Origin of the sequence: Halomarina rubra (assembly GCF_023699475.1) — an archaeon.
Lineage (GTDB): Archaea > Halobacteriota > Halobacteria > Halobacteriales > Haloarculaceae > Halomarina > Halomarina rubra.
In genome coordinates this window covers 273,070-329,451 of sequence record NZ_JALXFV010000002.1, presented here as the reverse complement: position 1 = coordinate 329,451, position 56,382 = coordinate 273,070, and the positions used below count along the sequence as shown (strand labels likewise).

Genomic DNA, 56,382 nt, shown 5'->3' with positions numbered 1-56,382 from the left:
AAGGCTCAAATACGCTGTGTGAAGGCGATACTCGATTTATGTAGATGCCCTCTCGGTGGCGATTCAATGCACAGATTGGGGGAGAGTTCAGTTCCACAACCCGGTTGCGTATAGCGGTTTTAGTATTCACTCACCTCGCTACAGCCGTGATTTCGGTCGCATGCAGTCCACTCAGATGCCCGAATTCAAGCGTTTCAGTAGAATGGTTGGCCGGGCGACGTGTCTTCCCACAGCACCCCCTTACTCACGACCCTCAGCAACTGCACAATCGCTATACTGCACGTATCTACCGGGAGTTGAGCTGAGTGTGGGACCGAGACCGCTTCAAGCGGCGCGGGTCGAGAGTATCGTCCAGAAAGTTATTACAGTCTTTTAGATGTTTTTGCCCTCGAAAGACTCGTCTTAGAGAGGTCCGTTGGACCAGTTGAGCGCTACAACGAGTAGGTCACCACCTCAGTTTCGACTGACATCACACGGTCTCCTGAAGGTGCAAATCAGCAACTTTGGTCATCAGTTCTCACCGCAATCGCGTCGAACGGAGTCTTTCTTGAGACGGCGCGGCTGTTCAATGGTTGACCAAGTCCCTTTGTCCGCCGCTGTAAATGCACTCCTGGGTCAGAAAGGCGTCATCACGCTCCTCAAACTTCTGTCGGTCGCCGTCGAGCACTATGGCTCACCGTTGATGTTCGTTGGAGAGACCGGTCGCGACCGTCGCCGTTACTCGTTTCGTTCGTTACCTCGCTCCCAGACTGTGTCGACTGGCTCGCCGGTCGGTGGTGTGTGACTCACGTCTTTGAGGGTCTGTTTTGCCATTGTGCTACGGTGTAGCAAGTCAAACATACTTAACGCCTTCCTGAGTCAGACTATGACACTCTAGACACCCTTATTCAAATTTCTCTGACATTCCGCATGTGTGTTTGATCCCCCATCTCCTTTCTGAGCAAGGTAGCCAATTAGTTTATTACCAAGTAGTTCTCAAAAACAATACAATGAGTCGTCGAGATATCTCTGAAAAATGGACCAGTCGTTCTCGAGGGATGTCGTCGACGGTTGGGTACGTGCTCATCCTCGGAATGGTCGTGATTGGAATGACGAGCGTGGTCGCTCTCGGTTCGGTCGCACTCGAGGACACAGAGCGGCAATCAACACTTGAGCGTGCCGAACAGTCGATGGCTCAGTTCGACTCGCGGGCTGCGCAAGTTGCACTTGGCGCAGAAAGCTTACAAGAACTCTCGCTCGGGCATTCATCAGGAAACTATCAGGTGGTTGAGGGTGAAGGCACGATTACCGTCACACACGTGAACCACGATGGCGACGATTCTGACGGTGACGACGACAAGACCGACGATGGAAACTACGATGATGATGAGGACATATACTCAGGGCCTCTCGGAGCTGTCGTCTACCAAAACGGAGACACAGAGATAGCGTACCAGGGCGGTGGCGTCTGGCGTCATCAGGACGGAAACACGCAAATGGTCTCGCCTCCCGAGTTTCATTACGAAGGGTCGACACTCACCCTCCCGGTCGTAACTGTCACCGGGGAGGACTCGGCTTCAGGGTCACCGACGGCAGTTGTTGAGCGAGCGACATCGACCGAGACCATCTACCCAAATTCCAACACCGATTACGTCGATAACTCGACAAAGCAGTACACCAACCCCGCGAGTAACGGGCAGATAATAGTCACAATTCAGAGCGAATACTACCAAGGATGGGAGGAGTATTTCAACTCAAGGACAGAAGGAAGCGTCATTGACGTAGATCACGGGGCAGAAACCGTCACAGCGGAACTGATTACTTTAGGTCACCAAGGTGAGTTCAACCTCCCGAGTGAAGACAATCCGTTCCAAGTACGGGGTCTGGAACCGTCGATGCAAGACGGCGACGGTCTGAAAGACCTCGCTGTGACTCTCCGACCAATCGACAGGACACAGGACCATTTCTCAAGCCTCGACTGGTCGATGTACGTCCACTCGGGAGGTCAAGAGATGGAAATCAACCTCAAGATGCAAGGGAGCGGTGGATGCGGAGATGCCGCCGATCTGACTATCTACTACCACGATGGTGGTGAAACGTACCAGGGTTGGCACGCGGAGAACGCATACACGGTTGACTGCAGTGGGTCGACACCCAAAATTGAGCTCGACCTCATCGGCGATTCGACGCCGTCGATGAACTACGAATCAGTCACAGCGAGCAACTTGGTTGCCTCGAATCCAAACAGCATATCGCTCCAAGACCCCGTCGTGTTCGACCATTTTGAGGGTGATAACGCGGATGTCACCTACACTGTCGGAAGCGATGCGTCCGCTGATCTGATTATACGACACTACTTCAACCACTTCGCACCAACCTTCGACCTCCGTTCGACAGACGGGAACCACGGAAACTCCGTCAACGAACCATCGTCCAACGGTAACAACATTATATACACTGGCAGTGACGTTATCACGTACCTGCACGTCTCCGAGAACGAAGTTAAGGTCAGGTTCGAGTAACCGCTAGTGGTCGTGGTACCCCTCGTCTAAGATTCTCGCTGCCGTCCGTCCGGACGATTCGTTTGTTCCACGAATAGAGTACGAGTGACGGACAACGACGTTGGTCAAAGGACCAAAGCGAGTTAACCACACTCCTGTATCAGCGTCTACGAGAGTCGAACCGTACGGCGTGTCCACTCCTCTGGTTCGAATTGAGGAGAGCCACTGACCACGAGGAATGACTTGGATATCTGGGCATGAGGGCTTCGAGTACCTTTTTCACGTCCTCGCGTGACATCCCGCTACCGACAGCATGGGACACGAGCGATTGTAGGGATGCGTACTACTACGAAAATCCATTCAATAGAAACTCGAAGGCCAAACGATTGCTGGAGTTCTCCGGAAATGTATCGACGTTCTATTCCGTGGACATTTCCGATAGAAGACACGGTCGAAGCGATGGCTGCGAGTCACGCAATGTTGTGTGACCCGAATCTACGAGGATCACTCGACGATATCGACGTAGAACGAACCCCCCCCCCAATGACACCTTGATTGTGAAGCGGTTCACTCTCCGTCGACTCATTGACCACGACGTGCGCCGACGGAACCGACGGAACCAGCCATCGAGACGACGACGGGGCGCTACTGAACGCGTTTCGTCGAGAGCCGCCGGTAATCTGCACTCAGTCCGTCTGGCAGACGACGGACTTCTGTGGCAGTCGCTCGGTTCGAGACTAAGCAGTTTAGACGGAAACAAAAGTGTGTTGCCATGAATGGATTCAGGCGAACGTTACATCGATGCGCACGACACGAAACAGCATCTGATCCGCAGTAAAATCACACTTGACGTTACCTGAGCCAACGATCTCACAGGCGTTGGATTCCCATGATATTCTATTTTCGAGATATCGTTCCCATGCGCCTGCTCGATTCGGGGTCGTCTGAATCGTGTAGCGAATCTTCCGCTCGCTAGTCACTGGTGATGGGTCGAGCCACTTGCGAGCGCCCTGTCCTGCCTGTAGTTGGGTCCGGACGAGCATCGTCGTATCCCCTGCGACGTTCGACTTGCCCTGCGCATTGAGGTCGATAGTGGGGATGATAACCGATCTCTCGGTCGAATCACGGAACAACATCCGTGGCTCGCGAACGAGTATCGCACCACCACGCTGCTCTCTAATAACGGCGCCGTTCTCGTAGACGAGTTGTGTGCCTTCTGCTTCGAATATGACCGGTTGAAGCGTCTCAGAGTGCATCGTCGTCGTGTCTGCTGGGTCACAGAGATTGTCGTAGTCTGTATCTGGGTCGTTATCCCAACACCACTTGACGGTCGTCTCTTCACTGAACGATATCTGCCCATCGGCGAGCTTAATCTCCGTGGATCGACCAGGGGCACCGTCTCGGTCGATGTCCTCGATGTTGTGGGCCATCACGTCGAACGCCCGTTCGACGTTATTGATTCGCTCGGCGTCACGTGCGTTGGTGAGTCCGTCGAATCCGGCGACGTACACAACCCCAACCGTCGTAGTGACGAGTGAGAACACGAGGATGAACCCGACGACTTCGCTGACCCCACGGCTGCGGGTCATCGTCCCGTCACCTCCAGTTCCAAATCACCGTCAAGATCGGCGTCGGCGTATCGAATTACGAGGTCGCCGCCAGTGAACCGCTCACCGACAACCTCCGTCTGCGCGTCGAACTGCACCCAGACAGTGACGTCGGGGTCGTCACTTGATAGCTTCAACCTCGTCTGTGAACCAGAGTTATCCACTTCTATGGAGTACTGTGCGCCTGTGACGCGGTCAGGGAGTTGATGCGTTACCCGCAGTTCGGAGACGCTCTCACCCGTTTGCACGAGTCGGTCAGTTGCATCGATGTCCGAGGCGACCTGCTGGCCGATAACCTGCATTTCGGACCGAATTGTTCGCTCACGCTGATCGTCAACGAACCCACCTCCTGCAATCAGCAGCCCCGAGATGAGGATACTCGCGACACCGAGTGTCGTCACGAAGCCGACGGTCGTCGAAACGGCACGTTCGTCAGTCATCGTTCTCACCTGGTGCTACCACAACCGTCGTCTCGTACTGGATTTCAGGAGAGTCGTACTCAAGCAAGAGCTCTACCGAGTACAGCTCCTCGGCCACCGTCGGGTCGCCCGAATCGGACCCATAATCAGTCTCGGTATCGTCGCCATCGTCGTCGTAGTCTTCCATCGTGGTCACATCCTCGTCGACGACGAGCGAGTACGTCCCCGCCGCCGCGTCACCTCCAACGAATCGAATCTTATACACGGACTCACCAGAGAACAGGCGTTTCATTGGCACACACTGTGAACCGCCCAGCCGTCCACTGGAGAACGATATCTTTGCATCCTCCTCACTGTCGGGTGTCGTGGAACACGTGACGGTCGTCTCCGTGTCGTCGAATGTCATCGTGAGCGTATCGCCGCTCGCGGAGAAGTCAATCGTCCACGGGTCACCCCCCGGGCTCGTGACCTCCATTTCGAAGGCACTCCCGAGGCTATCCTCGTTGACCGTCATCTCGAAGGACCGAACAGGCTTCGAGTCAACGACCGTCCACGAGGCGTCGCCGTCGGCACTCACGAAGGACCCACTCGAATCGGTGACCAAAGTACCTGCATTTGTCGACTGAACACTGGCCGAGGTTATCGCACCGTCCTGCGCAGCGAAGTACGCGGACGAAGAACTGAACTCACCTACACCATCGGATATCTCCGACTCCGAGAAGTCATTCAGCATCATCGATTCGACTGCCGCCGACAAATCCGACTCTATCGAGGCGGGTTTACCCAGTTCTCCGGCGTCATCACGACTCGCCAGACTCTCGGTGTAAATCGCGGCGTTCATTACTAACGCGATTGCGACAAGTACGACTGCGAGAGATAACCCACCGACTAAGATGAGTTGGCCTCGCTCTCTCACTGCCGCCATACGGTCACCTCCACTTTCACCACTTTGTGGACACCACTGTCGGTGGTGTCCGTCTCCCCGTAGCAGGTCGCATGGTCCGCGTCGGAGGCATCTATTTCAATGTCTCTGAGTGTTTTGTCTGAGACTTCTAACTCCCCGTCACCGTCTGTGCTCTCGCTGTAAGAGTCCGTATCGAGGAGCGTGACGGTTCGAGCAACGGTGACCGCGTTGTCACTCGGATTCCCTTGGTACACCATCTTGCGTCGGACGAACCCCGACCCATCGTCGTAGACGAGTTCGACGTTGTACGCAACTGACTGCGAGCCGAACGCCGCTTCGAGTTTCTTTCCGAACCCGGTCGGTCCCTTGTCGGTCTCCGGGACATCAGTGTAGAACTGCCGACTTCCGGACTCCAAGAACCGAGGTTCTTGAACACCCTCGGCACCGGGATTACAGTACAACAATCCACGCTTCAGTGACCCGTCGTCGAGACTCGCAGCGAGGACCCCCTCTGCAGTCGCTGCCTGCTGGTTCTCGATGTGTTGGCTCGACGTACTCGCAGAGAGCGGTGTCACAGCAGTCACCTGCAACGCGAAGACGAGGCTTCCAAGCAGCAAGACACCCGCCATGACCGCTTCGAGCGTGTGAGCCTGTCCTCGGTCTACCATACCTTCACCACCAGTTTCGTAGGGGTTCCATCCACTGTGACACGGCGGGTTGCCGTCGTCGTCGAACCCGAGGCCGGAATCGAATCGCCAGCGGTGTATGACTCCTCGGTTCCGTCGTCGTTGAGGTCACCAGTCAAGGAGACATGGACATTCGTTCGTAAGTCGAGGGCAAGTACATCCTCAACCCCACCGCCCTCGAACGCACAGTAGTTCGGGACGTCCGCTGGAGCATCTTCCTCGAAAAATGACATTGTACACGATTTGTCGAGGATATACGGTTCACCACTCGTCAGAACATCAGTCGCCAGACGGTCTGCTAACCGATTTGAGACGGTCATATCTTCTTGCCCACTGTCCGCGAACGGTTGGACCATCCCAGGGATGAACGAAAAAACGAACGCAACGGCGAGGAGGAACACGCTCACGCCGATAGCGAAATCGAGCGTCGTCTGCCCGCGGTCCCGGTTCATATGAATAAGAACACCACCAAGGCGAACGTCGGCAGAATGACGAGGAACTTCACCCCGGCGAGGATGCTCACGTCGCGGATGTACCCCGCAACGACACCCGAGACGATAGCCTGGAACGTCACCGCGTGGAAGAACAACATGTCCATCAGCGGGACGTCAACATTCTCTGCGAACCCACCACCACCACCAAGGCCACCGGACGACCCGGAGACGGCCTCGGAGCCAGCGCTGCCACCACCACCGGATTGTGTGGCGAGGTCAGCCATCACACCGAGGAACTTCACCTTGAGGATGGCCATGACCGCGAGCAGCGTCAGGAACGTCATGATGATGATGACGACCTGCATCCGCGTTCGGGACTTGCGGTCCCGGGCGATATCGTCCTGGTTCTCCGAGGCCTGTGCGGCCGTTGTCAGCACGGCCGTAATCTGACTGGACGCCTCCTGAGCCTTCGCGATGAGCTTCGTCGTCCGTGCGAGCCGCGGGATGTGGTACTTGTTGTTGAACTCATAGAGGGCGTTCTTCAGGCTCGTCCCGTAGTTCACCTTCGCGTGGATGGTGTCCAGTTCGTCTGCGAGCCGGCCGGTAGAGGTGTCCGAGACCGACTTGATAGACTCCAAGAGCGTCATCCCGGTCTCGTTGGCCGACGAAAGCTTTCGGAGGTTCTCCGAGAGTTTCGCCGTGATGCTGCGTCGGTGCTGGACGTTCCACTCGTGGAAGATGGCCAGTGGGATGCCGTTGACGTACAGCGGGAGGTAGAGCCAGAAGAACGTCCCGCGGACGGGAGCCTCCTTCATCTCCGCGAGTGATAGCGGGGCGAACCCGCCGAGTACAGAAAACGCGAGAAAGACGAACGACGCCGGAATCGTCAGGAACAACACCGTCAGGGGGTGATCCCGGAAGAAGATGTGGGGCCGCTTGAGCATCCGACCGGTCTCGTAGGTCCCCTCACGGCTCTTGATACGGTCGAAGACGCTGTGCTCGCCCGTGTAGCGCTCGACGAGGCCGAGGCTAAACAGGCCGTCGGAGGTGCGCTCGGCGGTCCCCTCCTCGTGGAGGTAGCCGTCGCCGACCTCGTCCTGGACGACCGTCGAGATGAGGATGAGGAACGCCCCGCCGATGAGCGGGATGAGTCCGTAGACCGTCAGGTAGAGCATGTCCGTCTGGGACTGGCCCATCATCGACATGATAACGAGGATGATCAGCAACAGCAGCGGGAACAGCGACAGCGTCATGAACATCTCCCCGAACAGTTCGAGGGTCTCCAGGACGGTCTCCTGTTCTTGCTTGGAGGTCCGCATCTGTTTTTCCTTCTGGTCTTCGAGGAAGTTCGTCATGTTCCCCCCCGAGTCGATGATGGAAAGCATGTCCGTCAGGAACTGGCTGAGTTCGTCACTCGGCGTCTGGAGCGCCTGGTTGCGGACAGCGTTGCGGTAGTCGGTGTCGAAGTACTGCGTCTCGCGGATGATGGACTGGAACTCCTTCGACACCTCGCCGTAGGTGTCGTCGGCCATCGCGATGGCCTCGAGGATCTCCAGTTGGTTCAACCCACCTACCGACAGCGCGTACATGAACGACGTCGCGTCGGAGAGCAGGACGTTGATGTTCCGTTTCCGTTCGCCGGCTTTGAAGTACGGCACCGCGAGCAGCGAGCCGAAGCCCATCCCGAAGCCGATGGCACCGAACACCAGGCCACCGACGAGGATGAGCGCTGGTATCTTGACCGCGTTGACGAGTTCGAGCGTCTGGCCTTCGAGCGGGAGGCCGAGCAGCGTCGGTGTCTGGGTGACGAACAGCTGAAACACCATGAACACGCCGAGCGTCCCGACCAGCCAGAGCAGCCCGCCAGCGAGGACGCCGACGGCGAGCGCCTGCGAGAGGTACATCTCGACGGTCTGGGCCATCCGCGCCTGCGCGAGTTTTCGCTCGATGGAGGCGGTGAAGTCACCCTCCTCGTCGAACAGCGCCTTGTACAGCGGATAGAACGCGTCGCCGAGGCTGTTCGAGCCAACCTGTCCACCGGCCGTCTCGGTGCTCATTCATCGCCTCCTTTCGGTCGGAAGCCGCCGAACGCCTCCTCGTCGTCGTCCACCCCCGACAGCGCCTCGGCGAACTCGTCGACCGTCACCTCCTCGCCGCTGTACTCCCGGAGCAGTGGAGTCGCCTGCGTGAGGATTTCTTCGGCCTCGCCGAGCACCTCTAACGTCGGGTCGGGCCGGGGGACCATCTCCTCTTTCTCCGGGTCGATGTCGATGCTGACCGACTCCATCTCTTGCAGGTCGAGCAGACTCTCTTCAAGGTCGCCGTTGGCGATGAGCCGCAGGATGGTGTCGGGGTCGTTGATGAACGCCTGGAGCGTCGCCGCGACCTGCGTGTAGGTGTTCAACCGCGCCTCGATGAGGTACGCGAGGACGAGTTTGCGTTTGAACAGCTCCTCTTCGAGCTTGTCCTGGTTCCACCCGCGGTCGAACTTGATCTCCTCGATGGTGTTGGACTCGCCCATCCGGAGGTACTCGTCGGTCTCGGCCTGCCACTGGTAGACGTCCTGAACGTTGATCTCGTCGTTCTCCGGGTCGTAGCTGTTGATTTCGGTCAGCGACTTGTTCCGGCGGACCTTGTTGCCGTTCACTCGGGTGGAGGTCTGGATGCTCACCAGGTCGAGTGCTGTGAACATCGTCTTCGAGACGTTGATCGGTTCTGTCGTGAACCGCTTGATGACCTCGCCAACGGAGTCGGCGTGGAACGTCGTCAGCGTGGTGTGACCGGTCGACATGACCTGGAACAGCGTGCGACCCTCCTCACCACGGATCTCACCCATGACGATGTACTCGGGGCGTTGGCGCAGTGCAGCTTCGAGCAGATCGAACTCGTCGACGTCGCCCTTCCCGTCGTCGGAAAAGGAGGGACGCGTCACCGAAGCAATCCAGTTTCGCTGGGGCAGTTCGACCTCACGCGTGTCCTCGATGGAGACGATCTTCGACTTCGAGGGGATGAACAAGCTCACGGCGTTGAGCGAGGTGGTCTTCCCAGATGCCGTCCCGCCCGCGAAGATGAGGCTCTTGTTGTTCTCGATGCAGAGCCAGAGGTACGCCATCTCCTCCAGGGAGAACGTGTTCCAGTTGATGAGGTCGATAGGTGTGAACGGGACGTCCTTGAACTGTCGGATGGTGTAGTTCGTCCCGTGGTCCGAGACCTCCTTGCCGAGCGTGAGCTGGGCACGTGAGCCATCGGGAAGCGTACAGTCGACCTGTGGCTGGCGTTTCGAGATACCCTTGCCCGAGCGCTGAGCCATCTTCACGACGAAGTCGTCGAGTTCCTGCGTGCCGTGGTAGACGTTCGAGATGACCTGCTCGTGGTCGGAGTGGTAGACGAAGACGGGTGACTCGTAGCCGTCACACGAGACGTCCTCGATGTTGATGTCGTGTTTGATGGGGTCGATACGCTCGAAGCCGACGAAGTCACGACGGAGGTAGTACAGTATCTTCTCGACCTGGTACTCGGTGAGCGTCGGCGAATCTTCTTCGAGCAAGGCGGGCTCCGGGCGGGCCGCGATGCCGTCGAGTTCGCCGTCGTGGACGACCAGTTCCTGCTCGAACCCGAACAGCTCCTTGAGTTGGGCGACGAACCCGTCGTCGGCCACCTGTGGTTCGTCGGCCGCGAAGGCGGTGATGTCGCCGTCGAACAGGTCGTACCGGTCGAGCAGTCGCTGGGTCTCGCGTTCGATGACGTCGGCACGCGACTCGTCGCTGCCCTGGACGATGACGTCGTCGTCGGAGTACTTGATGGCGGTCTTCAGCTTCCCCGAGAGGAACTCCATCAGATCCCGCTCGATGTCCGTGAGGTACGGCTCGACGACGTAGTACTTCTGTTCGTTCTCTTTCGTGGAGTGGAAGATGACGACGAAGGCGTGGGGTTTGTTCACCCAGTAGCGGTCGACCTCCTCGAAGTGTGACTTCTTCTCAAAGGGGACCGTCTTCTCCATGTCGTAGCGGTTCGAGACGGTGGTGTGTCCCTCGACGGTCGAGAAGAACTCGTCCTCATCGAGTTCCTCGGCGACCTGGACGGACTGCTCGGCCTCGTGGTCCAGCATGAAGTTCGCCGCCGACTCACCGTGAGCGAGCATCCCGCCCAGCGCCTCGGGGTCGAACCCCAGGGCGTCTTCCTTGTCGAACGGGACGACCCGCTCTTCGTCGTCAGTCGGCGGGTTGCCCTCCTCATCGAAGTAGAACTCGCGCTTGTAGTCCTCCCAGGTGTACTCGCCAACCGAAACTGCGGCGTCACCGGGGACGGACGCCTCGTCCGACGAGTCCTCCTGAGCGTCCTCGTCGGTGCCCGGTAGGACGTCCTTAATAGCCATGTTTCGCGATATGTTTAGTCCACAAAAAGGTTTGCGTCTAATTATCAAAACGTCTCAAGCAGAAATGAGAACTGTTCACGTGGGGGCTACCCACGTGGGACAGCCTCAGTGATTGTCGAGGAAGCGTTCGAGGCGGTCCATCGCAGTCCGGAGGTCGTCCATTCCTGTCGCATAGGAGACACGGAGATGGCCCGCACCACCGGCCCCGAACGCGTCGCCGGGGACCATGGCTACGCCCTCCGCTTCCAGCAACCCCTCGGCGAACGCTTCGGCGTCACCACCCGGTGCCTCGGGGAATAGGTAGAACGCGCCGGTCGCCTCGGGGCACTCGACACCCATCTCGCGGAACCGAGCGAGGACGAACCGACGGCGACGGTCGTATTGCGCGCACATCGACGTGACCTCCTCGTCGCACTCTCGCAGCGCGGTCAGCGCGGCGTGCTGGGCGGTCGTCGGGGCAGAGAGCATCGTGTACTGGTGGACGCGGTTCATCGCCCCGATGGCGTCGGCCGGGCCACAGGCGTAGCCAAGTCGTAGGCCCGTCATCGCGTACGCCTTCGAGAAGCCGTTGAACACGACCGTCCGTTCGCGCATCCCCGGCAGCGACGCGATGGAGACGTGCTCGCCCTCGTAGGTGAGTTCGGCGTAAATCTCGTCGGAGAGCACCGTCAGGTCGTGCTCGCGGGCGAACGCTGCGACGGCTTCCAGCCCCTCCCGGTCCATTGTCGCCCCCGTCGGATTGTTCGGGTAACAGAGCACGAGCATCTCGGCGTCGGCCGCCCCCGAACGCTCGAGCACCTCCGGTGTGAGCGCGAACCCGTCCTCGGCGCGGGTCGGCACCGGAATCGGCTCCGCGCCCGCGAACTGCACGCCGGGGACGTACGAGACGTACGACGGTTGGACGATGGCGACACCGTCGCCGGGGTCACACAGCGCGCGGAAGGCGAGGTCGATGGCCTCGCTCGCGCCCGCCGTGACGAGAATCTCGTCGTCGGGGTCGTAGTCGAGGTCGAAGCGCTCGACGTAGCGGGCGATCTCCTCGCGCAGTTCACGGGTCCCGCGGTTGGCGGTGTAGGACGTCCGACCGCGTTCGAGCGAGTCGATGGCGGCCTCTCGGGCGCGCCACGGCGCAGTGAAGTCGGGTTCGCCCACTCCGAGCGAGACGACGTCGTCGCGTTCCTCGGCCAACTCGAAGAACTTCCGGATGCCCGAGGGCGGTACCGAAGCGACCCGCTCGGAGACGTCGAACTCGCTCATGGCGTCACGGAGAGGCGGTCGTCGTCCTCACCGTCTTCGAACGCGATGCCGGCCTCCTTGTACGTCTGCATCACGAAGTGCGTCACCGTCTTCGTCACCTCCGGGACGGGCGCGATCTGGTCGCTGACGAACCGCGAGACCTCACGCATCGAGTCGGCTTCGACGTCGACCGCGAAGTCGTAGTCGCCACTGACGAGGCGTAGGCCGACCACCTCGTCGAACTTGGTGAGTCGGCGGGCGATGTCCTCGTAGCTCGTCTCGCGGTCGAGGGTGACGTCGAGTTCGACGACCGCTTCGACGCGTTCGTCGGCGGTGCGACCCGGGTCGACCACGGCGCGGTAGCCCCGAACGACGCCCTCCGCCTCCAGCGCGTCGAGTTCCGCACGGACCGTCTCCTCGTCGGCGTCCAACATCCGTGCGAGGTCGGCGACCGGCGTTCGGGCGTCCTCGGACAGCAGGTCGAGCAGTTCGTCGCGGTCCATGGCCGAGAGGGGAGCGTCGGCCAGTTAGCCCTACCGGCGGCCGCAGGGTTTGCGGACGCGAGGTCGCGACTCGGACCACCCTCGGCGACGGAAGACGGAGCGCTGGGAACCGACCGCTGACTCGACAGATTCTAGGACCGACCAGAACCGACGAGCAGCCTTGTACCCCCTTAGTGAGATATAACCTCACGATACAATTATAGGTCTTTGGACGGACACCACGGGTATGCGAAGTCACGCCGTCCAGACGGCTACGACGCTCTACGAGGCGGGCACACTGACGCTCGAACAGGCCGCGAAGCAGGCCGGTCTCTCCACCGAGCAGTTGGCCGCGCAGGTGGCCCCGCGCGACGTTGACCCGAGCGACGACGTCGACGGCGAGACCCCCGTCGTCGCCGACTGAACCGCGCACTTCCTCGCGTCGCTCTCGACTCACCAGCCTCGTCTCCACCGCTGGCGAGGCAAGGACCAACCCCTTTGTCCCCGCTCGCCGTACTGCGCGCATGGTCACGAAAGAGTCCGAGCAGACCATCGGCCGCGACGAACCGGCCCCTGCCTTCGACCTGCCGGGCACGAGCGGCGAGCGCTACTCGCTCGACGACTTCGCCGAGTACGAGGCGCTGTTGGTGGTGTTCACCTGCAACCACTGTCCGTACGCGCAGGCGAAGTTCGACCTGCTCAACGACCTCGCAGCGGAGTACGACGACGTCGCCGTCGTCGGCATCAACCCCAACGACGCCGAGCAGTACCCCGACGACTCGTTCGACCGGATGACCGAACTCGTCCGCGAGGGTACCGTCGCCTACGACGCGTATCTCCGCGACGAGACACAGGACGTCGCCCGTGACTACGGCGCGGTCTGCACGCCCGACCCGTTCCTGTTCCGCAACGAAGGTGGCCCCGAGGAGCCACGTTTCCTCCTGTCGTACCACGGCCGCCTCGACGACGCGCTGAACCCCGACGACGAACCGAGCGAGTTCTACGTCCGACAGGCCATCGACAGCGTCCTCGCGGGCGACCCCGTCGAGTTGGAGTTCCTCCCCTCCCGTGGCTGCTCCATCAAGTGGAGAGACGACTGACTCGCTTCCGCGAACTGAGTCACGTCACCGACTGCCGCCTCCCCGACAGTTTTCCAGCGTCCACTGGTAGCGTGACCCATGCGAGCAGCACGACTCCACGAGTACACCGACGAGATGGGCGACGCCCTCTCAATCGACGAGGTCGACGCGCCCGAAATCGACCGGTCGGGCGGCATCGTCGTCGACGTCGAAGGTGCGGGTTGGTGTCAGACGGACAACCACGTCGTCGAGGGGATGTGGGAGCAGTACATGCCCCAGGACCTCCCGATGACGCTCGGCCACGAGAACGCGGGCACCGTCGCCGCCGTCGGCGAGGAGGTGACGACCGTCGCGGAGGGCGACCAGGTCATCTGCCACCCGGTCGTCACCTGCGGGAAGTGTCGACCCTGCCGGCAGGGTGAGGACATGTACTGCGAGGACGTCGCGTTCCCGGGACTCTCCAGGGACGGCGGGTTCGCAGACCAGTTACTCACCTCCGAGCGTTCGGTCATCCCGCTCCCGGACGGCGTCGACCCCGCCGAAATCGCCCCGCACGCCGACGCCGGTATCACCGCCTATCACGCCGTCAAGAAGGCCGTCGCGGAACTGGTGCCCGGCGACTACGCCGTCGTGGTGGGCGTCGGCGGCCTCGGCCACATCGGAATCCAGTGTCTCGACGCGATGAGCGCGGCGACCATCGTCGCTCTCGACGTCAAAGGCGAGGCCCGCGACTTGGCAGAAGAACTCGGCGCGGCACACACGCTCGACCCGTCGAGCGAGGACGTCCCCGCGGAACTGGACGCGCTCACCGACGACCGTGGGGTGAAGCAGGTTCTGGACTTCGTGGGGGCGGACGAGACGCTCTCGCTCGCGCCGGACGTCGTCGCGGCGGGTGGGGACCACCACGTCGTCGGCTACGGCGGGCACGTCCACGAACCCGCCCAGGCGATGGTCAACGGCGAGTTCTCCTACCGCGGGACGCTCGTCGGCCAGTACACCGAGTTACAGGAACTCGTCGCGCTGGTCGAACAGGGCGACGTCGACCTTCGCACGACCCGCTACGGCCTGGAGGACATCAACGACGTGGCCGTACGCCTCGAACACGGCGAGATTGAGGGGCGAGCGGTCATCGTCCCGTAGTCACGGTCGGTACACCAGCGCCCACCGACTCCCTGCGCGTCGCCACGACGGAACGCGTATCCCCTCGCTCGCCGAACCGAGCGCCATGTCACCACGGCCCGACGAACGCGTCGACGGCGACCGTCTCCGAGAGGACATCGAACGCAACGGTTCGTTCGGCGCGACCGAGAGCGACGGTCACGGCCGGACCAACACGACCGGCAGCGACGCGAACCGCGAGGCCCGCGAGTACCTCGTCGGGCGCATGGACGACGCGGGCCTGACCGTCGACGTCGACGCCGTCGGCAACGTCGCGGGCTACTGGTCTCCGCCGACCGCCTCGGGCGCACCCGTCGCCGCGGGGAGCCACCTCGATTCGGTTCCCGACGGCGGCATCTTCGACGGCCCGCTCGGCGTCTACGCCGCGCTCGAAGCCGTCCGGGCGATGCAGGACGCCGGAGCGACACCGGAGCGCCCGGTCGCGGTCGTCTCGTTCACCGAGGAGGAGGGGACGACGTTCGCCTCCGGACTGCTCGGGTCGTCGGTCGCCAGCGGCGCGCGTTCGGTCGAGGAGGCGCTCGCGCTGACCGACGCCGACGGACGGACACTCAAGGACGCCCTCGACGCCATCGACTTTCGCGGCGAGGGTCGTCTCGACGCGAGCGAGTGGGACGCGTGGCTCGAACTCCACGTCGAACAGCACACCGACCTCGAACGCGCGGGCGCGCAGGCCGGCGTCGTCACCGACATCACGGGCATCACTCACTGCGAAGCGACGGTCACGGGCGAGGCGAACCACGCCGGAGCGACGCCGATGGGCGCAGAGCGGACCGACGCGCTCGCCGCGGCCAGCGAGTTCGTGTTGGCGATGGAAGCGGCCGCCGAGGAGCGCGTCGAGACCGACCTGGCAGCGGTCGCGACCGTCGGGTCGCTCGACGTCTCGCCGAACGCGACCAACGTCGTTCCGGGGCGCGTCGACACGGGCCTGGACGTCCGCAGCGTCGAGTACGACTCGATGAACCGCCTCTGTGACCGCGCCCGCGAGGAACTCGGCCGCCTCGAAGACGACCGCGGCGTCGAGACGACGTTCGAGCGCGGCTTCGACCTCGAACCGACGCCGATGGCCGAGCGCTGTCGGGAGGCACTCGCGACAGCGGGAGAGACGGCAGGTATCGAGACCCTGTCGCTGCACTCCGGGGCGGCCCACGACTCGATGTACGTCGCGAACGTCACCGACGCCGGGATGCTGTTCGCCCCCTCTCGGGACGGTATCTCGCACTCGCCCCGGGAGTGGACCGACTGGGCGGACTGCGAAGCGGCGACGCGCGTGTTGACCGGGGCACTGGCGACGCTCGCCGGTGCGGAGTAGTCTCGGGGGAGTTCAGGACACGGCCAGCGCCACGGCGAACACCTGACGCAGCGCCTCCGCCTGCAGGTCGAGGTCCATGCTCGCGGGAACGCTCCCGCCGCGTTCGGGGTGCTCGGCGCTCCGGATGGCGACGGTCGGCGTCGCGGGGAGGTGGACGAACCCCGCCGGGACGTCGCGGTCGGTCGCTCGGAGGTGGGCGAGCGTCGAGTACAGCGCGTCGTTACAGAGGTGCGTGCCCGCGGTGTTCGAGACGCGCGCCGGAACACCGCGCCGACGGAGGTGTTCGACCGTCTCGACGAGCGGGAGCGTCGCGAGGTGAGCGTCTGCCCCCGTGGGGTCGATGCGTTCGTCGAGCGGGTCGGCCTCGGCGTTGTCGGGCGTGCCCGCCGCGTCGGCGACGTTGACGCCGACCCGTTCGAGGCGAATCGCGGTCGCACCCGCCGCCAAACCGGTACAGACCACTGCCGCCGGGTCGTGGCGGTCGATTCGTTCGGCGAGACGCTCGCCGACGCCGTCGAACTCGACGGGGAGGACGGAGCCGACGACCTCGTGGTCGGCGACCGCCGTGCCGTCGAGGCGACGAGCGAGCTGTTCGCTCGGGTTCTCGTCGAACTCGCCGAACGGTTCGTAGCCGGTGAGGAGAACGGTCACGGCCCGACGAGGGGCGGCGGCGAGGAAAGTGGTTCCGGAGCGCCGAGCACGTCGGGGCGACGTGGGGTGCGCGAGGCAGAAGCGGACTCAGTCAGCCTTCGTCGTGGTGTCGCCGCGCGCGTCGCGCAGGCGGTCGAGCGGCGAGGTGAAGTCGTCCTCGCCCTCCGCGAGCGCCTCCCAGGCGGTGATGCCTCGCTCCTCGGGCGTCCCGGGGATGGTGTTGTCGAAGAACAGCGCGACGATGCCGCCGACGGCCATGCTCGTCGACCCGACGACGAACAGCGTGCCGCCGACCGCGGGCGTCGCGAGCACCTCGCCAACGAGCGGGACGCCTTCCAGCCCCGTCAGGAACCCCTCGCGGCCCGCAGTCGAGAGGTACCGCGGAATCGCGAGGCCGACGAAGATGGCGGTCCCGAGGACGAACAGGTTGCGCGAGGAGTCGAGGTCGACGTACTTCAGGTTCGAGAGGCCGACCGCGACGATCTGGCCGAACATCGCGACGAACAGACCGCCGACGATGGGGTCGGGGATGGTCGCGATGAGGCGGCCGAACGGCCCGAGGAAGCCGACGAAGAGCATGAACACCGCCCCGACCTGCACGACGAACCGCGAGGCGACGCCCGTGATGCCGATGGCCCCGACGTTCTCGGAGTAGGAGGTACAGCCACACGCGCCCATCAGGCCCGCGAAGGCGGTCATCAGCCCCTCCATCCCGATGCCGTTGTTGATGCGCCGTTCGTTCGGCGCGCCGACCCCGGAGAGTCGAGCGACGGCGTGGTAGTCCGCGAAGCTCTCGACGATGGAGGCGAGCACGCCCGCGAACATCCCGACGACGAACGACGTCTCGAAGCGCGGCATCCCGTACTGGAGCGGGTGGATGGCGTAGAACAGTTGCCCCTCCGTGACCGCGCCCAGGTCGACGTAGCTGTAGGAGCTCGACGGGTAGAACCCGACCACCGAGAGCGTCGCGGCGACGAGCCACGCGATGACGACGCCGAGCAGGACGGGGAACAGGTCGAACACCTTGCGCCGGTCGCCGAGGTACTGCGAGAACAGGACGATGAGGCCGAGCGTCAGCAGGAGGAGCCACCAGTTCTGCTGTGCGCCCTCGACGCTCGGAAGCACGTCGACGATCTGAGGAGCACCGACCAGCGAGAGACCGATGAGCGCGATGACGGGCGCGACCACCAGCGGCGAGAGGTACTTCCGGAGGCGACCGACGATACCGAAGTAGCCGATGGCGACCTCCGCGAGCGCGGCGGCGACGATGGCCCCCTGCAAGAACAACAGCTTGGACTGCCACCCGGGCATCCCGCCGAGAGCAGGCGCGGCCGCCACCACGGCGAGTGCCGGGGCGAGCAACGAGAACGGCGCGCCCTGGACGATGGGGTAGCGGTTCCCGAACGTCGTCTGGGCGAGCGTCGCGATGCCCGAGGCGACGAAGAACGTCCCGACGAACTTCCCGAGGACGGCCGGTTGGTCGGCGAAGCCGAGCGCCCCCGCGAGGATGAGCGGGACGGCGATGTTCGCCCCGACCATCGTGAGGTAGTGTTGGCCGCCGAGCAACAGCGCGGTCGGGAGCGGTGGTCTGTCCTCGATACCGTACGTGACGAGCGAGTCGTCCGCGGTCCCCTCCTCACCGTCGCCTGCGGTGTCGTCGACCCCTGACATGAGCTATCGGAGCCAAACGGAGCGACGAGTTAAACCCATCGACGTGTACCGACTAGGTCGTTCGACGACGCACCTGTACACGTTCGTGTATTCCACTCGCCGGGCTGCTCGCGGGCATACGACTTTGGCCGTCGCCGTCGAACGCGCCGTGCATGAACGACGTCGTACCCGAACGCGTCGAACGGTTCGCCAGACTGGTCGGCCCGCGTGGCGACGCGGTCGTCGCCGAGATGGACGCCTACGCCGAGAAGACGGGGTTCCCGACCGTCGGCCCCGCAGTCGGCGGCTGGTTGCAGGTGCTCGCTCGGATGGTCGACGCCGAGCGCGTCTTCGAGTTCGGGTCGGGCTTCGGCTACTCGGCGTACTGGTTCGCCGGAGCGATCCCCGAAGACGGCGAAATCGTCTGCTGTGAGTTCGACGCCGAGAACTGCGAACGCGCCCGCGAGTATCTGGCTCGCGGCGGTTACGACGACCGGACCGTCGTCGAGCAGGGCGACGCCTTCGACACGCTGGAGCGCTACGACGGCACGTTCGACGTCGTCCTCGTGGACAACGAGAAGGAGCGCTACGCGGAGGCGTTCGAGGCCGTCCGCGAGCAGGTCGCCCCCGGTGGCGTCGTGGTCGCGGACAACGCGATGACCGCCGGCCCCATCGAGTTCGACGCGCTGGTCGAACTCGTCGCGGGTGAGGACGTCGAGACGACCGAGGCGACTCGGGGTATCGCCGAGTACCTCGAGGCAGTCCGGGAGGACGACGAGTTCGAGACGGCCTTGATTCCAGTCGGCGAGGGCATTGCAGTTAGTTACCGTCGTTAGAAACGGTGCTAACAGTTAGGTGACGGCGCGCGCATTGTCGTCGTATGCCAGGAGGCACCGACCTCACACTTCGACCGTTCTTGTGGCGCGCGGAGAAACTCTACTCTGACCAGGAGATCGTCTCCCGGACCAGCGAAGGAATCACCCGATACGACTACGCGGAGTACGCCGACCGCGTCGCGCAGTTGGCGAACGCTCTCGACGAGTTGGGCATCGAAGAGGGCGACCGGGTGGGGACGTTCTGTTGGAACCAGCATCTCCACTTCGAGACCTACTTCGCCGCGCCGTCGATGGGCGCACAGCTCCACACTATCAACCCGCTGCTCCCGGCCGAGCACATCCGCTACATCGTCGACAACGCCGAGGACAAGGTGCTGTTCGTCGACCCCTCGTTGCTCCCGGCGCTCGAACCCGCGGTCCAGTCCCCGGAGTTCGACCACGTGAAACAGTTCGTCGTGATGGCCTCGGAGGTGCCGGAGACGGACCTCGACGTCGTCGCCTACGAGGAGTTCATCGCGGGCCACGACACCGAGTACGACTGGCCGGACGTGAGCGAGGACCAGCCGGCGGGGATGTGTTACACCTCGGGCACTACGGGCCGACCGAAGGGCGTCGAGTACACCCAGAAGATGCTCTGGGCGCACACGATGGAGTCGCTCACTCCGCAGGGCATCCCGATGGCCGACGACGACGTCGTCATGCCAGTCGTGCCGATGTTCCACGTCAACGCGTGGGGGATGCCGTTCACCGCGACTGCGGCGGGGGCGAAACAGGTGTTCCCCGGCCCCTCGCCCGACCCCGCCGACCTCGCGGGTCTCATCGAGGAGGAAGGCGTCACCATCACCGCCGGTGTCCCGACCGTCTGGTTGGGGCTGATGGACTACTGTAAGAACAACGACGTCGACATCTCCTCGCTCGACACCGTCATCGTCGGCGGGTCGGCCGCACCGCGGTCGATGGTCGAGTGGTTCGACGACCGCGACATCGAACTGCTCCACGCGTGGGGGATGACCGAGATGGCCCCCATCGGCAGTGTCGCCCACCTCAAATCCGACCTGGAGTCGGCCGACTACGAGACGCAGGTCGACCACCGCGTCAAGCAGGGGCTCATCGTCCCCGGACTGGAGTTCAAGGTGCTCGACGACGACGGCGAGGAGATCGCCTGGGACGGCGAGGAGTTCGGCGAACTGCTCGTCCGTGGCCCCTCGGTGACCACCGAGTACTTCGAACGGCCCGAGGCCAACGAGGAGGACTTCGAGGACGGCTGGCTCCGGACCGGCGACGTCGTCACCGTCGACCCCGAGGGCTACCTGAAGATCGTCGACCGTGCGAAGGACGTCATCAAGTCCGGCGGCGAGTGGATCTCGAGCGTCGAACTGGAGAACGCCATCATGGCCCACGACGACGTCGCCGAGGCGACCGTCATCGGCGTCCCCCACGAGAAGTGGCAGGAGCGCCCCGTCGCGTTCGTCGTGCCCGTCGAGGGGGCGGACCGCGACGCCATCCCCGAGGGCGTCATGGACCTCCTCCGTGAGGAGTACCCCAAGTGGTGGCTCCCCGACGACGTCGTGTTCATCGACGAGGTGCCCAAGACGGCGACGGGCAAGTTCTCGAAGAAGGACCTGCGCGAGCAGTACACCGACATGGAGGCGTTCGAGGGCAAGACGCCCGACGACGCCGCCCCTGAACAGGACGACTGAGGCCCCGTCCGACCCGTCGCTTTTCTTCGCCGTCACCGACGACCAGCCACCGCGAGGGACACCGACCGCTCGGAACCGACCGAAGCGTGGTAGGGAGTGGCTAACGGCGTTTTTCGTGCGTGTTGAACCAAATTAACGCATTGTAGAATATCTCTAAAAAAAGTAGTTATCCACTATTGAACTAATGCGGAAAGTCACAGAGTAGAGAACATGGGTTCCAACCCAGAGCAGGCCCCCAGTCGACGCACGAATCGCAACGCGACCAGTTCACGGAGGTCGGAGCGATGAGCCTTCGGAGAACGTCGCTCCGACTCACGTTCGCGCTCGTCCTCGTCACGAGCGTGGTCGCGGCCGGTCTCGGTGCCGGTGTCGCGGCCGCCGAGGTCGACGACCGATACCTGACGGAGTTCGCCGTCGAGAACACCACGGCGAACGCCTCCGGTGACGCCGTCGAGTACACGTACGACAACGCGACCGACACGGCGACGCTGAACGCGAGCGGTGACGACGTCGTCTACCGAGTCTCGGTGAAGGTCGACGAGCGCGTCTACGAGACGACGAACGCACCGGTGAGTCTCCTCCGCGCAGCGAACGTGACGGCCGCCGAAACGCCCGCGCTCGGCCCCGAGGCCGACACCGACGTCGTCGACGTGCAGTACGCAGACGGCACGGTCACTGTCACGAACGCCTCCGCCGCACAGGAGGTCGTCACACTCGCCGTCGACAGCACGCAGGTCGCACCCGGCCTCGACGCGAGCGCCGTCTGTGCGGACACCGCCGACGACATCGTCCGCTTCAACGTCTCGAACGACAACGCCGAGGCCGCCTCCGTCGACTACTTCGTCGAGGAGACCGGCGCGGACGGCACGCTGAACCTCAGCGCGAATGGTTCGGAGACGCTGGAGTTCAAGACGACCGCGCGCGGCGACGCGACGCTCGAACTGTACGCCGACGGGATGGTCGTCGAGACCGTCGACGCCTCGGAGACGACCGAGACCTGTGACCTCGACGAGCGGTTCAACATCCTGAACGCCTACCAGTTCGACCTCGTGGGTGGCGAACCAATCGAGAACATCGGCGACAACGAGACCGCGTTCTACAGCGACCAGAACCGTCTCGTCCAGGCCACGTCCGTCACCGACGACGGTGACGTCACGGCGACGTACCAGACGCCGGTCTCGGGCAACGCGACCGCGACGGTCGACAACTCGACGGTCACGTACGACGCCATCGAGTACGACGTCCGGAACGACACGGCGACGGTGACGGTCTCGCTCGACGAGAACGCGAGCACCAACACTACCGTCTCGCTGGCCGGCTACCAGCTCCCCGACGACACGGAGACGTACGACCGGTCGCTGGCCGGCGAGCAGATGTTCAAGGACGCCCAGACGGTGACGCTCTCGCCCGGCGAGACGGTGACGCTCGAAATCGTCGTCGAAGCCTGAGTCGGCGTCGACGACCCCCGCACGACAGTCCGACGTACCCCTCGTTTTTCGCGATCGCTTCCCCGACACGAGCGACAACTCGTTTGAATACGTTTCCAGTTCCGGGACGTACTTGGCGACCCCGACCCTACATCAGCCATGGACCTGCTCGAAGAGTCCGTGGTCCCGGAACACGCTCGCGACGTGAAGGCGGAAGCCCGCGCGTTCGCCGAGGAACACATCGCCCCCGCCGCCCAGGAGTACCACGACTCCGGTGAGTACCCGTGGGAGATTCTGGAGGCCGGGATGGACGCCGGACTCGTCGCCCAAGACATCTCCGAGGAGTACGGTGGCCGAGGACTCGACCTCTACGAGATATTCGCCATCGCCGAGGAGTTCTACCGCGCCGACGCCGGCATCGGCCTGACGATGATGCTCGCGTCGTTCGGCGCGGAGATCGTCGAGGAGTACGGCTCCGAGGAGCAGAAAGCGGAGTTCCTCCGCCCGGTCGCCGAGAACGACCAGATAACGGGACTCGCCGTCTCCGAACCCGACACGGGGAGCGACCTCGCCGGGATGACGACGAGCGCCGAGAAAGACGAGGAGGCCGGCGAGTGGGTGCTCAACGGCGAGAAGTACTGGATCGGTAACGCCGTCGAGGCCGACTGGCTCACCCTCTACGCGAAGACCAGCGACGGCGAGGACCGCTACGGCAACTACTCGATGTTCATCGTCCCGACGGACGCGCCGGGCTACGAGGCCGAACACATCCCCGAGAAGATCGGGATGCGCGCCTCGAAACAGGGCCACATCGTCCTCGACGACTGTCGCATCCCCGAGGAGAACCTCGTCGGCGTCGAGGGTGCGGGGTTCTACATGCTCGCGGAGTTCTTCAACCACGGCCGCATCGTCGTGGGCGGTCACGGCCTCGGTCTCGCCGCCGCCGCCATCGAGGAGGCGTGGGAGTTCGTCCACGACCGCGAGGCGTTCAGCCGCGACGTCTCGGAGTTCCAGGCCGTCCAGCACATCCTCGCGGACATGCGCATGGAGTTCGAGGCCGCTCGCTCGCTCAACTGGCGGGCCGCGAAGAAGGTCGCCGAGGGCGAGAACGCCGGCTTCTGGGCCGCGAGCGCGAAGACGAAGTCCACCGAGGTGGCGAACTTCTGTGCCGAGCGCGCGATGCAGCTCCACGGCGGGCGCTCTATCCTCCAGGAACGGCGCGTCTCGCGGGTGTACCGCGACGTCCGCATTCCCGTCATCTACGAGGGTGCCAACGAGATCCAACGCAACCTCATCTACCGCCAGTCGAAGTATTGAGCGGGCGTCACACGACGACCGCTCGGCGACCGTTTCCGCAGGCACAAGGTTTTCTCGGCCGGCGTGAGTTCCGGCCCGTATGCAGACGTCCACACTCGTCATGCTCGTCGGCCTCGGCCTGCTCGTGTTCCCGGAACCCGCGACGACGCTCGTCGGCCTCGTCGTGTTGCTCGTCGGCGTCGCGATGCGCCTGCTCTGAGCGGCGACGTTCGCGGCCACACTCCTGCTCACCGGTCACGTCGGTGAGTGGCGACGCCGTGGCCGCCGTCGCCTCAGAACCCCTCCGGAGGCAGGGTCGTCGTCTCGGGGAACAGCGCGTCGAGCGTCGCGACGGCGTCGTCGTCGGCCGACAGCCGACCGACCGTCCGGAGGTCGCTCGCCGTCCGGTAGCCGAACGCGAGTTGCGACAGCGGCCCGACGTCGACGGCCACGTCCGCGTCGTTCCCTTCCGTGTCGTCGCCGTCGTCGGCACCGGTTGCGACCCCCGAGTCCAGTCGCTCGCAGGTCGCCGTCCCGTCCTCGACGGTCAGTTCGTAGCTCGCGTCGTTCCACGTCGCCAGCTCGTCGGTGACGGCGAGGCCGACCCGCCCGTCGACCTCGTCCGGGTAGTCGAGCGCTTCGAGCGCGCGCCTCACGTCGACCAGTCGGCCCATCGGACCGGGGTGCAGTTCGATGGAGACGTCCCGCGGGTCGGTGACGAGGTCGAACAGCCGGGTGTCCGGGCGGTCGTACAGTTCGACGGTCGAGACCTGCGAGTCGTGGTACCGGCAGAACCGGAACAGTTCGACGCGGGCGGCGTGGTCGACCGCGCCGCGCTCGTGGACCTTCAGGGTCCGGCCGTCGTCGCCGTCGTCGACGGTGTAGACGACGTAGCCGACGAGTTCGGACTCGCCGTCGGCCGACTCGCGTTCGACACCGGCGACGTACGGGTCCTTCCGCCAGCCCTTGAACACGCGTTTTCGCCACCACTCCTCGGTCCGGTAGCACGCGAGCGTCTGGTCGTTGGCGGCGCGGTAGACGCGCTCGCAGTCCGCCCATCGGTCGGCGTCGAGTTCGACGAACCGGCCGTCGGGGTCGACCCGGTCGACGAAGTCGAGGTCGTCCGGCGCGACGCTCACCTCGGCGTACTCGGTGACCGTCGCCCACCCGAACTTCGCATAGAAGGGGTGTTCGAACGGCCAGAGCAGGGAGAACCACGCTTCGCGCTCGCGATACTCTTCGAGGGACTCCGAGAGCAGGCGGCGGACGAGCCCTCGTCGGCGGTTCCACGGCGGCGTCGACACCGCCGAGAGCCCCGGCACCTCCAGGGGCGTGCCACGGACGTCGAGCGTGAACCAGTAGTGACGACCGGTACAGAGCAACTCGTCGCCGTCGTAGATGCCGCGTCGTGCCCCTGGTTGTGCGGGGGCGGGCACGTCCTCCTCGTCCTCGACGGTCTCGTGTGTCTCCGTCGGCCGGAACGCGTAGGTCAGCAGGCGACGGAACTCGTCGCGGTCCTCGTCGGGGACCGCGCGGTACTGAAGGGTCATAGCGGCGATGGACGGGGAGGGGAGATAAACGCACCCCAGCGGTGTGAGCCGGTGCCACCCGCCGTCGTGAGGGCGTTCCGGGAGCGGTCCGACGGCCGAGACGGTCTCACCTCCGACCGCTCAGGCGGGAACCGGACCGAACGCGGTTCGGAGGTCGTCGCTCGGGTCGAGAGCGTCGAGTTCCGCGGCGACGTCGACGCCGTCGAGCACTCCGAGTGACTCGCCGCGCTTGGTCGCACGACGTTTCAGACTCGCGACGTGGTGGAGGTACGAGAGGCGCAGCAGTCGCAGTGCGCCGGACTCGCTGCCGACGTCGAGGTAGTAGCTCACCCACCCCGACTCGGGGTAGAGGTGGTGGACATCGGTCACCCTCTCGGCGACCAGGACGTCCCGGACCGGTCGGGTGAGTGGGACGTCGACGTGGCGGGTGCCGTGGACGTGGCCGAACTCCCGGCCGCCGACGGCGAACTCCCGGCCGCCGAACCGGTGGGGTTCGACGCGGACGCCGGGCCAGTGGCTGACTGTCGAGACGATGTCGCTCATTGTTGGGCCGCCGACGAGGGTGGACGCTCGCCAGCGGTTGTGAGAGATAGGCACGCGCGGAGCATCAACTGCGCGCTCGGCGTGGCGCGAGCGGGCTACTCGAGGTCGCTGTCGCCCGTCAGGAGGCGATAGCTGGCGAGCGTGTCGCGCATCGTCGCCCCCTCGTCGGTCCCCTTCTCCTCGGTGCCGTAGGTGACCCACTGCGTCGCGGTGTCGTGGTGGGTGTAGCTGTACATCTCGAACCCGTCGGCGGTCTCGACGACGACGTCGAGGACGGCGTCCTCGGGCGGGTTCGGACCGAGGAGGGCGGTCCGGGTCGCGTCGTCGTGGTCCAGCACCCACACCGCGACGGCGGCCTCGCGGTCGAACAGCAGGTCGCGGGCGTCGGCCTCCGAGAGCGGGCCCTCGGGCCAGTCGTCGGCTGGTTCGGGTTGCATCCGACCGTCGGTGTCACTCATGGCGGGGGCTACTCCCGGCGGTGACTTAGGCGTGGTCGCTGCCAGCCGGTGTCGTCACTCGGTCAGGGTGAAAACGGAAGAGAACCGGTCGATTACGCGCGGCGCTCGACGGTGTCGAGGACTTCGCCCTCGATCTCGGCGGCACCGCCGGTCGGGCGGACGAGGACGTGGCCACAGACGGCACACGCGACCTCGGTCGACGCCTTCCCGAAGACGACCTGTTCGTTCTCGCAGTCCGGGCACTTGACGGAGTGGAAGTTTCCTGCCATCGTCTTACTCCTGGAACTCCAGACGGCCTGCGCGCCATCCCTCGCGGAGGTGGGCCTTGCCACAGTCGCTGCAGCGGTAGACGAGGTCCGTCTTCTTGGTGGGCTTGTCGCCACCGGGGACCTTCGAGAACTTACCGCTGTTACCGATACCGGTGCCGCGGCGTCGGCGCTGACGGTCGTTGACCTTCTTCATCCCGGAGGAGCGGCCACTGCGGACCTTCTCCACCTCGTGCTCGTTGTGGGTCTCACAGTACGGGCAGTACGTGTTGAACCGGCGTGGCATCTGCATGGTTGGTTGGAGAACGGTTCTTCCCCGTGGCTTAAAACCCGTTTGGTCTGTGCCCGCCCCACAGCGCCGCCACGTGACCGATTCTCATGGGTTCGGGACCGTCGACTCCGTATCGGAGTAGTAGCACACGCAATTAATTTTATGTTCTTCTGTCCAGAGATGTAGTCGAGCGTGGTCGTCGGTCGGTCGGCGGTCCGTTCACAGAGACATCCATGCGAGAGTCATCCATCTCACGACGACGTTTCGTCCGCCGAACCGCCACCGTCGCCGCCGGCGCGACGCTCCTCGGGTCGGTCGGGGGGACTGCGAGCGCCGCGACGGTCCCGCCCTACGTCAGCACGCGCGGGCACTTCGACGGCGACGCGAACCTGACGGCGGGCCACGGCACGTTCGACTACGACACCGTCGGCACCGTCCCGGGTATCGACGGCGCGTGTGCGAGTGACCTGCTCGTGTTCGTCCACGGGTGGAAGAAGAAAGGCGACGACGCGGACGCCGAGCAGGCCGCCCGCGAGAAGTTCGCCCACGCGAAGTCGACCCTCGAAGCCGACGGGTACTGGGGGACGACCATCGGCTACTCCTGGGACAACAACGAGGGGAGCGGGTGGGACTCGGGGTGGGGCACCGCCCAGGACATCGCCGTCCAGAACGGGTCGAAACTGGCGCAGTTCCTGCTCGACTACAAGTACTACTGTGGCGGAACCGTCCGGGTCGCCTGTCACTCGCTGGGCGCGGAGGTGACGTTCAGCGCCCTCGAAGCCCTCGACGCCTCGTCGTACTGGGACGACCAGGGTTGGCGCGTCGAGTCCGTCCACGTCCTCGGCGGTGCGGTGGACAACGAACGGCCCACGCTCGAACACGGCGACGGGTACTACGCCGTCGCCAACGAGACCCGCGCGACGTTCAACTACTACTCCGAGGACGACAACGTCCTCTCGACGGCGTACAACACCATCGAGTTCGACCAGGCGCTCGGTGAGACCGGCAAGGAGTCGGGCAACACCGCCCCCAGGAACTACACCGACTACGACGCCACCGCGCAGGTCGGCAGCGATCACTCGGGCTACCTCGACAACTGCACCGACGAGATGGTGTACCACATGGACAACGTCTCGTACTTCGACTGAGCGCGTAGCCGCTCGTGCTCTCGGGGACCCGCACCGCCTCGTCGTCGGGTCCGAGAACTCGAAGCGCTTAACCGCCCATCGGGCAGAGGACGACACATGAAGAACCTCATCATCCACGGCGACCCCGGCATCCGGAAGGACGCCGTCATCGAGTACGGTGACGAGGAGGTCGTCTGCTTCGCCATCAACCGCCAGGGCGACTGGCACGGCCCCGACGAACCCCAGTTGTGGTGTACGGTGGGTCAGCCCGAGGAGAAGGAGACGTTCGAACGCCGGGAGTACATCCCGATGCACCTCGACACCGAGGCCGTCGACGCCGATGCCATCACCGTGAAGAAGGCCAAGGGCGACCTCGCGATATAGTCACAGAGCGGACGCGGTACGGACGCGGTGCGGATGCGGTAGACGCCAGCGCTGTCGTACCGCGAGAGAGCGAGCGGCCTTTTTAATCGACGTTTTTCGAGGAGTGGTGGGCGAGCAAAGCGAGCGCACCCGACGAAGAAAAAAGTCGAAGGATTGAGTTAGCCCGGTAGCCAAACACCGGTATGACCGACGAGACGGGACTGAAGCGTCGCGACTTCCTCCGCGCCGCGACCGTTGGCGGAGTCGTCGCCGCGGGAACCGCGGGGACGGCGAGCGCACAGGAAGGCAACGAGAGCGGTGGCGGCGGTGGCGGCAGTGGCCAGCCCGTCGACTACGGGATTTCGGGTGCGAACGGTTACGAGGGCCCCCAGAGCGGGACGGACGCGACCGGGGAGTCGGAGGTCACCATCCAGGTGGGTGTGGGGCCGAACGAGTACTCGTTCGACCCGGTGGCGGTCCACGTCGACCCCGGCACGACCATCGTCTGGGAGTGGCAGTCGTCGGGCCACAACGTCCACGCGACCAGTGGCGCGGAGTTCGAGAGTCCGCTGCAGGGCAGTGGCACCTTCGAGTGGACGGTACCCGACGACGTCTCGGGCATCGTCGAGTACCAGTGTGACCCCCACGCCGGCAGCGGGATGCTCGGCGCGCTCGCCGTCGGCTCCGACGTGCCGCGGGCCGCTCCGGTTGCGGCAGCCGAACCGGTCGTCGGAGACGCGCCGAAGACCCTCGGTATCGCGACGCTCATCGCGATGGTCTCGACGCTCGGTCTGGCCTTCTTCTTCCTGAAGTACGGCGGCGACTACGAGGACTGAGTCGGACACTCCTTCGTCTCTGCCACTATCGACGGTGAGCGACGCGTCCGCCCGGTGGTCACACCGAGTCCGGCGAGTCGTGGACGACGAGTTCGACGGGGCGGTCTTCGCCTTCGAGGTCGGCGACGATGCGCCGGACGATGCGCTCGGCCTCCTCCTTGATCTTCGGCTTGACCTTCTCGACGACCCAGCCGAAGGAGACGAACGCGGGGAGGTTGATGGCGCTCTTGTCCGCGGAGTCCGGGTTGAACTCGACGTAGATGCTCACCCGACAGGCGTCGTCTCTCCCCGCGGGCGCTTTCTCGGGGACGTGGTCGACGATCCACGCGCCGCGGGCGTCGATGTCCTTGACGATGGCCCAGTCGATGCGCTCGGGTGGGGTGACGTCGGTCACCCGCGAGCGGGTGGTGTAGTTCAGCTTCCACCAGGAGAACGTGATGTCGTACTCGGTCCCCGGCGTCCCGTCGCCGTGGCGTTGCACGCCCGTCAGATGCTTCGAGTAGTCGGCGTACCCCGGGAAGTCCATGAGAAAGTCGTACACCTCCTCGGGCGGCAGATACACCAGCGTGCTGACCTTGACGGTGTCCACACCAGCGCTACTTCGGGGGTGGGTGTAAGTGTTCGCCCGCCCGACGGGGGCGAGACCGGCCGCGAGCGGGAAACCGAACCGCTTGTACCGCGGCCTCGCCGAGTCACACCATGCACGAGACGACCGACCACACCGACGTCCTCGTCGTCGGTGGCGGTCTCGCCGGCCTCACCGCGGGACTGTTCACCGCCCGCGCCGGACTCGACACCCTGCTCGTCCGAGCGGACGAGTCCATCCTCCGTCGCAACGCTCACGTCGAGAACTTCCCCGGGTTCCCGGCCGGTGTCAACCCCCGCACCCTGCTCGACATGACCGAGCGACAGGCTCGCGACGCCGGCTGTTCGGTCCGCGAGGGGACCGTCACCGACGTTCGAGCGGCTCCCGACATCGCCGGGAGCGCCGCCGAGGCCGAGGCCGACACTGCAGCGGCCCACGACCCTCGGTTCGAGGTGGCCGTCGACGGCGACCGACTGCTCGCCGCCTTCGTCGTCGTCGCGACGAAGAACGACGTGGGGTTCCTCGACTCGATCGACGTCGGCGTCGTGAAACGCGGCTCGAAGACGTACCTCGACTGCGAGGCCGACGGTCGAACCGACGTCGACGGCCTGTACGCAGCAGGTCGGGTCGCCGAACGGCCCCACCAGGCCGTCGTCGCCGCCGGCCACGGCGCGGAGACCGCCCTGCGTCTCGTCGACGACTCCGACGTGCCGTTCTACCACGACTGGGTCGCCCCAGAGGGCTACTTCTCGGGCCGTGACCGGGAGATACCTCCGGGCTGTGAGGAGATCGACGACGAAGAACGCGAGCGCCGCGAACGCGACTCGATGGCGACGATGACCGAGTGGTTCGCCGAACCCCACGCCGACGCGCCGACGCCCCACCCGAGCCTCGTCGACGACGAGTAACGCGTCTTTCCCCGAAGAACCCGGTCCGCAGGTTCAAGGCAGAGTGCGTGACCAGGGTCGCCCGTGAACTGACCCGTCCCGGCGGACGGTCTCGCGGGGCACGACGACCCCGGCCCCGGAAGGGAGTACGTCACCGCCGTCCGTCGCACGCGACGACCGGTGACGTCCGCTCGCGTCCTCGCCGAGTCGTATCGCCCCTCGTTTTTACCCCTCGGCCGCGAACCACGGGTATGAGTACGCTGGACGGAGTGAACGTCGCTCTCGGGGTCTCCGGTTCCATCGCGGCGGTGAAGACCGTCGAACTGGCCCACGAGTTGCGACGGCAGGGCGCGTCGGTGAAAGCCGTGATGTCGGGAAGTGCGACCGGCATCATCCACCCGTGGTCGCTCCAGTACGCGACCGACAACGACGTCGTGACCGAGATCACGGGCCGTGTCGAGCACGTCGAGTTCTGCGGTCGCGACGGCTGGGCCGACGTGTTGCTCGTCGCCCCGGCGACCGCCAACACCGTTGGGAAGATGGCCGCGGCCGTCGACGACACGCCCGTGACGACCTGCGCGACGACGGCGCTCGGGGCAGGTGTACCGGTCGTCGTCGCGCCCGCGATGCACGAACCGATGTACGACCACCCCGGGGTGCTCGACGCCATCGAGCGCGTCAAATCGTGGGACGTCGAGTTCGTCGACCCGCGCATCGAGGAGGGGAAGGCGAAGATCGCCACCGAGGAGGCCATCGTCCTCGCCACCGCCCGTGCGGTCGGTGAGCGACCGCTGGCCGGCCGACACGTCGTCGTCACGAGCGGCGCGACGAGCGAGCGCATCGACCCGGTCCGGACGCTGACCAACCGCGCGTCGGGTCGGACCGGTCGAGCCGTCGCCAAGGCGTGTTACGTCCGCGGCGCGGACGTGACGCTCGTCCACGACGGCCCCGACGTCCCGTACGCCACCGTCGCTGGCGTCGAGAGCGCCGCCGACATGACCGCCTCGGTCCTCGACGCCGTCGAGTCGGGCGCTGACGCGCTCGTCTCCGCGGCGGCCATCTCCGACTACACCGTCGACGCCAGCGAGTCGAAGCTCCGCTCGGGGCGGGACCTGACGCTCGACCTGGCGGCGACCCCGAAGCTCATCGACACGGTCCGAGAGGCACACCCCGACCTCCCCATCGTCGGGTTCAAACTCGAGACGGGCGGGGACGACGAGGACCTGGCCCGCGTCGCCCGGAAGACCCTGGAGCGGGTCGACCTCGCGTTCGTCGTCGCCAACGACGCCGGCGTCCTCGGCAGCGACGAGACGCGGACGCTGTTCGTCCGGGAGGACTCGGCCACCGAGTTCCGTGGCGACAAGACGGGGCTGGGACTGCGCGTCGCCGACGAACTCGTGACCGAACTGGAGGAGTGAGGCGAGAGCTAGGCTGGTGAGAAGGGCCGGCGACCTCAGTCGTCGCTCGGTTCGGGGTCGGCGTCGGCGGGTTCGTCCGGGCGCGACTGACCGCCTGGCCACGTCGCGCCGTCGGCGAACTCGACGCCCATCTTCTGGGCGGACCGCGAGATCATGTGTGCGCCCGTCGGGGCCGTCAGGAACAGGAAGACGATACCGACGAGCGCCGTCAGCCCCTCTCCGAGCACGCCGAAGTACGCGACGTTCGCGAGGAACATGCTCGCCGCCCCGAGCGTCGTCGCCTTCGAGGTGGCGTGCATCCGGTTGTAGACGTCGGGCAGTCGGAGCAGACCGACGGTGCCAATCAGCAGGAAGAACGTCCCGACGAGGACGAACACGGCGACGAACGCGGACCGAATCGGCCCGGCGGCCAGCGGTGCGAGCGACTGGCCCGCGAGGGCAGCACCGAGCGCGGTGGTGAGTGCGAGCGTCATTCGATGATGTCCCCCTCGGTGACGTAGCGTGCGACGGCGACGGTGCTGATGAACCCGATGATGGCGAGCACGAGGCTCACGTCGACGAACAGACCTTGACCGGTGACGAGCGCGAACAGCAACGCGATAGCGACGACGTTCGTCCCGATGACGTCGAGGGCGACGACGCGGTCGGGCGTCGTCGGTCCGCGGACGACCCGGTAGCCGGCGGCGAGCGTCACGAGACTGGCGACGACCAGTCCGCCGACGACGAGCAGACCGAGCGTCCCCGAGACGGGTTCACTGACCACTGGTCTCACCTCCCTCAGCGGGTGGCGCGTCGTCGGGCGACCGCTGCTCGTCGAAGATGACGAGCGCGAGGTCCTCCCACGCGCGAATCGGGTCGATGACCGACTCGTAGTCGCTCTTGCCGGTGATGGCGTGTACGTACAGCGTGTTCGTCGTTTCGTCGTAGTCCATGGTGAGGGTCCCCGGTGTGAGGGTGATGGAGTTCGCGATGGTCGTGATGGCGATGTCGCTCTCGACGCGCAGTGGCACCGCGACCACGTCCGGGTCGATGGGCATCGACGGCGAGAGGACGCGGTAGGCCACGTCGAGGTTCGCGGTCAACAGTTCCCGCAGGAACAACAGGACGTAGAGCAGCGCCGACGGGACGATGCTGAGCGTCCGGGCGACGTTCGTGTCCTCGGTGTAGATGCCGCGGGTCGCCCACGCGATGGGGAAGCCGACGGCGACGCCGACGAGCAGCGCGCCGACGAGCGCTTCGAGCGTGTGGAGCGGCGTGTCCGCGGCGCTGAAGCCGTTGACGAACAGCCACAGCACCGCGAGCAGCGCGCCGACGACGGGCCACTTCTTCATTGGCTACCTCCGAGCACGGCGTCGACGTACCCCTGTGTTTCGGTCGCGCTCCGCGCCGCCTCGTACGAGAGGTCGTACAGCGGGCCGAAGCCGACGCCCAGCACGACGATGGCGACGGCGAGCACCGCGGCGACGAGCACGAACGAGCGGTCGACGTGCGCGCCGGCGACGGCGTCACTGGGTGGCCCCCAGAACCCGCGTGCCCACGCCAGCGTGAAGTACGCGATGGTGAGGATGGCACCGAGGAGCGCGACGCCGAGCACCACCCAAGAGCCCGCCCGTGCGCCCACGTCGAAGACGAGGAACTTCCCGAAGAAGCCCGACAGCGGCGGGATGCCGATGAGCGCGAGCGCACCGATGAAGAACGACCCCGCGAGTGCGGGGTTGCGTTCGGAGACGCCGCCGAGCGCGTCGAAGCGCACCGTCCCGAGCGTCCGGGAGAGCGCCCCGCTGACGAAAAAGAGGAGACTCTTCGCCAGGCCGTGGTTGACCGAGTACACCAGTGCGGCGGTGATACCGAGCGTGACGATGCCGTCGCCGGGAATCGCCGTCCCCGCAGCGGGCACCGCGGAGGCGGCCACCGCCAGCGGGAGGACGATGAACCCGACCTGCCCGATACTGGAGTACGCGAGCAACCCGTCGAGGTCCTCGCGGCCGACGGCACCGAGACCGCCGACGACGATGGAGCCGATGGCCATCAGCAGGAACACCGGCCCGAAGAACGCGAGGAACGTCGCGTTGTCGCCGAACGGTCCCGGTGGGAGCGTCGCCACCGCGAAGACGGTGAAGTACAGGCGGACGATGGCGTAGATACCGACCTTCTTGACGACGCCCGCGAGCATCGCGGCGACCGGGGCCGGAGCCGCACGGTAGGCGTCGGGCACCCAGAACTGGAACGGGACGATACCCGCTTTCAGCGCGAAGACGGCGAAAAGCATCGCCGAGAGACCGAGGACGGGCGTCGTCTGCGAGGCGGGCGCTGCGGCGAGGTACTCTGCCATGTCGGCCATGTTGAGCGTGCCGGTCGTCGCGTAGAGGCCGCCGATGGAGAGCAACATCACCGCACTGCCAAGCAGGTTGAGGAACGCGTAGTGGAGCGCCGCCCGCGTCTCGTCGGGGCCGCTGTAGAAGACGACGAGCACGTAGCTCGACATCAACATCACCTCGAACCAGACGAACAGGTTGAAGATGTCGCCGGTGAGGAACGACCCCGTGACACCCACGACCATCAGGTGGTACAGCGGGTGGTAGGAGAGCCGCTGGCCGACCGCAGGGATACCCCGTACCGAGAAGACGAGCGCCGCCAGCGAGACGACGGCCGTCAGACCGAGCATCAACACGGAGAGGTCGTCGGCGACCAGCGTGATACCGAAGGGGGCGTCCCAGTTCGACAGTTCGTACACCAGATAGCCGTCGCCGTCGGCCTTGACCGCACGGACGAGCGCCGCGACTGCGACGAGGTAGACGACGCCGCCGGCGACGCTCACCGCCTGCTGGACGCGACGGGCCGAACGCAACGGCAGCGTCGCGACGGCGGTGAACAGCGCCACCAACAGCGGCGCGACGACGAGGTCAGTCATCGCCCACCCCCGCAGTCCCGGCCGACGAGTCAGTTCCGGATTGACTGCCGCCGTCGGCGGTCGTCACCGCTTCCGGGTCGGCCTCCGGGCCGTCCATCGTCGAGCCGGTGTTCGCCGAGACGCCCGTCTCGGGTGGGTTCTCGCCGAGTTCGGCGAGGTCGATGGTGCCGTGCTCCTCGTACACCCGGTAGGTGAGCACGAGCGCGAACGCCGTCGTCCCGAAGCCGATGACGATGGCCGTCAGGACGAGCGCCTGAACGAGCGGGTTCGCGACGGTCGCGGGGTCGGCTGCCTCCCCGTGACCCAGGATGGGGACGCTCCCGGCGAGTCCACCCATCGTCACGAGGTACATGTTCGTCGCCTGGGAGATGATGGTGATACCCCAGACGACCCGGACGACGTCGCGCCGGAGGACGAGGAACGTCCCGATGGCGAACAGCAAGCCGAGGACGACGGCGAGGACGAACTGCGTGTTCGGTTCGGACTGCTGGAGCGCGAGCGCAGCGGCGAGTGCGCTCATTCGCGCCCCACCACCGCGAGGATGGTCAGTAGTGCACCGACCACGACGAAGTAGACACCGAGGTCGAAGAACAGTGCGGTCGGAATCTCGATTTCGTGGTACACGGGTACGTGGTAGACGAAGACGACGCCTTGCGTGAGGAACTCGAACTGCCCGTCGTCGAGCAGTTCGCCGAGGACGATGGAGCCGACCCCCGCCGAGGCGGCGAGCGCCAGCCCGAACGTGAACGTGCGGCCGTACTCGCCGATGGCGCCGCCGAGGAAGCCGTCCTCCTCGACGTGCAACAGGCTCCGCTGGAGGAACTCCCGGCCGAAGACGATGTAGACGAGCGCGAACGCCGTCACCGTCAGCACGCCGGCGATGAAGCCGCCGCCGGGGAGGTTGTGACCCTGCAACAGCAACGCGACGGCCGTCAGCAGGATGATGGGGACGACGACGCGGACGACGGTCCGGGCGATGACCGTGGTGTCGGTCTCGGAACTCACACGTCCTCACCTCGGTTGCGCATGCCGACGAGCGTCAACACGGCGAGGGCCGCCATCGCGACGACCGTGATCTCACCCAGCGTGTCGAACGCCCGGAAGTCGACGAGGATGACGTTGACGATGTTGCCACCGCCACCCGCGTCGATGAGGACCGGGTCGTGTTCGCCCGGAATCGGCGCGTTCTCGACGAAGAACGACGCGATGTTCTGGGAGGGTTGGGCGCTCGTCGTCACCAGCACCGTCAGCGTCACCGTGACGCCGACGACGCCCGCGACGATGGCGTCCGGAATCGCCTCCCGAACCTCGAGGTCGCCGTACCAGGTCGGCAGTTTGTCCAACACGAGCAGGAAGATGAGCAGGACGAGCGTCTCGATGACCAACTGCGTGAGCGCGAGGTCGGGGGCGGACGCCAGCACGTAGAAGATGGCGACCATGAACCCCAGAATCGACAGCGTGAGCACGCCCGCGACGTGGGAGTCGGCGATGCCGACGGCTGCCGCGCCGAACAGTGCGACGAGCAGGATGACGAGCAGCGGAATCCCGCCGACGACGCCGAGCAGTGTCAGGCTGTCCAGACCACCGAACGGTGGAATCGGAGTGCCCGCGACCAGGTAGCCACCGAGTGCGAGCGCACAGACCGCCAGCAGCGTCGAGGCCGCGTACGTCCGGAACATACGCGTCTGGACGTAGGCGGGGACGAACCCGCTCGCCCGTTCGAGTGCGGCCAGTCCGCCGTCGTAGTAGGCGTTCGGACTGGTGTAGGGGAACCGCCGCGCCCGGCCGATGGCTCCGTGGAGGCGGTCGTAGAACGGGAACAGCGCCGCCCCGAGGACGATGGTGACCAGCGACATCAGCGCGTACGGCGTCACCTCCGTCGGGATGGGCCACGGGACGGTGAACGAGTGGGCGTCGCCCGGCGCGACGCCCTCGTAGGCCAACCCCGCGACGTACTCGATGGCGAGGTTCGGGACGAGGCTGATGACGACGACGGCGAGCCCCAACACGGCGGCGGGGGCGACCATCGCCAGCGGCGGCGAGTGGACCTCACCCAGTCCGTCCGGGCGGTCGCCGTAGAACAGCGAGAGGAACTTGATGGAGTAGAGGAACGTGAACACGCTCCCGAAGACGGCGACGGCGGGGACGAGGTACCACAGACCGCCGAAGTGCGCGCCGGTCTCCCAGGCCGCTTCGAACAGCAACTCCTTCGAGAAGAACCCGTTGAACGGCGGGATGCCGGCCATCGAGAGACACGCGACGGTGGCGATAGCGGCGGTGATGGGCAGGTCGTCTCGCAGTCCCGACAGCGACCCGATGTCGCGGGTGCCGGCTTCGTGCGCGACGATGCCGGCGACGAGGAACAGCGCCGCCTTGAACGACGCGTGGTTGAGGATGTGGAACGCGCCGGCCTCCCCGCCGTAGCTGACGGCGAAGCCGAAGCCGGCGACGATGAGACCGAGGTGAGACGCCGTCGAGTACGCCAGTAGCTCCTTGATGTCCGTCGCGCTCACCGCGAGCATCGCGGCGACGGTCATCGTCAGCAGGCCGAGGCCGACCAGCAGCGGCGTCCACACCTCCGCGATGTACACCTCCTCGGGGACGAACAGCGGTCGGAACCGACCGACGAGATAGACGCCGGCTTTCACCATCGTCGCGCTGTGGAGGAACGCGCTGACGGGCGTCGGTGCTTCCATCGCGTTCGGCAGCCAGATGTGGAACGGCACCTGCGCGGACTTCGTGGCCGCACCGAGGGCGACGAGCGCGACGACGGGCAGGAGGAGACCCTGCGCGGAGAGCTCCTCGCGGACCATCTCGGCGTTCGTGATGATTCCCTGCGAGGCCCCGCTGTCGAACAGCGCGAACGACCCGGTGACGTCGTGGAGGAACAGGAAGCCCACGAGCATGAACAGGCCGCCGGCGACGGTGATGAGCATCGACTTGCGCGAGGCGTAGATGGACGACGCCTCCCGCTGGTAGTGGCCGATGAGCAGGAACGACGAGACGCTCGTCAGTTCCCAGAAGACGAACAGCGCGACGAGGTCCGCCGCGAGCGCGACCCCGAGCATCGCGCCCATGAACACCAACAGCGTGGTGTAGTACTTGTCCTGTCCCGGTTCGCCGTGCATGTACCCCCCGGAGTAGGTGAACACGAGGACACCCACCCCCGAGGCGAGCAGGGCGACGAGGAAGGCCAGACCGTCCATGTACAGCACGAGGTTGACGCCGAGTTGCGGAATCCACTCGACGCTCACCGTGCCGTGGGTGCCGTACTGCGTGAGTACGAGGGCGAGGCAGGCCGTCGCGACAGCGGCCGCGAAGTAGGCCGTGCGCTCGCCGAGCACCCGGTAGACGAGTGGTGTCAGCGCCGCGCCGACGAACGGGAGCGCCAGCACGGCGAAGAGAACCGCCGGTTCGGGTTGCACACCGTGAGAGCGGAGCGACGCGCGCTTAATAGTTTTCAAGTCTCCGCGCATTGCTCCCCGTTCATCCAAGCACTTACCGTGGCTCGCACCGTAACTGGACGTTCATACAGTAAAATCGGAGAGTCGCTGGAGGTCGTCCGAAATAATGGTGGTCCGGAGGGGGTGGTAACAGAACGGGACTCGGCCGAACGAGGCCGTCCAGGCCACACCGGTCGTCGACTGCCGCTGCGGACACGGGCCGACGTCGACTCTCGGTCGGGCTAACGGCCGATTACCGGTGTCGAACGTGTCGTTGCTCCGGGCTAAGCTCCGATTGAGTGCTGTGGACCCGTTCGGCGACGGGGCAACGCGCCGGCTAACCAAGCCACTCCACGTGGAGCGCTCTCCATGGCTATCGACAGACCCGGTGACGTCGCGGTACTCGCTCAGTTGCTGCTCCTCGGGCTGGCGGTCGTCTTGCTCCTCGTGGGGACCGTCGCGATGAGTCTCGCCTGAACGCACGGCCGACGAGCGGTGGTGTGACACACCGAGACGTGACGGACCAGGGAGGTGCCCGACGAGTAGTGTGAGGTGCCCCCACGGTCGCGACGGACCACCGCTGTTATACCACCGCGCTGTAAACGGGCGACATGGACTTGCTCGCGCAGTCACTCCGTGAGGCTCCCATCATCGAGAAGGGAGACTACGAGTACTTCGTTCACCCCATCAGCGACGGCGTCCCGATGCTCGACCCGAAGCTCCTCCGAGAGATCACCATCGGCATCATCCGGAAGGCCGAACTGGAGGGTGTCGACAAGATCGTCACCCCCGCGGCGATGGGCATCCACATCTCCACCGCGGTCTCGCTGATGACCGACATCCCGCTGGTCGTCATCCGCAAGCGCCAGTACGGCCTCGACGGCGAGGTCAGCCTCGCGCAGGTCACCGGCTACTCCGAGAACGAGATGTACATGAACGACGTCTACGAGGGCGACCGCGTCCTCCTGCTCGACGACGTGCTCTCGACGGGCGGTACCCTGCGTGCCATCCGCGAGGCGCTCGAAGAGACCGGTGCCGACGTCGCCGACATCGTCGCCGTCATCAAGAAGACCGGCGGCGACAACGAGATGGAAGACTACGACGTGAAGACGCTCATCAACGTCGACGTCGTCGACGGCGAGGTCGTCATCACCGACGAGCAGGGCGACGGGTAGGCGAACCGACCACTCCGGAATCCGAGAGGGAGCAACGCTGAGGGGTTAATGCGGGTTTTTCTGCGCGGCGGCCCTACCGTCGAGCGTCATGACGAACGCGCTGTTCGTAGTCAGCGAAGAGGGGTACTGGGCCGAGGAGTGTATCGAACCGCTTACGACGCTCACCGACGCGGGCGTCGAGGTGACGGTGGCGACGCCCTCGGGGAGTCCACCGGTCGTCGACGAGCGGTCGCTGGACCCCGACAGCACGGGGAGCGAGGAGGAGTCCGAGCGACTCCGCGAGGTCCACGAGAACGACGAGCGACTGAACGACCCCGACCCGCTCGCGACCGTGAGCGCCGACGACTACGACGCCGTCCTCTTCCCGGGGGGGCACGGCACCGAGTGGGACGTCAACCAGGACGTCCACGCCCGGCAACTGCTCGCCGACGCCGTCGCGGGCGACGAGGGGAAGGCGCTCGTCGTCTGTCACGCCGTCGGCATCCTCGCGTTCACGTGGAGCGAGGACGGGGACCGACTCGTCGAGGGCCGGGACGTCACCGGCTTCCCCAACGAGTGGGAGGCGGACATCGTCGACGAAAACGACGTGATGCCCGACGGCCGGAAACTACCCTACTGGGTCGAGGACGAGGTGAAGGCGGCCGGCGGGAACTGGGACGCCGAACTCGACCGCGACGAGAGCGTCACTGTCGACGGCGACCTCGTGACGGCCCGTGGGCCGGGGTCCTCGACCGCCGCGGCCGAGACGCTGCTGGAGGAACTGGGAATCGAAGTACCGGCGCGCACCTGAGACAGCCCCGCGAGAGAACGGAGCGCCCGGCGACTCAGTTGTAGAACGGGATGCCGCGGTCGGCGTCACAGGAGTTCGGCCCGGTCGGAGCCAGAATCGCCGTGTACTGGTTCGGCTCCAACTCCTGCTCGTCGGCGTACTGGTCGGTGTGGGGAATCACGCCGTAGGGGAGCAGGTCGACGAGCGACCCCGGCGACGCCCGCTCGGGGACGAAGTTCGGGGGCCGGGGGCCGAACTCGGCGACGATCTCGTAGCCGTACTCGCCGTTCAGCATGTTCCTGACGTACGTCTTCTGTGGCGCGCCGTTGCGGTAGTACGTCCCGTCTTTCAGGTACAGCAGGTCGCGGTACGTTATCTCGACGTACTCGGGACAGGCGACGTGGCTCTCCCTGTTCTCGTAGCGGTGGTTGACGTCTATCGAGTGGGGCACCGCCGTGTCCTGCATGTGGACGCGGTACAGTTCGAGGGTGTCACCGTCCTCGGCGTTCTCGTCGAGCCAGTCCACGGCCTCGTCGCGGGGCATGGTCGCGTAGCCGACGACCCCGACGGCGGCGTAGACGCTCGTCGACAGCAGCAACAGGACGGTGAGTGCGACGCCGGCGCGGGGCGCGTCGCGCAGGAGTCGGTTCAGCCCCAGCGCGACCAGCACCGCCAGCAGCGGGAACGTCGGTAGCAGGTGGTGGACGCGGAAGTCGTGCCACTGGGAGAACAGCAGGACGTACGTCCCGAGCGCGACGAGCACGAGCGCGATGTAACTCGACTCCTCGCGGTTCGTCGCGAGCTGGTAGACGCCACCGACGACGCCCGCACAGGACGCGAGGAACAGCGGGAGGCTCATGCCGGAGAAGTACCCCCGCAGGAACCACCACCAGATGGGGGCGTCGGGGCCGGTCGCCCAGTCCGCCCGCTCTCCCGACCCCTCGAAGAACCGCGTGAGAATCTGGTCGGTGCCGCCGACGAGGAACGTCGGGAAGCCCAGCAGGATGACCGCGAGACCGAACAGCGCGCCCGCGACGAGCAGCGTCGGCTGGACCAGCGCGTCCCGCCAGTCGTCGGCCTCGCGCGCCCGGAGCAGCCACGCCGCCCCCACGGCGACGATGACGGGGAACGCCGTCAGTTTGAACGCGATGGCCGCCCCGCCCGCCGCGCTGGCGGCGTAGAACCGCCGGTCCGACCCGGTCCGGACGTATCCGAGCAGCAGGTACAGCGCGAGCAGGACGAAGAACATCGCGGGCATGTCCTCGCCGCCCTCGTGACTGATGGTGAGAAAGCCCCACGTCACCGTCAGCAGGACGGCCGCGAGTCGGCCCGTCGCTCGGTCGCGGATCTCCGTCCCGATGCGGTAGGTGAGGTAGACCGACCCGACGGCGAACAGGACGGTGAACAGGCGGGCGATGGAGACGACGGTCAGCCAGACCCACTCGGGCGTGGCGTGCCACGCCTCGTAGGTGCCGAACGCGCTGAACGGCCACCGCGGGTCGGCGAAGGTGTCGAAGATGTCCATCTGGCCCGTGAGTGCGGCGACGACGACGACCGGCACCAGCGCCAGCGCGTACAGGTAGAACGTCGCGCCGAACGGGACCCGGCCCCACTCGATTCCCGCCTGCAACGAGGCGATAGACGGGTCGGACTGGAAGACGCCGAACGCGACCATCGGGTCGAGGATGCGGTCCATCTCGTCGCGCGTCGCGAAGTTCGGCGCGAGGTGCCAGAACCAGAACGCACCGAGGACGAACGCCAGCACGAGGATGTACCCGAGGTACGGGTCGGCGTCGACGTCCGAACGGACCCGGTCGCGAACCCGACCGAGCGGGGAGAGCAGTCGCCGCATACTCACCCGCTCAGCCGAGTGTGGCAAAAGTCTCGTGATTCGGTGACGGTGGTCGCACGAGGGGGCTCCGCTCGCCGGGTCACTCCATGTACCCCAGTTGTTTCAGGCGGTCTGCCACCTCGTCGCCGTCGCCGACGCCCTCTCGCTGGCGGAACGACAGCGGGTCGCGCTCGCTCCACTCGGGGGCGTCCGCGAAGACGTCGAGGACCTCCCCGCGCATGTCGGTCGGCACGTCGCTCCCCATCCCCGCCAGCACCGTCGGCGCGATGTCGAGGATGGAGATGTCGTCGAGTTCACCGGTCGCAGCGACGTTCGGTCCCGCGGCGACGAAGATGCCGTGGGGCGTGTTCTCGGCGGCCCAGCGGTCGGGGGCGGTCGTCACCTCGCCGCCGCCGACGCCGTCGTTGACGTGGACGCCGGGGCGCATGTCGACGACGACCTCCGGGCCCTCGTCGACGAACGGGCCGTGGTAGACGTCCTCTCCGCGGTGGACGGCGGTGAACAGCGGTCCGTCGGCGTCCGAGACCGCTTCGAGGTCGGCGACGAGTTCCTCGCGGACCGCCTCGACGTCGTATCGCGGGTTGATGTAGATGGGTCCCTGGCCGCTGGCGACGGCCTTCGTGTTCGGCAGGTCGATGGCCTCCAGCTTCCGCCCGCGTTTGAGCCCCGCGCTCTGGGGGACGAGTTGCTGGAGACGCTGGGGGACGACCGCCGCGAGCGTGTCGACGATGCCGGCGCGCTTGGCGAGCTTCAGCGCGTTCTCGCGGGTCAGCCCCAGCGGCTTGAGGTAGTCCTCGACGGTGCGCTCGCGGGCCTGATAGCCGTTCTCGGCGAGCCACTCGTTGACGTAGAACTCCGTCGTGGTGGGGGCCGCGCCGTGGTCGGACATGAGCACGAGCGTCGTGTCCTCCAGTTCGCGCAGTTCGCCGAGGCGCTCGTCGACGAGTTGCCACGCCCGGTACACCGGTTCGTCGTCCCAGAAGAAGTGATGCAGGACGTTGAGGTAGAACAGCGTCACGTGCATGAAGTCGAGTTCGTCGCGCTCGAACAGGTCGAGGGCGACGTCGAACCGCGAGTCCATCACGTCGAGGATGGCGTCGACCTCCGCGCCGCGCTCCTCGTTCGAGGAGAGCAGCGGGTTCGGGTGGACCTCGTAGTCGAACTCGCGTTCGAGGTAGTCGGCGAGGTCCGCGGGCGAGGTGTACCCCGAGTCGATGGAGCGGTACTCACCGGAGACGGCGTCGGGGCCGCCACAGACCACGGGGCCGTCCAGGTCGCGGGGCGGGTACATCGTCGGCATGTTGACGACGCCCGTCGTCATCCCGTCGTCGTTGAGGTAGTCCCACAGTTCGACGGTCCGGAAGTCGCCGCCGTTGGCGACCGTTATCTCCTCGTTCTCCAGGTCGACGTGTTCGAACCAGAACACGCCGAAGCCGCCGGGGTCCTTCCCCGAGGAGTAGCACTTCCAGTTGGGGAACGTCACGGGCGGGAGACAGCTCCGGTGGGCGGCCCACGCGCCGGACTCGCGGAGGGCGGCGAGGTTCGGCAGGTCGCCGGCGTCGAGCCACGGGTCGAGCAGTCGCCAGCTCGCGCCGTCGAGACCGACGACGAACGTCCGAGTCATACCGATGCGAGCCGAGGGCGGCGGAAATACTTTCTCCTCTACTCGGGCGCGAGCGCCGAGAGGTCCAGCCTGAGCGAGGGGTACCAGCCCGCCAGCGCCGGCAGGTAGACGCTCAGGAACCGGTCGATGAACACGACCGGGACGACGACCTCGGCGGGCACCCCCAGCGCGACGAACACCGCCGTCGCCGTCGCCTCCGTCACGCCGATGCCGCCGGGCGTCAGCGGGAGCAGCGTCACGCTGTACGCCGCGAGCAGGTACAGCGGCAGGAGGAGCGCCGGTTCGAACCCGGTCCCGAGCGCGTCGAACAACAGCCAGACGCGAAGCCCCGGCGTCAGCACCATCGCCACCAGCCAGCCCAGCGCGTACAGCGAGACGGTCCGTGGGGCCGTCGAGAGCGTCCGGAACGCGTCCGCGGAGGCGTCGGTGAAGTCGGGGAGCGACCGGACCATCCCGGCGAGGCGCGTCCCGACACGCGGGAGTCGGTCGAACAGACCCGCGACGCCCGCCAGGAACCGGTCGAGCGCGGTGAGGTTCGACCCGACCATCAGCACGAACGCGCCGGCCGCGAAGTACAGCACCGTCGAGAGCGCGAGCAAGAGGAGGACGCCGGTCGGGAACTCGCCGAGACCGGCGACGACGCCGACCGCCGAGACGACGCCGTACAGCACGGCGTACAGCCCCGTGTGGACCCCCGCGACGGCGACGCTGTCCCCGCCGCTCAGACCCGCCTCTGTGCGGACGACGACGGGGGCCGCCGCCCGCCCCGACAGCCGCGAGGGGAGCACCTGGTTGATGAAGTTGACGACGAGGTCGGTGCTCGCCGCGGCCCGGAAACTGGCCGAGTCGAGGCGGTTCATCAACACGTGCCACGTGAAGAACCGTCCTGCGAGGCCGACGACCGTGACGGCGAGCAACGCCGCGAGCGTCACGGGCGGGACGTCGGTCAGGACCCCCACGAGTCGGTCGGAGTCGAGTTGCTGGAGGAGCCACGCGACGGCGAGGAGGCCGATGCCGTACCGGAGGACGAACCCGAGGACACGCTTCAGTCGGTCGTCGACCACGCTACTCGGCCTCGCCGTCGGGGCCGGTGTCGACGGTCGGTCCCGTCCCGTACGGCGGTGTCCCCACCGCGTCGGCGACGACCTCTCGGGCGGTGACGAACTCGAACGGTTCTGCGAGGATGCGCTCGACGGCCCGACGCATCCACGTCCCGGTCCGGACGTACACGCGCTTCGGAACCCCGTCCACGTCGGGGAGGTCCGCCAGTTCCCACGGGTGGACGTAGAGGACGGGCGTGATACCCCGGCGCGCGAGCAGGTGCATCCCGGCGACGGTGTAGCGAACGCCGAAGAAGCGGAGCCACGTCCCGGTCAGGGGCAGTCGCAGGCCCGGCATGACCGCGACGGGGAGTTCCGCGAGGTGCGCGGGAGCGTCCGCACGCACGTCGGCCGCCGAACACGGGCGGACCGCGTCGTCCTCCCCGCCGTACCAGCCCGGAATCTTCCGGCAGGCGGCGACGCTCGAATCGTAGGCGTAGCCCGCCGCCGCGAGGTCGGCGAACGTCCCGTCGGGCACGTCGAACGCCGGGGCGCGGAAGCCGTCGACGGACGTGCCCGTGACCGATTCGAGGGTCTCGCGTGAGCGCACGAGTTCTCCGCGGCGCTCGTCGGGGGAGAGGTCCGACAGCAGACGGTGGCTGTGGGTGTGGGAGGCGACTTCGTGGCCCGCGTCGGCGATGGCCCGAACCGCCTCGGGGTGCTCGTCGGCCACCGAGGAGACGGTGAAGAACGTCGCGTCCGCGTCGTGGGCGGCGAGCGTCTCGCGGAGGAACTGCCCCTGTTCGAGACCGACGGTCTCGTCGGGTGCCGTTCCGGACGCGCCCCGGTAGGCGGGCGTCTGTGCGAACAGTTCGAAGTCGATAGAGAGGACTGCTCGGGGAGTGTCCTCGGGCCGCCCGCCGGGGTCGCTACCGGTCATCGCGGTGTTCTTCGAGGTCGTTCTTCAGCAGGCTGACCTCCTCGTTGAGCCGGGACTGCTGGTCGTACAGCTTCCCGATGCGGTTGAACAGGTAGGTGACGACGACGAACAACACGAGGTTCGAGACGACGAGGATGGCCCGCGCCTGGAGTTCCAGACCGAGGACGGTCGCGACGCTCTGGAAGGCGTTCGGGAGCAGGGCGACGAACACCAGACCGAGACCGACGATGGCCGAGAGGACGAACAGCGCGATGTCCTCGCGCCCGCGACGGACGATGTAGTAGCCGTTGAACAGCAGTCCCAGCCCGATGACGAGCGTGACGAGGTTGACGACGGTGTACTCTGCCATTAGCGGAAGATGAGGACGCGGAGGATGACGTCGGCCATGCGCGCGGGGTAGAGCACGAACGTGTCGAGCGTGAACTGCGAGGCCCCCTCGTCGCGCACGGGCATCTCGACGGACACCTCCGTGATTCGGTGGTTCGACCGCGCCGCGTCGAGCGTCTGTTCGACCGCCCAGTGCTTGTCGGAGTGGTGGAGGATGGTCTCTAGCTTGGAGGTCCGATACACGCGAAAGCCGCTCGTCACGTCGGTGATGTCGATGCCGCCGAGACTGTTCACGACGCGCGTGAAAAAGCGGATGCCGACGTTGCGGACCTGCGAGTACTCCTCGTGGCTGTCGTTGAGGTAGCGACTGCCGATGACCATGTCGTGGTCCTCGGCTTCGGCGAGCAGTTTCGGGATGTACTCCGGGTCGTGTTGGCCGTCGGCGTCGATCTGGACGACGAAGTCGTAGTCGTTTCGGATGGCGTAGCGATAGCCCGTCCGGACCGCGCCGCCGACACCCGTGTTGATGACGTGTTCGACGACGCTCGCGCCGTGACGGCGGGCGACGCTCGCGGTGTCGTCGCTTGACCCGTCGTCGACGACGACCACGTGGTCGACGTGGGCCAGCGCGCCATCGACGACGGTCCCGATGGTCGTGGCTTCGTTGTACGCGGGGATGACGGCGACGGTACGCACGAGTTGTCGAACGGCGGCCGCCTCACTTAGACGTGTCGTTGTTTCGACGACGATTCGGGCCGCTCGACCCGCGAGACCGCCACAGGGTCGGCCGTCGGCGTCGCCACCGCCAGCGTCCACCACCGGACGAACTGGGTGCACTCGTACAGCGGTGCGACCCGCGCGCTCCACGGCGCGGTCGAGATGCTCAGCGGCATCAGCGGCGAGCCGAGGCGCTCGAACGCCACCGTCTCGAACCCACCCTCGTCGAGCAGGTCGCGGAGTTCGTCCACCGACAGGTGGCCGTACTCGTCGGTGTCCTCACCCAGCGCCCCCAGTCGGAACGCGACGGCCTTCGTCAGTCGCCGGTACAGCCCCGGTGTCCCCTCCAGTACGACGAACCGACCGTCGGGTGCGAGGACGCGTCGCGCCTCGGCGACGATGGCCGCGCGGTCGGCCTCGGGGACGTGGTGGAGGAAGCGCCGTCCGACGACGGTGTCGAACGAGTCGTCCGCGAACGGCAACCGTCGGGCGTCGGCGGTCGTCGCGTCGATGCCGACCACGTCGACGCAGTTCTCGTGGAACGCCTCGACGCCCACGTCGGCGTCGGGGTGGGCGTGGCGTCCGAACGCGAGTTCCAGCGTGCGGCCATCGCGACGTGTGTACCGGCGGATGAGCGCGTCGTGGCGGTCGTAGACGGCAGCGAGCAACGGATGCTCGCTCACCTCCCGTGGCCGCTCGGCGATGGCACCGTCGAGGATCTCGCTGTCGACCATGGAGGTTCGACTTCACCACGGAAGGAATACGTTGTGGCTGCACACTACCAGTTCGAAAACTATCACGTTCGCGTGACCGTCCACACTGCGCGACGCCCGGACTCGACGCGGCGCTCCGCACCGATGTTCGCAGTACGACAGCGGGAGGGGGATTCGAACTACAGTCGCTCACTGGCGTTCGCCCCCTGTTTCTGCTCTACTCGGACTGCCGCTCCGGACTCACGACGTCCTCACGGCGCGATGAAACGCACCGTTCGGGGTGTGAGTCTGAGAGAAGTAGCGGGAGGTAGATTTGAACGACGCCTGTTCGCTTCGCTCACAGTCTCGTTCGAACTACTCGGACTATTTCACTCCTCACCGGACTCGTCGCCTCGCTCCTCGCCGTTGTTCGCAGTAAAATAGCGGGAGGTAGATTTGAACTACCGATCTCCGGGTTATGAGCCCGGCGGAATCTCCTGGCTATCCCATCCCGCTACTACCTCGTACCCGAGCCTGCTAGGTAAGGGTTGTGATTCCACCGCCGCCGCGTCACGCGATACCGCGGTGCGGTGACGTGGTTCTCAGCTGTCCGCTTCCGAGGCGACCTGCCACGTCACGAGGCTCTCCAGCACGTAGTTGATGAGCATCGACACGCCGATGGCGATGGGCAGGGGGATGAGGTCCCAGAGGTTCACGCCGAACAGCGGGAGCGTGATGGCGACGGTCCCCAGCGTCCGGACCACGAGGAACTGGACGGCGACGCCGCCGCTGCGGACGAGGTTCGACTTCAGCAGTCTGCCAAGCGTCGGCAGGACGCCGGCGTCGCCCTCGTCGGCGAACGTCCAGTGTTCGTTGATGAAGAACATGATGACGATGGCGACCTCCGCGCCGGCGACCTTCGCCACCTCGCCGGCGACGCCGAACTGGAGGATGAGGAGCGTCGACACCGTCAGGTCGAACACCGCACCGACCGCTCCGACGGAGACGAACTTGCTGAAGCGGACCCCCGAGAGCAGCGCGTCGACGCGGCCCGTGCTCATCGTGGCTCCCTGTCGACGAGCGCCGGCGTCGTCGCCGGGAACGCGCCGTGGAACCGGTGGTCCTGGAGGCGGAGCGCGCGGTGGCGAGCCACCACCAACGCCCGGCCCATCTCGACGGCCGCGTCGATTGGGTCGACCGTCGAGTTGGGTTGGTCACACCACGTCACCGGTACCTCGACGAGGTCGTACCCCAGCGCCTCGCTCACGGCGACGAACTCGACGTCCCAGGCGAACCCGGGTTCGTAGATGTGAGTGCGGACGGCGGCCCACGCCTCGGCCGTGATGGCCTTCGCGCCACACTGGAAGTCGTAGATGTCGACGTCGAGCAGTCGCCCGGCGACCCACGCGAACGCGTCGCCCATCCGACGACGGGCGCGGGTCTGGTGGCTCAACACCGTCGCGTCGGGGTGACGGCGAGAGCCGATGGCGACGGTCGAGGTCCCCTCGACGAGTGGTGCGAGCACGTCCGCGACGCTCTCGACGGGGGTCGCGCCGTCTGCGTCGACGAACGCGAGGATATCGGTCTCGAGGTGTTCGAACCCCGCCGTGATGGCCGCACCCTTCCCCCGGCGGTGGGACACCGCGCCGACGCTCACCGGGAGGTCGCCGAGCGCCCGCCTGGTCTCGGGGTCGGCGGCGTCCAGTTCGATACGGATCTCCGTCGGGGCCAAGCGCTCGTCGAGCGCGTGGACGTACGCCGAGAGCTGCTCGACGTTCGGCCGGTAGGCAGGGACGACGACACCGACGGACGGCATACGAAGACTACTTCAGCGGGACTCGTAAAAGGGTTCGGATATTCGAATTCCGACAGGTCGCTCGGTCGGTGACAAAAGAGGTTTACACGCTCCTGCCCGCCCACCGGTATGGAAGTCGGTCTCGTTCTCCGGTGGCTGGTGGCGTTTCTCGCCCTCTACGCCGTCGGCCTCCCCATCGTCGCCGCGTTGACCCCGTCGCTGTCCGACCGCGGTGCCGGCGTCGCCATCCCCGCGACGCTGCTCGTCTCGGGGTTCGTCGCGTGGGTCGTCGGCCACGTCGCGTTCGGGTGGCCTGCCATCGCCGTCGGCGTCGTCGTCCTGCTCGCCGCCTCCGCACTCGCGGTCCACTCCGGGGCGCGCCCGGACCCCCGCGTCGCCGTCGAGACGGCACTCGTGTTCGTCCTCGCGTTCCTGTTTCTGGTCGCGGTTCGGGCGGTCGATCCGGCCATCCACGCCACCGCGGGCGAGAAGTTCCTCGACTACTCGCTGGTGAAGGCGCTGTTGCGTGCCGACCGCCTCCCGCCGCTCGACCCGTGGTTCGCCGGCGAGCGCGTCCAGTACTACTACGGCGGGCACATGCTCGCCGCGATGCTGACGAAGGCGACGTTCACCGCCCCGCGCTACGCGTACAACCTCGCGCTCGCGGGGTTCTACGCGATGCTCGTCACCGCGGGTTACGGCCTCGCGGGGTCGCTGGCCGACCGCCTCCCGGCCTCGCGGACCACGGCCGCGACGTTCGGCGCGCTGTTCGTCGGCGTCGCCAGCAACCTCGCGACGCCGATTCGCGTCCTGTACAACGCACTGCCCGACGCCGTCGTCGGTGCGCTCGCCGCCCTCCTCGGAACGACCCCCGACGCGTGGGGCGGGTCGATGACCGCCCCCCTCTCGAAGTTCACCTACTGGGGGGCGAGTCGGGTCATCCCGGGGACCATCAACGAGTTCCCGCTGTTCGCGTTCCTCAACGGCGACCTCCACGCGCACATGATGAGCACGCCGTTCATGCTGCTGGCGGTGACGCTCTCGCTCTCGTACTACCGAACGCCCGAGGCGACGCTGTGGCGACGCCGGGGCCTGCTCTCGCTCGTCGCCGTCGACGCCGCGCTCGTCGCCGTTGTCAACACGTGGTCGTTCCCGACCGTCCTCGGCGTCGCGTGGCTGGCGGTCACCTTCGCGCCGAGCGACCCGCTGACGCTCCTGTCGAGCCGGTTCGGGGGTCGCGAGGCCTCCCCGCTCTCTCGGGGGACATGTCAACGGCTGCGACGGTCGCTCCCGTCGTGGGCCCGCACCGAACTGCGCTGGACCGGCGGCGCGCTCCTCGTCACCGGCGTTCTGGCCGTGCTCGCGGTGGCAGGGTCCGCGATGTTCTGGTCGGGCACCGCCAGCGGTCGGTCGGTCGAACTCGTCGAGAACCGGAGCTCGCTGTGGGGGCTGTTCGTCGTCCACGGCGGCTTCCTCCTCGTGTTCGTCCCGTTCCTCGTCGGTCGTGCACGCGACGTCGTCGACCTCGACGCCTCACGCCTCGCCGCCGTGCTCCTCGGCTGGCTCGCGCTCGCGCTTCTGACGTGGGGGGCCGGGGTCGCCGTGCTCGGCCTGCTCGTCCCGCTGGGCGCGGGGGCGTGGCTCCTGCTCCGGGCGCGTCGCGCCGCCGACCTCGACACCAGCTTCGTGACGGTGCTCGTCCTCGCCGCTGCGGGCGTGGTCCTGCTCGTCGACCTCGTGTACCTCAAGGAGGAGGCCGGTCCCGGTCGGATGAACACGGTGTTCAAGACGTACGCGCAGGTGTGGGTACTCTGGGCACCCGCCGCAGGGGCGGCGCTGGCGGGGCTCGTCGCCCGGGCGACGCCTGCCCCGTCGCTCGCCTCGTTCGCCAGCGCGGACCGCGCCATGCTCGACCGGGTGCGACCCGCGACGGTGCTCGCCGTCCTGCTGGTCGTCAGCACGTCCATCTACGGCGGGTTGGCGATGGCCGACCACTTCACCGCGGAACCGGGGTACTACGACCCGGACGCCCAGGAGCTGTACGTCCCCGAGGAGCCGACGCTCGACGGGACACAGTTCGTCGAGAACTACCACGGCGACGAGGCCGCAGCCATCGTGTGGCTCGACGAGCGACCGGGTCAGGTCACCATCGCCGCCGCCCCGGGCTGGAAGACCTACCAGTGGACCAACCCCGAGTCGAGTCTCACCGGCCACATGTCGGTCGCCGGCTGGGCACACGAAATCGGCTACCGCGGCGAGGAGACCTACCGGGAGCGCGCGAGCGACGCCGCCCGGATGTTCGTGGGGAGTCCCGACGAACGCGCTCGCCTCCTCGCGGAGTACGACGTGGACTACGTCTACGTCGGGCCGAGAGAGCGCGACGAGTTCGGAGCCGACGTCTCCTTCGAGGACGTCCCCGGTGTGCGCGTCGAGGAGCAGTTCCAGGGTGTCACCCTCTACGCGGTGGACCAGTCGCAGTTGCCCGCGACGGGCGAGAACGCGAGCGATAGCTGAACGCGAGCCGAGGAGACACGACCAGAACGTCCGCGCGAACGAGCATCGCGAGCGAGCGCGGTCCACCGTGAGACGCGCCTCGCGCGTCGAACGGCCTTTTTCGTAGAGGGTTTTGCGCCGAGCGGTGTGCCTCCGGCACACCCGAGGCGTAAAACGGTCTTATAGCGTGTAGTCCTCCTCGCCCGTCTCCGTCTCGAGGACGGCGACGAGGAGGTCGATGGCGGCGGCGACGTCGTCGACGTGGGCGCTCTCGGTGACGGTGTGGAGGTAGCGCGTCGGAATCGAGATGGCACCGACGGGTTTCGCGCCGAACGTGTTCTGGAAGCCCGCGGTGTCGGTGCCGCCGGACGGCAGCACCTCCAGTTGGTACGGAATCTCCTCGTCGTCGGCGACCGAGCGCATCCGACGGTTGACCTTCGGGTTCGTCACCACGGAGGAGTCCTTGAGCTTGATGGCAGCGCCGTCGCCGAGTTCGGTGACCTCCTCGCCGTCCTCGGCGTCGGGCACGTCGTTGGCGACGGTGACGTCGAGCGCGACGGCGAGGTCCGGGTCGACGTCGACGCCGAGCGCCTGTGCCCCGCGCAGGCCGATCTCCTCTTGGACTGTGGCACAGAAGTGGATGGTCACGGGCGGGGTCTCGATGCGCCGGGCGGCTTCGAGCATCTGGAAGACGCACACCCGGTCGTCGAGGGACTTCCCGGTGACGAGGTCGCCGACGCGGACGGTCGTCTGGTCCATCGTGACGAGGTCGCCGACGCTGACGCGCTCCTCGACCGCGTCGACGGCCAACCCCATATCGACGTGGACGTCGTGGACGTCCGGTTCGTCGTCGTCGGACCCGCCGTGGGGCGCTGGCGAGCCGATGATGCCCGTCAGGTCGCCACCCTCGGTGTGGACGGTGACGCGCTGGGCGCGCAGCACGCGGGGGTCCCAGCCGCCGAGGGCGTCGAGCTGGAGGAAGCCCTCTTTCGTGACGTTGCGGACCATGAACCCGATCTCGTCCATGTGGGCCGCGACGGCGACCGAGTAGTCGCTCTCGCCCTCCAGCGTCCCGACGACGTTGCCCATCGCGTCGGTGGTGACGCTGTCGGTCGTCTCCTCGAGTTCGCGACGGACGACGTCGCGAACGCGATCCTCGTAGCCGGGGACGCCCCGTTCCTCGGTGAGTTCTCGGAGCAGGTCGAAGTCGAACGTGGTCTCGCTCATACCCGGACGTCGGTGGTTGTCTACATGAGTCATGGGAATTCGACCCGCGGCGGGCTGTCAGCGAGCCTGAGGGAGGAGCAGGAGAGAGGTCCGGTCGGGTGCCGGCAGTCGGGTCAGACCTCGCGCTCGACGACGAACCGGGCGAACGCCGCCAACTGCTCGGCGGGTTCGGGTTCGAGGTCGACCGACGCGAGGTGGTCGAGCGCGCTGTCTGACAGCGAGTGCGCCTGACTGCGAGCGTACTCGACGCTGCCGGTCTCGGTGAGGATGTCGACGACCGCCCGGACCTCCGCGTCGGTGTTCTCCTCGGCCCACAGCAGCTGTTCCATCCGCGCGACGTCCTCGGCGGGAGCGTGCTCGGCGGCGTGGATGGTCATGAGCGTCTTCTTGCCCTCGCGGATGTCGTTGCCCGCGCCCTTCCCGAACTCGCCGCCGGCCTCCATCGCCGTCTCGATGTCGAGAACGTCGTCGGCGATCTGGAACGCGACGCTCATGCGCTCGGCGTAGTCCGCGACGGCGTGTTCGGTCGCGCTGTCCTGGCCCGTGACGATGGCCGCGAGTCGGGCGACGATGCGCCCGAGACAGCCGGTCTTGCAGGCACACATCTCCAGATACGCCGTCTCGGAGACCTCGATGCGTTCGTGGTTGTGCCAGCAGATGTCCATCCCCTGCCCGAGGTGCGTCCGGTTGAGCTCGTCCATCAGCATCTCGTAGGCCGCCAGTCGCGTGTCGGGGGCGAGGTTCCCGGGGTTGCGCGTGATGATCTTCAGCGGCAGGAAGTACATCGCGTTCCCGGCGTTGAGCGCGACGTCGGTGCCGTGGTCGTGGTGGAGCGCCCGTCCCCCGCGGCGCATCTCCGCACCGTCCTCGACGTCGTCGACGATGATGGTGCCGTTGTGGAGTATCTCGGGGATGCAGGCGTAGGGGAGGTACGCTTCGGGGTCCTCGCCGAACGCGTCGACGAACAACAGGAAGAGGACGGCCCGCCAGCGCTTGCCGCCGCGTTCGAGGAGGTCCCAGATGGGGTCGGCGAGCGCCTCCTGAATCGCCGTGGGGTCGTACTCGTAGGTCGGCTCACCGAAGAAGTCGGTGAGGTACGCCTCGTCGACCTCCGGTGGGAGGAGCCGCGCGATCTCCTCGTCGACGACCGGCCGCCACTCGTCGAGTACGTCCCGCATGATACCCGGACGTGGCGGGCCCGTGGCTAAAAGTCTCGCCATTCGAGGATTCACGTGTCCGGAAGGGCTCGGACCTGCTCGGAGCCGACCGCCAGTGTTGGCAGCCCACCGTGCTCGACGCGACCGCGGTCGACTGCCGCCCCCTGCACGCACCTCCCCGTGCTCGCCGCGAACACGGGTCACAACCGTTAGGTGAGGGCGTCACGGACCGCGCGTATGAGCAGAGATAGCTGGATCGGCGTGACGTTCACCAGCCGACGCGGCTGGGACCACCTGGAGACGCTCGTCGACGTCGGCGACCGGATGGCCGGCAGCGAGGGCGAGCGACGGGCCGCGGAAGCTACCCGCGACGCGCTCTCGGACACGGGCGCACGCGACGCCCACCTCGAGGAGTTCGAGATTCAGGGCTGGGAGCGCGGGACGAGCGGAATCGCGGCCGGCGAGGAGACCGTCGCCACCGAGCGGAGCTGGGACTGCCTCGCCCTCCCGCGCTCGCCGGCAGGCGAGGCGAGCGGCGAACTGGTCGACCTCGGCTACGGCCTCCCCGAGGACTTCGAGGCCGACCTCTCGGGAAAGGTCGTCGTCTGCTCCTCGACCGTGCCGGACTACTACGAGCGGTTCATCCACCGCCGCGAGAAGTACTACCGGGCGGTCCAGGCCGGCGCGAGCGCGTTCGTGTTCGAGAACCACGTCGAGGGCTGTCTGGCCCCGACCGGGAGCGTCGGAACCGCCGACTCGCCCATCGGCGACGTGCCCGCCGTCGGCGTCTCCAGCGAGTTGGGGTCGCGCCTCCTGCGGCGGTTCGAGGGCGAGCAGGTGACGGTGAGTGTCGACTGCACCTACGAGACCGCGACCAGTCAGAACGTCCACGCGGTGCTCGGTCCCGACACCGACGAGGAGGTGCTGGTGACGAGCCACGTCGACGCCCACGACATCGCCGAGGGGGCGATGGACAACGGCGCGGGGACGGCGATGGTCGTCGAACTCGCCAGCGCGCTGGCGATGCGCGAAGAGGAACTCGACACCGCAGTGCGGTTCGTCGCGTTCGGGGCCGAGGAGGTCGGTCTCGTCGGCTCGGAGTACGCCGCCGACCGGATGGCCCTCGACGACGTGAAGGCCATCCTCAACTGCGACGGCGTCGTCGGTGGCCGGACGCTCAGCGGGTTCACCCACGGGTTCGACGACCTCGACGCCGTCATCCGGGAGACGGCCGAACGCTTCGACCACCCCGTCAAGACCAACCCCCAACAGGGCCCCCACAGCGACCACTGGCCGTTCGTCCTCGAAGGCGGCGTCCCGTCGGTCCACTTCATGAGCGAGAGCGAGGACCGGGGGCGTGGCTGGGGTCACACCCGAGCGGACACACTCGACAAACTCGACGTCCGGGACCTCCGCGAACAAGCCGTCTTGCTGACCGACCTCACCGTCCGCCTCGCCGACGGGGAGACGACGCTCGCACGGCAGTCGCGCGACGAGATCATCGACGCGCTGGAGCGGGAGGATCAGGCGGCCGGCCTGCGTATCACGGGCGACTTACCGTAGGCTTTTGCCGACCCCACCCGACGAGTCGGGCATGAACGACGAGGGCGCGGAGGTCCGCCCGACGGGCGACGTCCGCTTCGCCGTGGTCGGTGCCGAGGCGGGGGCGCTCGCCACCGCCGACGCCGAGCACGTCCCCGACCCAGCGGACGCCGACGTCCTCGTCGCCGTCGGCGAGACGGGACTCGACGCGGTGGCCGCCGCGACCCCCACCGACACCCCCGTCCTCGCAGTCGACGTCGACGGTCCGCTCTCGGTTTCTCGCGAGCGGGCCGCCGACCTGCTCCCCGCAGTGGCGTCGGGAGCCGTCGAGACGACGCCACAACCGTTGCTCGCCGTCGAGTGTGGAGACGAACGGGCGACGGCGCTAGCCGACGTGACCCTCGTCACCGCCGAACCCGCCCGTATCTCGGAGTTCTCGGTCCGGAGCGACGGTCGACAGGTCGACCGGTTCCGTGCCGACGGGGCCGTCCTCGCGACGCCGCTGGGGAGTCACGGCTACGCCCACGACGCGGGCGGACCGGTGCTCGCGCCCGACGCCGACTCGCTGGTCGCGGTCCCCATCTCGCCGTTCGCCATCGGGGCCGACCGGTGGGTGCTCCCGA

At 66.3% G+C, this 56,382-nt stretch carries 54 protein-coding genes, 1 tRNA gene and 1 pseudogene (1 of these 56 only partly in view); 19 read left to right on the top strand and 37 right to left on the bottom strand.

Going from position 1 to position 56,382, the window contains the following annotated elements:
- Positions 1-717: 717 nt before the first annotated feature.
- Complete coding sequence (locus M1L36_RS21775; RefSeq protein WP_465262084.1) at positions 718-813, bottom strand: DUF7989 family protein; 96 nt, start codon at positions 811-813, stop codon at positions 718-720.
- A gap of 176 nt (positions 814-989) precedes the next feature.
- On the opposite strand from M1L36_RS21775, the gene M1L36_RS02965 reads away from it, so the two are divergent.
- Positions 990-2,501: a DUF7289 family protein gene (locus M1L36_RS02965; protein WP_439954809.1), complete on the top strand. Its 1,512-nt coding sequence runs from the start codon at positions 990-992 to the stop codon at positions 2,499-2,501.
- Positions 2,502-3,262: 761 nt separating this feature from the next.
- Here M1L36_RS02965 and M1L36_RS02960 read toward each other — a convergent pair.
- The 9 genes from M1L36_RS02960 to M1L36_RS02920 all read right to left on the bottom strand — a co-directional run bounded on the left by M1L36_RS02960 (position 3,263) and on the right by M1L36_RS02920 (position 12,644).
- Positions 3,263-4,069, bottom strand: coding sequence for a DUF7289 family protein (locus M1L36_RS02960; RefSeq protein ID WP_250872225.1), 807 nt, complete (start codon positions 4,067-4,069; stop codon positions 3,263-3,265).
- Positions 4,066-4,527: a DUF7266 family protein gene (locus M1L36_RS02955; RefSeq protein ID WP_250872224.1), complete on the bottom strand. Its 462-nt coding sequence runs from the start codon at positions 4,525-4,527 to the stop codon at positions 4,066-4,068. The genes M1L36_RS02960 and M1L36_RS02955 overlap by 4 nt, the downstream gene beginning before the upstream one ends.
- A complete protein-coding gene (locus M1L36_RS02950; RefSeq protein ID WP_250872223.1) occupies positions 4,520-5,431 on the bottom strand; it encodes a DUF7261 family protein in 912 nt (303 codons plus the stop codon). Before M1L36_RS02950 ends, M1L36_RS02955 begins: the two co-directional genes overlap by 8 nt.
- The gene (locus tag M1L36_RS02945) at positions 5,419-6,078 is read right to left on the bottom strand and encodes a DUF7288 family protein (RefSeq protein ID WP_250872222.1); all 660 of its coding nucleotides are present in this window, start codon (positions 6,076-6,078) and stop codon (positions 5,419-5,421) included. Before M1L36_RS02945 ends, M1L36_RS02950 begins: the two co-directional genes overlap by 13 nt.
- Positions 6,072-6,548, bottom strand: a complete 477-nt coding sequence (locus tag M1L36_RS02940) for a DUF7287 family protein (protein ID WP_250872221.1) — start codon at positions 6,546-6,548, stop codon at positions 6,072-6,074. The genes M1L36_RS02945 and M1L36_RS02940 overlap by 7 nt, the downstream gene beginning before the upstream one ends.
- Complete coding sequence (locus M1L36_RS02935) at positions 6,545-8,587, bottom strand: type II secretion system F family protein (protein WP_250872220.1); 2,043 nt, start codon at positions 8,585-8,587, stop codon at positions 6,545-6,547. The genes M1L36_RS02940 and M1L36_RS02935 overlap by 4 nt, the downstream gene beginning before the upstream one ends.
- Positions 8,584-10,905 carry a type II/IV secretion system ATPase subunit gene (locus M1L36_RS02930; RefSeq protein ID WP_250872219.1) on the bottom strand — a complete coding sequence of 774 codons (2,322 nt, stop codon included), beginning with the start codon at positions 10,903-10,905 and terminating at the stop codon, positions 8,584-8,586. The genes M1L36_RS02935 and M1L36_RS02930 overlap by 4 nt, the downstream gene beginning before the upstream one ends.
- 105 nt (positions 10,906-11,010) lie before the next feature.
- The gene (locus M1L36_RS02925; protein ID WP_250872218.1) at positions 11,011-12,162 is read right to left on the bottom strand and encodes a pyridoxal phosphate-dependent aminotransferase; all 1,152 of its coding nucleotides are present in this window, start codon (positions 12,160-12,162) and stop codon (positions 11,011-11,013) included.
- Positions 12,159-12,644 (bottom strand): Lrp/AsnC family transcriptional regulator, encoded by a 486-nt coding sequence (locus M1L36_RS02920; RefSeq protein WP_250872217.1) that lies wholly within the window; start codon positions 12,642-12,644, stop codon positions 12,159-12,161. Before M1L36_RS02920 ends, M1L36_RS02925 begins: the two co-directional genes overlap by 4 nt.
- Before the next feature lie 226 nt (positions 12,645-12,870).
- Between M1L36_RS02920 and M1L36_RS02915 the strand changes: the two genes are divergently transcribed.
- The 4 genes from M1L36_RS02915 (at position 12,871) to M1L36_RS02900 (ending at position 16,190) form a co-directional block, all read left to right on the top strand.
- Positions 12,871-13,047, top strand: coding sequence for a DUF7317 family protein (locus tag M1L36_RS02915; protein ID WP_250872216.1), 177 nt, complete (start codon positions 12,871-12,873; stop codon positions 13,045-13,047).
- A gap of 100 nt (positions 13,048-13,147) precedes the next feature.
- A complete protein-coding gene (locus tag M1L36_RS02910; RefSeq protein WP_250872215.1) occupies positions 13,148-13,723 on the top strand; it encodes a thioredoxin family protein in 576 nt (191 codons plus the stop codon).
- A gap of 78 nt (positions 13,724-13,801) precedes the next feature.
- A complete protein-coding gene (locus tag M1L36_RS02905; protein ID WP_250872214.1) occupies positions 13,802-14,842 on the top strand; it encodes an NAD(P)-dependent alcohol dehydrogenase in 1,041 nt (346 codons plus the stop codon).
- Between the two features lie 85 nt (positions 14,843-14,927).
- On the top strand, positions 14,928-16,190 hold the full coding sequence (locus tag M1L36_RS02900; protein WP_250872213.1) for a M20 family metallo-hydrolase: 1,263 nt from the start codon (positions 14,928-14,930) through the stop codon (positions 16,188-16,190).
- 12 nt (positions 16,191-16,202) lie between these two features.
- Here M1L36_RS02900 and M1L36_RS02895 read toward each other — a convergent pair whose 3' ends face one another.
- Both M1L36_RS02895 and M1L36_RS02890 read right to left on the bottom strand, forming a co-directional pair.
- Positions 16,203-16,841 carry a pyroglutamyl-peptidase I gene (locus tag M1L36_RS02895; RefSeq protein WP_250872212.1) on the bottom strand — a complete coding sequence of 213 codons (639 nt, stop codon included), beginning with the start codon at positions 16,839-16,841 and terminating at the stop codon, positions 16,203-16,205.
- Positions 16,842-16,928: 87 nt separating this feature from the next.
- On the bottom strand, positions 16,929-18,512 hold the full coding sequence (locus M1L36_RS02890; protein ID WP_250872211.1) for a uracil-xanthine permease family protein: 1,584 nt from the start codon (positions 18,510-18,512) through the stop codon (positions 16,929-16,931).
- Between the two features lie 152 nt (positions 18,513-18,664).
- Between M1L36_RS02890 and M1L36_RS02885 the strand changes: the two genes are divergently transcribed.
- The 4 genes from M1L36_RS02885 (at position 18,665) to M1L36_RS02870 (ending at position 23,771) form a co-directional block, all read left to right on the top strand.
- The gene (locus M1L36_RS02885; protein ID WP_250872210.1) at positions 18,665-19,327 is read left to right on the top strand and encodes an O-methyltransferase; all 663 of its coding nucleotides are present in this window, start codon (positions 18,665-18,667) and stop codon (positions 19,325-19,327) included.
- A gap of 44 nt (positions 19,328-19,371) precedes the next feature.
- The gene (locus M1L36_RS02880; RefSeq protein ID WP_250872209.1) at positions 19,372-21,027 is read left to right on the top strand and encodes a long-chain fatty acid--CoA ligase; all 1,656 of its coding nucleotides are present in this window, start codon (positions 19,372-19,374) and stop codon (positions 21,025-21,027) included.
- Between the two features lie 284 nt (positions 21,028-21,311).
- Positions 21,312-22,475 (top strand): hypothetical protein, encoded by a 1,164-nt coding sequence (locus M1L36_RS02875; RefSeq protein ID WP_250872208.1) that lies wholly within the window; start codon positions 21,312-21,314, stop codon positions 22,473-22,475.
- Positions 22,476-22,613: 138 nt separating this feature from the next.
- Entirely contained in the window at positions 22,614-23,771 is a 1,158-nt protein-coding gene (locus tag M1L36_RS02870) for an acyl-CoA dehydrogenase family protein (protein WP_250872207.1), read from the top strand.
- A gap of 272 nt (positions 23,772-24,043) precedes the next feature.
- Here the strand turns inward: M1L36_RS02870 and M1L36_RS02860 are convergent, their stop codons facing one another.
- The 5 genes from M1L36_RS02860 to M1L36_RS02840 all read right to left on the bottom strand — a co-directional run bounded on the left by M1L36_RS02860 (position 24,044) and on the right by M1L36_RS02840 (position 26,859).
- Positions 24,044-25,300, bottom strand: a complete 1,257-nt coding sequence (locus M1L36_RS02860) for a GNAT family N-acetyltransferase (protein WP_250872205.1) — start codon at positions 25,298-25,300, stop codon at positions 24,044-24,046.
- Positions 25,301-25,420: 120 nt separating this feature from the next.
- On the bottom strand, positions 25,421-25,843 hold the full coding sequence (locus tag M1L36_RS02855) for a luciferase domain-containing protein (protein ID WP_250872204.1): 423 nt from the start codon (positions 25,841-25,843) through the stop codon (positions 25,421-25,423).
- 95 nt (positions 25,844-25,938) lie between these two features.
- Positions 25,939-26,301, bottom strand: coding sequence for a hypothetical protein (locus M1L36_RS02850; protein WP_250872203.1), 363 nt, complete (start codon positions 26,299-26,301; stop codon positions 25,939-25,941).
- 92 nt (positions 26,302-26,393) lie between these two features.
- Positions 26,394-26,570: a 30S ribosomal protein S27e gene (locus M1L36_RS02845; protein WP_250872202.1), complete on the bottom strand. Its 177-nt coding sequence runs from the start codon at positions 26,568-26,570 to the stop codon at positions 26,394-26,396.
- A gap of 4 nt (positions 26,571-26,574) precedes the next feature.
- Positions 26,575-26,859 carry a 50S ribosomal protein L44e gene (locus M1L36_RS02840; RefSeq protein WP_250872201.1) on the bottom strand — a complete coding sequence of 95 codons (285 nt, stop codon included), beginning with the start codon at positions 26,857-26,859 and terminating at the stop codon, positions 26,575-26,577.
- Between the two features lie 212 nt (positions 26,860-27,071).
- Between M1L36_RS02840 and M1L36_RS02835 the strand changes: the two genes are divergently transcribed.
- The 3 genes from M1L36_RS02835 (at position 27,072) to M1L36_RS02825 (ending at position 29,164) form a co-directional block, all read left to right on the top strand.
- A complete protein-coding gene (locus M1L36_RS02835; RefSeq protein WP_250872200.1) occupies positions 27,072-27,986 on the top strand; it encodes a hypothetical protein in 915 nt (304 codons plus the stop codon).
- A gap of 96 nt (positions 27,987-28,082) precedes the next feature.
- Positions 28,083-28,349 (top strand): HAH_0734 family protein, encoded by a 267-nt coding sequence (locus tag M1L36_RS02830; RefSeq protein WP_250872199.1) that lies wholly within the window; start codon positions 28,083-28,085, stop codon positions 28,347-28,349.
- 182 nt (positions 28,350-28,531) lie between these two features.
- The gene (locus tag M1L36_RS02825) at positions 28,532-29,164 is read left to right on the top strand and encodes a plastocyanin/azurin family copper-binding protein (protein WP_250872198.1); all 633 of its coding nucleotides are present in this window, start codon (positions 28,532-28,534) and stop codon (positions 29,162-29,164) included.
- Positions 29,165-29,222: 58 nt separating this feature from the next.
- On the opposite strand, the gene M1L36_RS02820 is transcribed toward M1L36_RS02825, so the two are convergent.
- On the bottom strand, positions 29,223-29,753 hold the full coding sequence (locus M1L36_RS02820) for a type II toxin-antitoxin system RatA family toxin (RefSeq protein ID WP_250872197.1): 531 nt from the start codon (positions 29,751-29,753) through the stop codon (positions 29,223-29,225).
- A gap of 110 nt (positions 29,754-29,863) precedes the next feature.
- Here M1L36_RS02820 and M1L36_RS02815 point away from each other — a divergent pair, with 110 nt between their 5' ends.
- Both M1L36_RS02815 and coaBC read left to right on the top strand, forming a co-directional pair.
- Positions 29,864-30,658, top strand: a complete 795-nt coding sequence (locus M1L36_RS02815; protein WP_250872196.1) for an FAD-binding protein — start codon at positions 29,864-29,866, stop codon at positions 30,656-30,658.
- A gap of 230 nt (positions 30,659-30,888) precedes the next feature.
- Positions 30,889-32,055, top strand: coding sequence for a bifunctional phosphopantothenoylcysteine decarboxylase/phosphopantothenate--cysteine ligase CoaBC (gene coaBC, locus M1L36_RS02810; protein ID WP_250872195.1), 1,167 nt, complete (start codon positions 30,889-30,891; stop codon positions 32,053-32,055).
- 35 nt (positions 32,056-32,090) lie between these two features.
- Here coaBC and mnhG read toward each other — a convergent pair whose 3' ends face one another.
- From mnhG to mbhE, 7 genes and pseudogenes are all read right to left on the bottom strand, one after another.
- A complete protein-coding gene (gene mnhG, locus M1L36_RS02805; RefSeq protein ID WP_369694199.1) occupies positions 32,091-32,528 on the bottom strand; it encodes a monovalent cation/H(+) antiporter subunit G in 438 nt (145 codons plus the stop codon).
- Positions 32,525-32,818, bottom strand: a complete 294-nt coding sequence (locus M1L36_RS02800) for an MrpF/PhaF family protein (protein ID WP_250872194.1) — start codon at positions 32,816-32,818, stop codon at positions 32,525-32,527. Before M1L36_RS02800 ends, mnhG begins: the two co-directional genes overlap by 4 nt.
- Positions 32,808-33,386, bottom strand: a complete 579-nt coding sequence (locus M1L36_RS02795; protein ID WP_250872193.1) for a Na+/H+ antiporter subunit E — start codon at positions 33,384-33,386, stop codon at positions 32,808-32,810. The genes M1L36_RS02800 and M1L36_RS02795 overlap by 11 nt, the downstream gene beginning before the upstream one ends.
- Positions 33,383-34,966, bottom strand: coding sequence for a complex I subunit 5 family protein (locus M1L36_RS02790; protein WP_250872192.1), 1,584 nt, complete (start codon positions 34,964-34,966; stop codon positions 33,383-33,385). The genes M1L36_RS02795 and M1L36_RS02790 overlap by 4 nt, the downstream gene beginning before the upstream one ends.
- Before the next feature lie 136 nt (positions 34,967-35,102).
- Positions 35,103-35,486: pseudogene (locus M1L36_RS02785) on the bottom strand (sodium:proton antiporter); the annotation flags it as partial.
- Entirely contained in the window at positions 35,483-35,971 is a 489-nt protein-coding gene (locus M1L36_RS02780; protein ID WP_250872191.1) for an MnhB domain-containing protein, read from the bottom strand. The pseudogene M1L36_RS02785 and the gene M1L36_RS02780, both read right to left, overlap by 4 nt.
- Positions 35,968-38,391, bottom strand: a complete 2,424-nt coding sequence (mbhE, locus tag M1L36_RS02775; RefSeq protein WP_250872190.1) for a hydrogen gas-evolving membrane-bound hydrogenase subunit E — start codon at positions 38,389-38,391, stop codon at positions 35,968-35,970. Before mbhE ends, M1L36_RS02780 begins: the two co-directional genes overlap by 4 nt.
- Before the next feature lie 629 nt (positions 38,392-39,020).
- Here mbhE and hpt point away from each other — a divergent pair.
- Positions 39,021-39,584: a hypoxanthine/guanine phosphoribosyltransferase gene (gene hpt / locus M1L36_RS02770; RefSeq protein ID WP_250872189.1), complete on the top strand. Its 564-nt coding sequence runs from the start codon at positions 39,021-39,023 to the stop codon at positions 39,582-39,584.
- 88 nt (positions 39,585-39,672) lie between these two features.
- Positions 39,673-40,374, top strand: a complete 702-nt coding sequence (locus M1L36_RS02765) for a type 1 glutamine amidotransferase domain-containing protein (RefSeq protein WP_250872188.1) — start codon at positions 39,673-39,675, stop codon at positions 40,372-40,374.
- Positions 40,375-40,408: 34 nt separating this feature from the next.
- Here the strand turns inward: M1L36_RS02765 and M1L36_RS02760 are convergent, their stop codons facing one another.
- The 10 genes from M1L36_RS02760 to M1L36_RS02715 form a co-directional block, all read right to left on the bottom strand.
- Positions 40,409-42,205, bottom strand: a complete 1,797-nt coding sequence (locus M1L36_RS02760; protein WP_250872187.1) for an ArnT family glycosyltransferase — start codon at positions 42,203-42,205, stop codon at positions 40,409-40,411.
- Positions 42,206-42,284: 79 nt separating this feature from the next.
- Positions 42,285-43,829, bottom strand: coding sequence for an alkaline phosphatase family protein (locus tag M1L36_RS02755; RefSeq protein ID WP_250872186.1), 1,545 nt, complete (start codon positions 43,827-43,829; stop codon positions 42,285-42,287).
- A gap of 38 nt (positions 43,830-43,867) precedes the next feature.
- Positions 43,868-44,893, bottom strand: coding sequence for a lysylphosphatidylglycerol synthase transmembrane domain-containing protein (locus tag M1L36_RS02750; protein WP_250872185.1), 1,026 nt, complete (start codon positions 44,891-44,893; stop codon positions 43,868-43,870).
- Between the two features lies 1 nt (position 44,894).
- Positions 44,895-45,809: a polysaccharide deacetylase family protein gene (locus M1L36_RS02745; RefSeq protein ID WP_250872184.1), complete on the bottom strand. Its 915-nt coding sequence runs from the start codon at positions 45,807-45,809 to the stop codon at positions 44,895-44,897.
- Entirely contained in the window at positions 45,799-46,158 is a 360-nt protein-coding gene (locus M1L36_RS02740; RefSeq protein WP_250872183.1) for a DUF2304 domain-containing protein, read from the bottom strand. Before M1L36_RS02740 ends, M1L36_RS02745 begins: the two co-directional genes overlap by 11 nt.
- Complete coding sequence (locus M1L36_RS02735; protein ID WP_250872182.1) at positions 46,158-46,832, bottom strand: glycosyltransferase family 2 protein; 675 nt, start codon at positions 46,830-46,832, stop codon at positions 46,158-46,160. Before M1L36_RS02735 ends, M1L36_RS02740 begins: the two co-directional genes overlap by 1 nt.
- A 26-nt stretch (positions 46,833-46,858) precedes the next feature.
- Positions 46,859-47,587, bottom strand: coding sequence for a class I SAM-dependent methyltransferase (locus M1L36_RS02730; RefSeq protein WP_250872181.1), 729 nt, complete (start codon positions 47,585-47,587; stop codon positions 46,859-46,861).
- A 399-nt stretch (positions 47,588-47,986) separates the two neighbouring features.
- Positions 47,987-48,061, bottom strand: a tRNA-Met gene (locus M1L36_RS02725).
- Between the two features lie 86 nt (positions 48,062-48,147).
- Positions 48,148-48,606 (bottom strand): GtrA family protein, encoded by a 459-nt coding sequence (locus M1L36_RS02720; RefSeq protein WP_250872180.1) that lies wholly within the window; start codon positions 48,604-48,606, stop codon positions 48,148-48,150.
- Complete coding sequence (locus M1L36_RS02715; RefSeq protein ID WP_250872179.1) at positions 48,603-49,361, bottom strand: glycosyltransferase; 759 nt, start codon at positions 49,359-49,361, stop codon at positions 48,603-48,605. The genes M1L36_RS02720 and M1L36_RS02715 overlap by 4 nt, the downstream gene beginning before the upstream one ends.
- 108 nt (positions 49,362-49,469) lie before the next feature.
- Between M1L36_RS02715 and M1L36_RS02710 the strand changes: the two genes are divergently transcribed.
- On the top strand, positions 49,470-51,854 hold the full coding sequence (locus M1L36_RS02710) for a DUF2298 domain-containing protein (RefSeq protein ID WP_250872178.1): 2,385 nt from the start codon (positions 49,470-49,472) through the stop codon (positions 51,852-51,854).
- A gap of 159 nt (positions 51,855-52,013) precedes the next feature.
- Here the strand turns inward: M1L36_RS02710 and M1L36_RS02705 are convergent, their stop codons facing one another.
- Both M1L36_RS02705 and M1L36_RS02700 read right to left on the bottom strand, forming a co-directional pair.
- Positions 52,014-53,060: a M42 family metallopeptidase gene (locus M1L36_RS02705; protein ID WP_250872177.1), complete on the bottom strand. Its 1,047-nt coding sequence runs from the start codon at positions 53,058-53,060 to the stop codon at positions 52,014-52,016.
- A gap of 113 nt (positions 53,061-53,173) precedes the next feature.
- Positions 53,174-54,238 carry a polyprenyl synthetase family protein gene (locus tag M1L36_RS02700; protein WP_250872176.1) on the bottom strand — a complete coding sequence of 355 codons (1,065 nt, stop codon included), beginning with the start codon at positions 54,236-54,238 and terminating at the stop codon, positions 53,174-53,176.
- Positions 54,239-54,454: 216 nt separating this feature from the next.
- Between M1L36_RS02700 and M1L36_RS02695 the strand changes: the two genes are divergently transcribed.
- Both M1L36_RS02695 and M1L36_RS02690 read left to right on the top strand, forming a co-directional pair.
- A complete protein-coding gene (locus tag M1L36_RS02695) occupies positions 54,455-55,780 on the top strand; it encodes a M28 family peptidase (RefSeq protein ID WP_250872175.1) in 1,326 nt (441 codons plus the stop codon).
- Between the two features lie 31 nt (positions 55,781-55,811).
- On the top strand, positions 55,812-56,382 hold the 5' portion of the coding sequence (locus tag M1L36_RS02690) for an NAD(+)/NADH kinase (protein WP_250872174.1). The gene runs 149 nt beyond the window's last position; the window shows 571 of its 720 coding nt (coding positions 1-571); its start codon is at positions 55,812-55,814; the stop codon falls past the right edge of the window.

Bases quoted from the DNA above. Each gene is read 5' to 3' on its own strand.
- M1L36_RS21775 (WP_465262084.1), bottom strand. From the start codon at position 813: ATGGCAAAACAGACCCTCAAAGACGTGAGTCACACACCACCGACCGGC.
- M1L36_RS02965 (WP_439954809.1), top strand. From the start codon at position 990: ATGAGTCGTCGAGATATCTCTGAAAAATGGACCAGTCGTTCTCGAGGG.
- M1L36_RS02960 (WP_250872225.1), bottom strand. From the start codon at position 4,069: ATGACCCGCAGCCGTGGGGTCAGCGAAGTCGTCGGGTTCATCCTCGTG.
- M1L36_RS02955 (WP_250872224.1), bottom strand. From the start codon at position 4,527: ATGACTGACGAACGTGCCGTTTCGACGACCGTCGGCTTCGTGACGACA.
- M1L36_RS02950 (WP_250872223.1), bottom strand. From the start codon at position 5,431: ATGGCGGCAGTGAGAGAGCGAGGCCAACTCATCTTAGTCGGTGGGTTA.
- M1L36_RS02945 (WP_250872222.1), bottom strand. From the start codon at position 6,078: ATGGTAGACCGAGGACAGGCTCACACGCTCGAAGCGGTCATGGCGGGT.
- M1L36_RS02940 (WP_250872221.1), bottom strand. From the start codon at position 6,548: ATGAACCGGGACCGCGGGCAGACGACGCTCGATTTCGCTATCGGCGTG.
- M1L36_RS02935 (WP_250872220.1), bottom strand. From the start codon at position 8,587: ATGAGCACCGAGACGGCCGGTGGACAGGTTGGCTCGAACAGCCTCGGC.
- M1L36_RS02930 (WP_250872219.1), bottom strand. From the start codon at position 10,905: ATGGCTATTAAGGACGTCCTACCGGGCACCGACGAGGACGCTCAGGAG.
- M1L36_RS02925 (WP_250872218.1), bottom strand. From the start codon at position 12,162: ATGAGCGAGTTCGACGTCTCCGAGCGGGTCGCTTCGGTACCGCCCTCG.
- M1L36_RS02920 (WP_250872217.1), bottom strand. From the start codon at position 12,644: ATGGACCGCGACGAACTGCTCGACCTGCTGTCCGAGGACGCCCGAACG.
- M1L36_RS02915 (WP_250872216.1), top strand. From the start codon at position 12,871: ATGCGAAGTCACGCCGTCCAGACGGCTACGACGCTCTACGAGGCGGGC.
- M1L36_RS02910 (WP_250872215.1), top strand. From the start codon at position 13,148: ATGGTCACGAAAGAGTCCGAGCAGACCATCGGCCGCGACGAACCGGCC.
- M1L36_RS02905 (WP_250872214.1), top strand. From the start codon at position 13,802: ATGCGAGCAGCACGACTCCACGAGTACACCGACGAGATGGGCGACGCC.
- M1L36_RS02900 (WP_250872213.1), top strand. From the start codon at position 14,928: ATGTCACCACGGCCCGACGAACGCGTCGACGGCGACCGTCTCCGAGAG.
- M1L36_RS02890 (WP_250872211.1), bottom strand. From the start codon at position 18,512: ATGTCAGGGGTCGACGACACCGCAGGCGACGGTGAGGAGGGGACCGCG.
- M1L36_RS02885 (WP_250872210.1), top strand. From the start codon at position 18,665: ATGAACGACGTCGTACCCGAACGCGTCGAACGGTTCGCCAGACTGGTC.
- M1L36_RS02880 (WP_250872209.1), top strand. From the start codon at position 19,372: ATGCCAGGAGGCACCGACCTCACACTTCGACCGTTCTTGTGGCGCGCG.
- M1L36_RS02875 (WP_250872208.1), top strand. From the start codon at position 21,312: ATGAGCCTTCGGAGAACGTCGCTCCGACTCACGTTCGCGCTCGTCCTC.
- M1L36_RS02870 (WP_250872207.1), top strand. From the start codon at position 22,614: ATGGACCTGCTCGAAGAGTCCGTGGTCCCGGAACACGCTCGCGACGTG.
- M1L36_RS02860 (WP_250872205.1), bottom strand. From the start codon at position 25,300: ATGACCCTTCAGTACCGCGCGGTCCCCGACGAGGACCGCGACGAGTTC.
- M1L36_RS02855 (WP_250872204.1), bottom strand. From the start codon at position 25,843: ATGAGCGACATCGTCTCGACAGTCAGCCACTGGCCCGGCGTCCGCGTC.
- M1L36_RS02850 (WP_250872203.1), bottom strand. From the start codon at position 26,301: ATGAGTGACACCGACGGTCGGATGCAACCCGAACCAGCCGACGACTGG.
- M1L36_RS02845 (WP_250872202.1), bottom strand. From the start codon at position 26,570: ATGGCAGGAAACTTCCACTCCGTCAAGTGCCCGGACTGCGAGAACGAA.
- M1L36_RS02840 (WP_250872201.1), bottom strand. From the start codon at position 26,859: ATGCAGATGCCACGCCGGTTCAACACGTACTGCCCGTACTGTGAGACC.
- M1L36_RS02835 (WP_250872200.1), top strand. From the start codon at position 27,072: ATGCGAGAGTCATCCATCTCACGACGACGTTTCGTCCGCCGAACCGCC.
- M1L36_RS02830 (WP_250872199.1), top strand. From the start codon at position 28,083: ATGAAGAACCTCATCATCCACGGCGACCCCGGCATCCGGAAGGACGCC.
- M1L36_RS02825 (WP_250872198.1), top strand. From the start codon at position 28,532: ATGACCGACGAGACGGGACTGAAGCGTCGCGACTTCCTCCGCGCCGCG.
- M1L36_RS02815 (WP_250872196.1), top strand. From the start codon at position 29,864: ATGCACGAGACGACCGACCACACCGACGTCCTCGTCGTCGGTGGCGGT.
- coaBC (WP_250872195.1), top strand. From the start codon at position 30,889: ATGAGTACGCTGGACGGAGTGAACGTCGCTCTCGGGGTCTCCGGTTCC.
- mnhG (WP_369694199.1), bottom strand. From the start codon at position 32,528: ATGACGCTCGCACTCACCACCGCGCTCGGTGCTGCCCTCGCGGGCCAG.
- M1L36_RS02795 (WP_250872193.1), bottom strand. From the start codon at position 33,386: ATGAAGAAGTGGCCCGTCGTCGGCGCGCTGCTCGCGGTGCTGTGGCTG.
- M1L36_RS02790 (WP_250872192.1), bottom strand. From the start codon at position 34,966: ATGACTGACCTCGTCGTCGCGCCGCTGTTGGTGGCGCTGTTCACCGCC.
- hpt (WP_250872189.1), top strand. From the start codon at position 39,021: ATGGACTTGCTCGCGCAGTCACTCCGTGAGGCTCCCATCATCGAGAAG.
- M1L36_RS02765 (WP_250872188.1), top strand. From the start codon at position 39,673: ATGACGAACGCGCTGTTCGTAGTCAGCGAAGAGGGGTACTGGGCCGAG.
- M1L36_RS02760 (WP_250872187.1), bottom strand. From the start codon at position 42,205: ATGCGGCGACTGCTCTCCCCGCTCGGTCGGGTTCGCGACCGGGTCCGT.
- M1L36_RS02755 (WP_250872186.1), bottom strand. From the start codon at position 43,829: ATGACTCGGACGTTCGTCGTCGGTCTCGACGGCGCGAGCTGGCGACTG.
- M1L36_RS02745 (WP_250872184.1), bottom strand. From the start codon at position 45,809: ATGACCGGTAGCGACCCCGGCGGGCGGCCCGAGGACACTCCCCGAGCA.
- M1L36_RS02740 (WP_250872183.1), bottom strand. From the start codon at position 46,158: ATGGCAGAGTACACCGTCGTCAACCTCGTCACGCTCGTCATCGGGCTG.
- M1L36_RS02730 (WP_250872181.1), bottom strand. From the start codon at position 47,587: ATGGTCGACAGCGAGATCCTCGACGGTGCCATCGCCGAGCGGCCACGG.
- M1L36_RS02720 (WP_250872180.1), bottom strand. From the start codon at position 48,606: ATGAGCACGGGCCGCGTCGACGCGCTGCTCTCGGGGGTCCGCTTCAGC.
- M1L36_RS02715 (WP_250872179.1), bottom strand. From the start codon at position 49,361: ATGCCGTCCGTCGGTGTCGTCGTCCCTGCCTACCGGCCGAACGTCGAG.
- M1L36_RS02710 (WP_250872178.1), top strand. From the start codon at position 49,470: ATGGAAGTCGGTCTCGTTCTCCGGTGGCTGGTGGCGTTTCTCGCCCTC.
- M1L36_RS02705 (WP_250872177.1), bottom strand. From the start codon at position 53,060: ATGAGCGAGACCACGTTCGACTTCGACCTGCTCCGAGAACTCACCGAG.
- M1L36_RS02700 (WP_250872176.1), bottom strand. From the start codon at position 54,238: ATGCGGGACGTACTCGACGAGTGGCGGCCGGTCGTCGACGAGGAGATC.
- M1L36_RS02695 (WP_250872175.1), top strand. From the start codon at position 54,455: ATGAGCAGAGATAGCTGGATCGGCGTGACGTTCACCAGCCGACGCGGC.